The organism is Massilia sp. (assembly GCF_046293535.1).
Taxonomy (GTDB): Bacteria; Pseudomonadota; Gammaproteobacteria; order Burkholderiales; family Burkholderiaceae_D; genus Telluria.
In genome coordinates this window covers 104,588-145,823 of sequence record NZ_JBKBOV010000010.1, presented here as the reverse complement: position 1 = coordinate 145,823, position 41,236 = coordinate 104,588, and the positions used below count along the sequence as shown (strand labels likewise).

The following is a 41,236-nucleotide window of genomic DNA, read 5'->3' as shown; positions in this document are numbered from 1 at the left end:
GCATTGCTGCCATCCTGATTTCTCAGGAGTCGCTCACTCAAAATACTGACCGTTACTCATTGCTGAGCAACGTATTTCTTTTTTGTGAACATTTGATAATTTAAGTAATCACTGACCGAAGTCAGCGGCACCCTCATCAAACGCCCACACTTATCGACTGTTGATTGTTAAAGAACCAGTGTTCTGTACTACCTTGCTGCACCGTGCGAAGCGTTGTGTTCGTCAGCAGCAGAGAAGTGAGATTATGCAGTGTTTCGCTAAAACCGTCAACCCCTCGTTTTCGCTTCGTTGCAGATTTAACTGCCGGGCTTGTCAACGTAAGCAGTTGATTACGTTAAGCTTTTCGGCCCATGCCGAAGCGGAGGCGAACTATAGCAAATCGCCCCGCCTGTCCGCAAGGCCTTTGCCGAAATTTTCTAGAGGAGCCAGTCGATGGGCAAAAATGACAAAAACTGGACACCGGCGCGCTTCCAGACCGTGGTGCCCGGCTCCTGCTGATGGCGCCTGAGCTGGCCGCCGGTACGCTCCAGCCAGTAGAGCCGCCCCTGCTCGTCGAGGCGCACTTCATAGGCGGTTTCGGGAATGCTGTCGTCGAGCGTCTTGTCCAGTTGCCGGGCCAGTCGTTCGCTGTCGATCACCAGGCCCATCTCGGTGTTCAGGTCGATCGAGCGCCGGTCCATATTGAAGGAACCTATATAGACGGCGCGGCCGTCGACCCCGAAGGTCTTCGCATGCAGGCTGGAGGCGGAACTGCCGAAGCGTCCCTTGCCTCGTTCCGGCAGTTCCGCCCCCCAACTGCGGCGCAGTTCATAGAGCGAGACGCCGGCCGTGAGCAGCTCGCGCCGCCACTTGGCATACCCGGCATGCACGGCAGCCACGTCGGTCGCCTCGAGGGAATTTGTCAGCACGCGGACCTGCACGCCTTCGCGCGCGATGTCGCCCAGGGCCTGCGCCGCATCCTTGCTGGGAACGAAGTACGGCGAGACCAGGTCGAGCTGCCGCTTCGGCTCGCCCAGCAGTTTGCGCAGGCCGACGGCCATGAGCTCATCGGGATCCGCCTTGCCCAGCACTTTCGCCGGATCGTCGCTTACTAGACGGGTAGGACTCCATTCCAGCGGCAGCTGGCCCGCTACCAACTGTCCGACGAAGGGCGAGGTGCGGATCGCTTCCAGGTAGCGCTGGGCCGCGGGCCGCTCGCGCAAGGCCGCGGCACGCGCGGCCAGCGCGCCGGGTGGCTGCGCATCGCCGGCATCCACCAGCGCAGTGACGGGATAGGCGGACGCGCTGTTCCAGTAGCGGTCGAAATCCTGCGACACGTCGCGCACCACCGGACCGACCGCCAGCACGTCGAGATCGACGAACAGCATGTCCCCGGCCACGCCGAAGTATTCGTCGCCCACGTTGCGCCCGCCGACGATGGTCGCCTGGCCGTCCGCCGTGAAGGATTTATTGTGCATGCGCCGGTTCAGCCGGCTGAAGTCGGTGAGGTAGCCGAGAACGCGCCAGCGGCGCAGCGCGAAGGGATTGAAGAGGCGCACCTCGACGTTCGGTTCACGGTCGAGGGCTGCCAGGGCCGGGTCGAGTCCGGCGGTATTGTTGTCGTCGAGTAGCAGGCGGACCCGCACGCCGCGCACCGCCGCTTCGCGCAAGGCGTCCAGCATCAGGGTGCCGGTCAGGTCGTCGCGCCATATATAGTACTGAACGTCGAGGCTGCGCTCGGCGCTGCGGGCGAGCAGGACGCGTGCCGCGAAGGCATCGCGCCCGTCGATCAGGGGATACACCCCGGCGCGGCCGGGATGCGCCGCCGCCAGCGGGGCGATGGCCTGCCCGAGCCGTGTGGTGTGGGTGCCGTCCAGCGCGAAGCTGGCCTTGCGCTGGCCCAGTGGCGGCAGTACGCTGCAGCCGTAGGCGGCCAGCGCGACGACGACGAGCGCCGCCGCGGCCGCTCCTCGACGCAATGCCGGGAACGACGCCGCCCGCATCGCTTACATTCCTTCGAAGTTCGGCTTGCGCTTCTCGAGGAAGGCCGACATGCCTTCTTTCTGCGCCGGCGTGCCGAAGCCGGCATGGAAGTAACGGCGCTCGTAGCGCACGCCTTCGTTCAGCGGCATCTGATAAGCCTGGTTGACGCAATCCTTGATCTGCATGGCGACCGAGACCGGCATCTCGGCGATGCCCTGGGCGACCTTGATCGCCTCTTCCATCACGGTCTCGAGCGGATAGACGCGCGACACCAGGCCGGTGCGCTCGGCCTCGGCGGCGTCGATCATGCGGGTGGTCAGCAGCATGTCCATCGCCTTCGATTTCGAGATCGCACGCGGCAGGCGCTGGGTGCCGCCGGCGCCCGGGGTCACGCCGACCTTGATTTCCGGCTGGCCGAACTTGGCGGTCTCCGCCGCAATCAGGAAGTCGCACATCATGGCCAGTTCGCAGCCGCCGCCCAGGCAGTAGCCCGACACGACGCCGATCACCGGCTTGCGGATGTCCAGGATATGCTCCCAGTTGCGGCCGATGTAATTGCCCGGATAGGTGTCCGCCGCATAGGTGTAGTTCGCCATGGCCGCGATGTCGGCGCCCGCTGCGAAAACCTTGTCGCTGCCGGTCAGGACGATGACATTGACCGCCGGGTCGGCGTCGAACTTGCGCAGCGCATCACCCAGTTCGTTCATCATGTTGTCGTTCAGCGCGTTCATCGCCTTCGGACGGTTCAGGCGGATCACGACGACCTTGCCGTGGTTTTCGATCAGCAGATCTGCATATTCCATGTGCTTTCCCTTTTGAGGTTGGACGGATTGTCGGGATTGTAACGTCTCGCGCCGAATCAAACACGGTAAGATTAATCGTTCAGCAAACTCCTGTGCGAGATCACCATTCCGTCGTCCGGCACCCATTGGCTACATGGCTGGCTGCAAAAGCGCGTTCCCGCCGGCTCGGTGATGCGCAGCGCCGACTTCCGCCGCTTCTGGTTCAGCAGCATCCTGGCCCATTTCGGCGCCCAGATCACGCTGCTGGCCCTGCCGATCTGCGCGGTGCTGATGCTGCACGCCACGCCGGCGCAGATGGGCACCCTGGCCGCCTTCGAATCCCTGCCCTTCCTGCTGTTCGGCCTTCCTTCCGGCGTCCTGCTGGACCGCAGCCGGCGCCTGCCCGTCATGATGTGCAGCGATGCCATGGTGGCCATTGCGCTGGCCAGCGTGCCGCTGGCCTGGTGGCTGGACCTGCTCACCATCCCCTGGCTGTACGCGGTCGGCTTCGTGATCGGCGCCGGCCACGTGGTGGGCGGCAGCGCGGAACAGGTGTTCCTCACCTTCCTGGTCGGGCGCGACGGCCTGGTCGACGCCCAGGCCAAGTTCGCGGCCACGGAATCGGCCGCGCGCGTGGTCGGCCCCGGCATGGCCGGCGGCCTGGTGCAGCTGTTCGGCGCCCCGATCGCCATCCTGTGCAATGTGGCCGGCTTCGTCGTTTCGTTGCTCAACCTGCGCCGTATCCGTGCGCGCGAGCCGCAGCCGCCGCCTTCGCACTCCCATCCGCTGCGCGACATCCAGGAAGGCCTGGCCTTCGTCTGGAACCAGCCGCTACTGCGGACCCTGGCCTGGGTCTCTGCCTGCTGGCACCTGCTGTTCTATGGCTACACCGCCCTGCACGTGCTGTTCGCCACGCGCGTGCTCGGCATGACGCCCGGGACCATGGGCATGGCCAACATGCTGGGCGGCCTGGGCGTGCTGGCCGCCTCGCTGCTGATCAAGCCGCTCTCGCGGCGCTTCGGCAGCGGCGGCGGCATCCTGGTCGGCCTATGCGTGTCGGCGCTCGGCTTCGCCCTGGTGCCGGCCATCCCGCCTGCCTTGTTCGGCAGCGCCGCGTGGACGGTGGCGGCCTACGCCATCGTGGTGTTCTGGATCGATTGCGGCGCGACGCTGTTCTTCGTGCCCTACATCGCCCTGCGCCAGCGCGTGACGCCGGACGCGGTGCTGGGCCGGATGGTGGCGACGATGCGCGCCCTGACCGTGGCAGCCGCGCCGCTGGGCGCCCTGCTGGCGGGCGGACTGGGCGAAGGCTTCGGCGTGCGCGAGGGCCTGGGCTGCATCGCCGCCGGCGCCGTGCTGCTGGCGGCCGGCGGCGTGTTCGGCACGCGCTTGAAAGATGCGAAAGAGTAGAAGCGGAGTAGAAGCTTACAGGGCCTGGCGCGGCAGCAGCACCCAGACCGTGCCGCGCTGCCTCATCTTGCCCGCCCGGTCCATCGCGTCCGGTCCGAAGCCGTAGAAGAAGTCCGCCCGCACCGCGCCCCGGATCGCGCCGCCGGTATCCTGCGCCATCATCAGGCGCTGCATCGGCACCTCGCTGCCGGCTTCCGTGGTGGCCAGGTACAGCGGCGCGCCGAGCGGGATGAAGGCCGGGTCGATCGCCACCGAGCGGCCCGGCGTGAGCGGCACGCCCAGCGCCCCCTTCGGGCCGAGCGAAGGATCGGGCAGCGTCTCTTCGCGGAAGAAGATAGTGCTGGGGTTCACGTTGAACAGCTCCTGGCGGCGCGTCGGGTTGGCGGCGATCCAGGCGCGGATGCCCTGGGCCGTGGCCTGCTCGGTGGTGAGCTCGCCCTGCTCCACCAGCCAGCGCCCGATCGCCTTGTACGGATGGCCGTTCTGGTCGGCGTAGGCCACGCGCACGGTCTCGCCCGTGTCCAGTTGGACGCGGCCGGAACCCTGCACCTCGAGGAAGAAGGCCTCGACCGGATCGTTCACCCACAGCAGTTCCTGGTCCTTGAGCGGCGCGCGCGCGATCTCGGCGCGGGTACTGTACGGCACCACGGTCTTGCCCGACAGGCGGCCGCGCAGGCGCATGCCCTTCAACTGCGGATACACGCTGCCCAGGTCGACCGTGAGCAGGTCGCTTGGTACCCGGTAGAGCGGGGTCTGGTAGGCCCCGCCGCGCTTGCGCGCGCCGTACAGCATCGCCTCGTAGTAGCCGGTGATCAGACCGGTGTCGGCGCCATCGGCGGCGCGCACCAGGTTCGGCACGAACCGGCTCTCGAAGAAGCCGCGCACCGCGGCGCTATCGGTCCCATCCACGGTGCGGGCCGCGGCGCACACCGCTTTCCAGTCAGGCTTGCCGGCCAGGCCGCGGCAGGATTGCAGCAGGGCCGGCCAGGCCTGGCGCAGATCATCCTGCGCCCATCCCGGCAAGGCGCCGAAGGTGGTCGGCGTCATGAGCGGGGCCGGGGCGGGAGGCTGGGCCGGTTGCGGGGGCGCGGCCGGCTGCTCCGGTACATAGACCGGGCCGACCGGCGCCGGCATGCGCACCGGTTCGGCCGGCTTGGATGGCTGCTGAGGCTGCGGCGGCGTGGTCGAGCAGGCGCTCAACAAGGCGACGAGGGCAAGCGAAGCGGTTACACTGCGGCGTATCGATGGCATAAGAACAAAAGGACTGAGGGACGGATATGTGGATCTTGATGGTGGAAGCCGGCGTGGCACTCTTCCTGCTCGTCTTTATCGTGTGGTGGACGATGTTCGCGGGCCGCAAGGATGCGCCGCGCGACGAGGCGGCGCAAGAAGACCAGGTCGCGCAAGACAAGGACGCCGGCAAGCAGTGATCAGTGCAGCGCGCCCGGCTGCGCCAGCACGAACTCGGGGATCGGTACTTCGAAGCGGTGGCCGTCCTCGGCCACGCAGAAGTATTCGCCCTTCATCGAGCCCTGCGGCGTCGCCGACTGGGTGCCGCTGGTGTACTCGAACTGCTGGCCCGGCTGCAGCAGCGGCTGGTGACCGACCACGCCCAGGCCGCTCACTTCCTGCACCGCGTTGTTGGCGTCGGTGATGACCCAGTGGCGCGAGATCAGCTGGGCGGCGATGCTGCCGGTGTTGGTAATCGTGATGGTGTAGCTGAACACGTACTGGTCCCGGTCCGGGTTGGACTGTTCGGGCAGGTACTGGGTCCTGACCTTGACAGCGAATTCATAGGCGGGCATGGGTTTTCCTTGCGTGATCGTCAATATTGGTGGGAACGCCAGGTATGGCGCAAACGACAATCATACCGCGCGGCGCTCGCCAAGGTCGTCCCCGCTGCAGCGGGCATGCGCTCCATCAGCGTAAAATAGCGGATTCTTTTTACCGGCACGACCTTCCATGACTACCTACCGCATCGCCCCCAGCATCCTGTCCGCCGATTTCGCCCGCCTGGGCGAGGAAGTGCGCAATGTCGTCGCCGCCGGCGCCGACATCATCCACTTCGACGTGATGGACAACCACTACGTCCCGAACCTGACCATCGGCCCGCTGGTGTGCCAGGCGATCCGTCCGCACGTGCAGGTGCCGATCGACGTGCACCTGATGGTCAAGCCGGTCGACCGCATCATCCCCGACTTCGCCAAGGCCGGCGCGAACATCATCACCTTCCACCCGGAAGCCTCGGAGCACATCGACCGCACACTGCAGCTGATCCGCGATAACGGCTGCAAGGCCGGCCTGGTGTTCAACCCGCACACCCCGCTGCACTACCTCGAGCACGTGATGGACAAGATCGACATGATCCTGATCATGTCGGTTAACCCGGGCTTCGGTGGCCAGTCCTTCATCCCGCAGGCGCTCAAGAAGATCGCCATGGCGCGCCGCATGATTGACGAATCGGGCCGCGACATCATGCTGGAGGTCGACGGCGGCATCAAGGCCGACAACATCGCCGAGGCGGCTGCGGCCGGCGCCGACACCTTCGTGGCAGGCTCCGCGATCTTCGGCAAGCCGGACTACAAGGCCGTGATCGACGCCATGCGCGCCGAACTGGCGAAAGTAGGCAAGTAATGCGGGCCGGCGCAGCAGGCATCAAGGCCGCCATCATCGACCTGGACGGCACCATGCTCGACACGGTGCCCGACTTCGAGGCGGCCCTGAACGGCATGCGCGCCGACCTGGGCCTGGCGCCGATCACGCAGGACACCATCAAGCCGTTGGTCGGCAAGGGCTCCGAAAAACTGGTGCGCGACGCGCTGCTGCTCGACTGGGATGCGGCGCGCGTGGACGCGGTATTCGACGAAGCCCTGGCCGCCTACCAGCGCCACTACCTCGCCATCAACGGCCAGCGCTCTACCCTGTTCGCGGGCGTGATCGAAGGCTTGCAGGCCATGCGGGCGCAAGGCCTGCGCCTGGTCTGCGTGACCAACAAGCCCATCGCTTTCACGCTTCCCCTGCTGGACCAGAAAGGCCTGGCGCCGTATTTCGAACGTGTGTTCGGCGGCGATTCCTTCGCCAGGAAGAAGCCGGATCCGATGCCGATGCTGGGCGCCTGCGCCGCACTCGACCTGCCGCCTTCACAAGTGGTGGCGATCGGCGACTCGTCCAACGATGCGGAAAGCGCGCGCGCCGCCGGGTGCTTCGTGCTCACGGTGCCATATGGTTATAACCACGGACGGCCTATACAAGAAATTAATTCTGATGGTATAGTGAGTTCGCTGTTAGAAGCAGCAGAGCAGATATCTGCGCATAACCACACCGCAAAATAAGTTATCTATACATGTTTTTCACCAAAAAACACACTGTCAACCAGACCGGCGCCCTTGAGGCCTGGCTGTGGCGACGCTGGCAATCCTGGGCTAACTAACCCGTCTTGATTGCTGCCGCATGTGCTCGTCCTGCGGCAGGTTTTTTGAAGTGAACCACCGCCCTTCCCTCTCCCGGGCGGTCTGGAGAAAAGCATGACCGAACTCGAATTCCGCTCGCTGGCCAACCAGGGCTACAACCGCATCCCTTTGATCGCGGAAGCCTTCGCCGACCTCGAAACCCCGCTGACGCTTTATCTGAAGCTGGCCCAGTCCCAGCAGGCCGGCAAGAACACTTTCCTGCTGGAGTCGGTGGTCGGCGGCGAGCGCTTCGGCCGCTATTCCTTCATCGGCCTGCCTGCTTCGACCCTGATCCGCAACAGCGGAAAAATGACCGAAGTCGTCAGGCACGGCGAAGTGATCGAGACGCATGAAGGCAATCCGCTGGAATTCATCGAACAATTCCAGTCGCGCTTCAAGGTGGCCCTGCGCCCCGGCATGCCGCGCTTCTGCGGCGGCCTGGCCGGCTACTTCGGCTACGACACCGTGCGCCACATCGAGCGCAAGCTGGAAAACAGCTGCCCGCGCGACGAACTCGGACTGCCGGACATCCAGCTGCTGCTGACCGAAGAACTGGCGGTGATCGACAACCTGTCGGGCAAGCTCTACCTGATCGTCTACGCCGACCCTGCCCAGCCGGAAGCCTATGCGAAAGCCCGCCAGCGCCTGAAGGACCTGCGCGTGATGTTGCGCCGCAGCGTCGATGCGCCGGTGACGTCCAGCTCGGTGCGTACCGAGGCGGTGCGCGACTTCAGCAAGGAAGACTACCTGAAGGCGGTGGCCCGCGCCCACGACTACGTGATGGCCGGCGACCTGATGCAGGTGCAGATCGGACAGCGCATCCGCAAGCCCTACGTGGATTCGCCGCTGTCGCTGTACCGCTCGCTGCGTTCGCTGAATCCGTCGCCCTACATGTACTACTACAACTTCGGCGACATGCAGATCGTCGGCGCCTCGCCGGAGATCCTGGTGCGCAACGAAGCGACGCCGGATGGCGGCAAGAAGGTCACGCTGCGCCCGATCGCCGGCACCCGCCCGCGCGGCGCCACCCCGGAACGCGACCTCGAACTGGCGGCCGAACTGCTGGCCGATCCGAAGGAAATCGCCGAGCACGTGATGCTGATCGACCTGGCGCGCAACGACATCGGCCGCATCGCCGAAACGGGCAGCGTCAAGGTGACCGACCGCCTGGTCATCGAAAAGTACTCGCACGTGCAGCACATCGTCTCCAACGTCGAAGGCAGGCTGAAAGACGGCATGTCGAACCTCGACGTGCTGCGCGCCACCTTCCCGGCAGGCACCCTGACCGGCGCACCGAAGGTGCGCGCCATGGAAGTGATCGACGAACTGGAGCCGGTCAAGCGCGGCATTTATGGCGGCGCCTGCGGCTACCTGTCCTTTGGCGGCGAGATGGACGTGGCGATCGCGATCCGCACCGGCGTGATCAAGGACGGCAATCTCTACGTGCAGGCCGCGGCCGGCATCGTGGCCGATTCCATCCCCGAGATGGAATGGCAGGAAACGGAAAACAAGGCGCGCGCCGTGCTGCGCGCGGCCGAACAGGTGCAAGACGGCCTGGATGGGGAGTTCTGACATGCTGCTCATGATCGACAACTACGACTCGTTCACCTACAACATCGTCCAGTACCTGGGCGAACTGGGCGAGATTGTCCGCACCGTGCGTAACGACGAAATCACGTTGAAAGATATCGAAGCGATGGCGCCGGAGCGCATCTGCATCTCGCCGGGCCCCAAGGCGCCGAAGGATGCCGGCATCTCGCTCGACATCCTGCGCGAGTTCAAGGGCAAGCTGCCGATCCTGGGCGTGTGCCTCGGCCACCAGGCGATCGGCGAAGCCTTCGGGGGCAAGGTCATCCGCGCCAAGCAGGTCATGCACGGCAAGACCTCGCTCATCGCCCACACCGGCGAAGGCGTGTTCAAGGACTTGCCGAGCCCCTTCACCGTGATCCGCTACCATTCGCTGGCGATCGAGCGCGCTTCGCTGCCGGACTGCCTGGAAGTGACTGCATGGACCGACGACGGCGAGATCATGGGCGTGCGCCACAAGGAGTACGACATCGAGGGAGTGCAGTTCCATCCCGAGTCGATCCTGTCGGAACACGGCCACGCGCTGTTCAAGAATTTTCTCGCGCGCTGACGTTCCCACCAGCCCAAAGACGTCGTTCCGGCGAAGGCCGGAGCCCAATTTTCCTGAATAGCCACTGTGGCTTGAGCTAGTGGTACGCAACGAACTTGGATCCCGGCCTTCGCCGGGATGACGTTCACGGGCTGCGGAGCGAGCGATGAGCTAGCAACTAGCAACCGAATTCACAAAAACTGGACCTGCCATGCCGATCACCCCACAAGAAGCCCTGCTGCGCTGTATCGAACACCGCGAAATCTTCCACGACGAAATGCTGCACCTGTTCCGCCAGATCATGTCGGGCGAGATGTCGCCGACCATGGTCGCGGCCCTGACCATGGGCCTGCGCGTGAAGAAGGAAACCATCGGCGAGATCACCGCCGCCGCCCAGGTCATGCGCGAATTCTCGACCAAGGTGCCGATGGCCGACACCACCAACCTGCTCGACATCGTCGGCACCGGCGGCGACGGCGCCCACACCTTCAATATCTCGAGCGCGGCGATGTTCGTCGCCGCCGCCGCCGGCGCGCGCGTGGCCAAGCACGGCGGACGCAGCGTGTCCTCCTCCTCCGGCAGCGCCGACCTGATCGAATCGCTCGGCGCCCAGATCGACCTGAAGCCCGAGCAGATCGCCCAGTCGATCGCCCAGACCGGCATCGGCTTCATGTTCGCGCCCAACCACCACGCCGCCATGAAGCACGTGGCGCCGGTGCGCCGCGAGCTGGGCGTGCGCAGCATCTTCAACATCCTGGGGCCGCTCACCAATCCGGCCGGCGCGCCGAACATCCTGATGGGCGTGTTCCACCCCGACCTGGTCGGCATCCAGGTGCGCGTGCTGCAGCGCCTCGGCGCCCAGCATGCGATGGTGGTCTGGGGCCGCGACAACATGGACGAGGTCTCGCTCGGCGCCGGTACCCTGGTGGGTGAACTCGTCGGCGGCGAGATCCGCGAGTACGAGATCCATCCGGAAGATTTCGGCATGCCGATGATCTCGAGCCGCAACCTGAAAGTGGCGAATACGGCGGAGTCGAAGGAGCGCGTGATGGAAGCGTTGCGCGGCGAACCGGGCCCCGCCACCGACATCGTGGCGCTCAATGCCGGCACCGCGCTGTACGCGGCCGGCGTGGTCGGCTCGATCGAGGAAGGCCTGGCGAAGGCGCGGGCGACGATCGCCTCGGGCGCGGCGCTGGCCAAGCTCGAGCAGTTCGTCACCGTCACGCGCCAGCTCGGCGGTCACGCCTGAACGAAGCAGCCAGCCAATGCATTGAGAGTCTTATGTCCGACATCCTGAACAAGATCCTGGCCGTCAAGGCCGACGAAGTGGCCGCGGCAAAAAAAGCGCGCGACCTGGCCTGCCTGCGCCGCGAGGTGGAGAGCGACCTGGAAGCACGCCGCGCCATCCGCGGTTTCGAAAACAGCCTGCGCAGTAACATCGCCGCCGGCCGGGCCGGCATCATTGCGGAAGTGAAGAAAGCCTCGCCCTCGAAGGGCGTGCTGCGCCCGGACTTCCACCCGGCGGCGATCGCGCAAAGCTACGCCGATCACGGCGCGGCCTGCCTGTCGGTGCTGACCGACGTGCAGTTCTTCCAGGGCTCGGTGGACTACCTGCGCCAGGCGCGCGCCGCCTGCGCGCTGCCGGTGATCCGCAAGGACTTCATCGTCGACCACTACCAGGTGTACGAGGCGCGCGCGATGGGCGCGGATGCGATCCTGCTGATCGTGTCGGCACTGGACCACGGCCTGATGGCGGAACTGGAAGCCTGCGCGCTTGACCTCGGCATGGACGTGCTGGTCGAGGTGCACGACGGCGACGAACTGACCGCGGCGCTGAAACTGAAGACGCCGCTGCTGGGCATCAACAACCGCAACCTGCGTACTTTCGAGGTGTCGCTCGATACGACAATCGGCCTGTTGCCGCGCATTCCGGCGGAGCGCCTGGTGGTGACCGAGTCGGGCATCATGGGACCGGCGGACGTGCAGCGGATGCGCGCGGCGAACGTGCACGCCTTCCTGGTCGGCGAGGCCTTCATGCGGGCGCCGGAGCCGGGTCTGGAACTGCAGAGGCTGTTTGGCTGACATCCGGGCTAGTTAAGCTCAGCGGAACTAAGGATGAATGGACAGCGTCGAAGCTAAGCGCCCTCGAGGCGCCAACCTGCGACGCTTCATTCATCCGCCATGAACATTTCTCTTCGCAGTAAAGCGCCGTACGCGCTTGTACCAGTGACCTTGCTGGCGATCCTGTGCGGATGCGCCAGTTCCCCGCCTCCCGTTCCCGTCGAAGAGCGCAGCACCATCGCCATCGAGCGCGAAGCGACCGCCGCTCCCGCTCCGCCACCGTCCCTCACGCTCGACGCCTACAAGGCGCACGTGGCGCGCCACATCGTCCAGCGCAATGCCGACCGCATCTTCAGCGGACGCCTGCCGCCGATGCTGCCGGCGATCGTGGTGGTCAACATCACGGTGGACCGGGACGGCCAGTTGACCGACGTTCAGGTGCAGCGCGCACGCGACCCGGATGCCGCCAGGGTGGCGCTGGCCTCGATGCTGCGCAGCGGTCCCCTGCCCCGGCCCCATGGATTGCTTGCGGCGAACAGTCGCGCAATGACCTTCTCGGAAACCTTCCTGTTCGACCGCGACTATCGCTTTCAGCTGCGTACGCTGGCCGGTCCGCAATGACAAGAGGTGGCGCGCCAGGATGTGCCCGGCACGCCAGTGCGTTCAGTGCGAACCGCCTGCAACTGCCTGTGCCGGCGCCTCCGTGCGCGCCTGCGCCGTCGACGTCGCCGGGGGCGGGGCAACGACGGCCGTGTGTCCCATCATGATCTGGAACAGGTTCGGATAGTCATAGGCAGCGCCCGACGCCATGTCCACGCCTGCGCCGATCACGCCGCCGAAGACGACGTTACCGAAGGCCATGCCCTTGGTCGAGGACTTGATGGTCGCAATGCCCGCTTCCATGCCCGGCTTTTCGCAGCGCACACTCATGTCGCCGTAGGCGCGGCGCACGGTGACGGTGCCCGGCGTCGTCACGTAATACACGCCTTTGTCGTTCTCCAGCTTGCAGCTGGCGCCGTCCACTTTGCCGGTGGCTTGCAGGGTTTCGACCGAGACGATCTGGTTGGTACCGCTGACGATGGATGCGCAACCGGTCAGGCTGGCCGAGATTGCCAGGACGGCACATGGAAGGATGGAGCGAAGGCGTTTGGACATGTCGATTCCCCTTGGAATACCGATTTCAACCGGACTAGTTATAGGAACGACATTTATAAGGAAAGCGCCTCAACGAATCAACGAATATTTACGCTGGGTAAATATTCGTTGTTTTCTCAGCCGATTACCGGCTGAGCACATTCAGCACCGCCAGGCTCATCGCCTGCGCAGCGGTCTTGATCGATGGTTCCGGCACCGGCGCGTAGAAGGGCGAGTGGTTGAAGGCGATCGGCTTGCCGCCTTCGCGTTCGGCGTCGAGCACGGCCTTGGGGTCGTAGACGCCGGTGAAGAAGAACATCGACGGGATGCCCTCGTTGACGAACAGCGAGAAGTCCTCGCTGGCGGTCATGGCCGGCATGCGCCGGGCATTGGCGGCCCCGAAAGCGTCCTTGAACACGGCCTCGGTCCGGGCCACCAACGCTGCGCTGTTGACGATGGCCGCCCCGCCACTGATCAATTGCACATCTGGCGCCGGCGCGCCGGCCATGGCGGCGGAGGCGTTGGCGACGCGGCGCACGCCTTCGAGCAACTTGGCGCGCACGACCGGGCTGTAAGAGCGGATCGTGCCGCGCACCTGCACATTGTCCGGGATAATGTTGCCGACCGTGCCGCCCTGGATCGCGCCGATGCTCACGACGCCGAATTCCTTCGGGTCCTTCTCGCGGCTGACCACGGTCTGCACGTCCACCACGAAACGGGCGGCGATGGTGATCGGGTCGAGCGATTTGTCCGGCGCCGAGCCGTGACCGCCGCGGCCCTTGAACACGATCTCGATCGCGTCCGAGTTGGACGAGACCGGGCCATCATTGAAACCGACGGCGCCGTACGCCAGCGGCCAGGAATGCAGGGCGAAGGCATAGTCGGGCTTGGGGAAACGCCTGAACAGGCCGTCGTCCAGCATCGCCTTGGCGCCGGAGACGATTTCTTCGGCGGGCTGGGCGATGAAGACCAGGGTGCCCTTCCACTTGCCCTTCATCTCGGCCAAGGTGCGCGCGGTACCGAGCCAGCCGGCCATGTGGACGTCGTGGCCGCAGCTGTGGGTGACGAAACTCTCGGCGCCGTTGCTCACCGCCTTGGCGCGGCTGGCGTAGGGCAAGCCGGTCTTTTCCTCCATCGGCAGGCCGTCCATTTCGGTACGCACCAGCACCGTCGGACCGGCGCCGTTCTTCAGGACCGCCACGATGCCGGTCTTGCCGACCTTCTCGGTGACCTCGAAACCGAGCTTGCGCATCTCACCGGCGAGCTTGGCGGCGGTGCGCACTTCCTGGAAGGCGATTTCCGGGTTGGCGTGCAGGTCTTTATAGACCGTGTCGAGCCAGGGGTACATGGCGTCGACGCGGGTGGTGATGTCGGTTTTGAGGGGGGCGGGGAGCTGGGCGGAGGCGGATGCGGTGCAGAGCGCGAGGACGGCGGCGGTCAGGGCGGTTTTCAAATGAGCCTCAAGGCAGATTCGGGTTGACCGCGTGGGCGGCAAAGCGTGATCTGGTCCACTGGGCCAGATCACCCCTACAAAAGCTTAGATAGCGCTGGGGCGCTTCAAGGCGGTCGACTTCTTGCCGGCGACGGCCTGCGACAGGGTGATGGTCGGCACTTTATCGCCCTGCAGCGTCACGTCGAAGGCCATCAGCTCGTCGCGGCGGAAGGCGTGCACGGTCACCTTGTCGCCGACGCGGTAGCGCTGCAGCAGCGTGTCCACGTTGGGCGGGTTGCCGCTGGCGCGCAGGCCGTCGATGGCGATGACGACGTCGTGCGCCGACAGGCCGGCGCGGTGCGCGGCGCCGCCTTCGTGCACCTGGGTCAGCTTGGCGCCCAGCGGGTCGCGGCCGATGCCGGCGTCCAGCGAAGGCTTGCCGCCCTTGCGCTCGTCCACCAGCTTGACGCCGAAGGGCGCGTACAGCTTGGCCAGCGGCAGGTCGTCGGTGCCGCGCACCCAGCGCTCGAACTGGGTGCGCAGGCGGGTGCCGGCCACCTCGTCGAAGATCGCCTCGACCTCCGCATCGGTCACGCCGCGGCCCGCGCCGCTGTAGAAGTCGCGGCCGAAGCGCTCCCACAGGGCCAGCATCACGTCGTCCAGCGATTTGGCGCCATTGGTCTTGGCGCGGATCGTCAGGTCGAAGGCCAGGCCGATCAGGGAACCCTTGGTGTAGTAGCTGATGATCGCGTTCGGCGAGTTCTCGTCCTGGCGGTAGTACTTGCTCCAGGCGTCGAAGCTCGAATCGGCCACGCTCTGCTTGAGGCGGCCGCTGCCGCGCAGGACGCCGCCGACGGTCTTGGACAGCAGCTTGAAGTAGGTCGCTTCGCCGATGATCCCGGCGCGCACCAGCATCAGGTCGTCGTAATAGCTGGTGAAGCCTTCGAACAGCCACAGCAGCGGCGTGTAGTTCTCCACCTGCAGGTCATAGGGCGCGAACACGGCCGGCTTGATGCGCTTGACGTTCCAGGTGTGGAAGTACTCGTGGCTGCACAGGCCCAGGAAGCGCAGGTAGCCTTCGCCCGGCTCGGCGCTCTTCGGGGCGGCCGTGCTCGGCAGGTCGGCGCGGGCGCAGATCAGGGCGGTGGAAGCGCGGTGTTCCAGGCCGCCGTAACCGTCGCCGACGGCCATCGTCATGAAGACGTAGCGCTCCATCGGCGCGCGCTGGGTGTGTGGCTCGAAGAAGGCGATCTGGGTTTCGCAGATGGCTTTCAGGTCCGCCTGCAGGCGCGCCATGTCGAGGTTGGGCACGCGGCCGGTAACGACGATGTCGTGCGGGATGCCGTGCGCCTTGAAGGTGGCCAGCTCGAACTCGCCCATCTCGACCGGATGATCGATCAACTCGTCGTAGTCGGCGGCGACGTAGGTGCCGAAACCGTAGCGCTTGGCGCCCAGTTCCTTCATCGCGGTGGCGACGCGCCAGCCCTTGGCAAGCGGGTCCCCGGGACGCTGGATGTCGACCTGGTGGGGCAAGGCTTCCTGGCCGACCACGCGCAGGAACACGCTGGTGCCGTTGAAGAAGCCGTGGGTCTGGTCGAGGTGGGCGGCGCGCACCGACAGGTCCCAGGCATACACCTCGTAATGCAGGGTCAAGGGGCCGCTGGCGGGCGCCGCGCGCCAGGAGTGCTTGTCCAGTTTGCTCAAGGCGAGGTCCTGGCCGCCGCTCTCGGCGCGGATGCGCACGATGTTGCGGGCGAACTCGCGGATCATGTAGCTTCCGGGGATCCAGGCCGGCAGCGCGAAGACCTGTCCTTCAGGGTCGGGGCTTGCAACCGTGACCGTGACGTTGAACAGGTGGCCGGCCAGGTCCTTGGGAACGATGGTGTAGAGGATGGCGGGCTGCTCGGGCTTCTTTTTTTGGGAAGGTTTTTTCATGTCGATAGGTGATGCGGCCAAATATGCTCCCTAGTGTAATCGGATTCGATCACAACAGGAAAACATTGACATGCATGCATCACGCCGGCAGGTCGGCGGGCGTGTCGATATCGCGCAGGATGCCGGGGTCGTCCACCGGCACTTCCTGGACCGGATGCGCCTGCAGCAGGCGGCGCGCGCCCTGGTCGCCCGCCATCGCCAGCAGCGCGTCGCGGTGAACGGGCCCGAAGGCGACCGGGTTGCCGCGCCGGCCGCCGTGCACCGGCACCGCGATGCCGGCGCCCGCTACCACCGCGTCGCGCAGCGCTTCCAGGGTGGATTGCGCCACGAATGGCATGTCGCCCAACGCCACCAGCCAGCCTTCGGCCGGCAGCGAATGGCGGATCGCATGGGCCAGGGAGGCGCCCATGCCGCTATCGGCATCGGGGCATATGGTGACTTCGCAGCCGAGCGCGCGCAAGGCCGCCTGTACCCCGCCATCCGCGGGCGGCACCACGGCGATCACGCGCGGCACGCAGGCCAGCAGGCGGCGCGCGCTGGCGACGGCCACCGGGTCGCCGCCGGGCAGGCGCTGGAGCAGCTTGTTGCGGCCGCCCCCGGGGGCGAAGCGGCGGCCCCGGCCGGCGGCGAGCAGGATGCCGGTCAGCGCCATCGGATCAGCTCGATGCGAGGTCGAACGGCAGCTTGCGCAGGCGCTTGCCGGTCAGCCGGAACACCGCGTTGGCAAAGGCCGGCGCCAGCGGCGGCAGGCCCGGTTCGCCGATGCCGGTGGGCGGGTCGTTCGAGGGCACGATGTGCACCTCGACCTGCGGCATCTCGTGGTGGCGCGCCACCACGTAGTCGCCGAAGTTCTGCTGCTCGACCACGCCGTCCTTGAGCGTGATCGCGGCGCCCGGCAGCGTCATACCCAGGCCCATCAGGGCCGCGCCCTGGATCTGCGCCTCGATCGACAGCGGGTTGACCGGCTGGTTGCAGTGCACACCCGCGACCGCGCGGTGCAGCTTCGGCATGCCGTCGACCACCGAGGCCTCGACCACGTAGGCGACCACCGAGCCGAAGGACTCGTGCACCGCCACGCCCCAGGCGCGGCCTTTCGGCAGCTTCTTCGTACCGTAGCCGGATTTCGCCACCGCCAGGTCGAGCGCCGCGCGATGGCGTACGTGCTGTTCGCCCATCAAGCCCTTGCGATAGGCGACCGGATCCATCCTGGCGACGTGCGCGGCCTCGTCGATCAGGGTTTCCATCACGTAGGCGGTGTGGGTGGAACCGACCGAGCGCCACCACAGCACCGGCACGTTCTGCTTCACGCCCTCGACCGCCAGGTTCATCGGCACGTCGTACGGCGCTCCCATGCCTTCGGTCGTACTGCCATCCACGCCGTCCTTGACCATGCCCCCTTCGAAGATGGTGCCGGCCATGATCGACTGGCCGACGATCTTGTGGTCCCAGGCGACGATCCGGCCCTTGCCGTCGATGCCGAGCTCGGCGCGGTGCACGTAGGACGGGCGGTAGTAGCCGCCGCGAATGTCGTCCTCGCGGCTCCACACCAGCTTGACCGGGCCGCTTTTACCCGCGGCGCGCCAGGCCTTGGCGATGCGGACCGCGTCGCCCACCCAGTCCGACGACAGCACCGCACGGCGGCCGAAGCCGCCGCCGGCCATCATGGTGTTGATCGTCACCTGCTCCGGCTTGAGGCCGAGGATCGCCGCCGCCACCTGCTGGTCGACCGTCTGCGACTGGGTGCCGGCCCAGATCGTGCAGGAGTCAGTCTTCAGGTCGACCACGCAGTTGAGCGGCTCCATCGGCGCATGCGCCAGGTAGGGGAATTCGTAGAGCGCCGAGATCTTGTGCGCAGCGACCGCCAGTTGCGACACGTCGGCCTTGCGCGCGACCGCGCCGCCGGCGGCCTTGGCCTGGGTGCGGAATGCTTCCAGCTGCTGCGCGCTGTCGACCTTCTCGACTGCGCTCGACTCCCACTCTGTCTGCAGCGCCTCGCGACCCTGCTTGGCCGGCCAGTAGCCGTTCGCAAACACGGCGACGCCACGGGCGCCGCGGTCCAGGTCCACTTCCAGCACCTCGACCACGCCCTTGACGGCGCGCGCCGCGGCGGCGTCGAACTTCGTCACTTTCGCGCCGAACACCGGCGGACGCGCCACCAGCACGGTGAGTGCGTTCTCCGGCGTGAAGTCGATGCCGAACTGCTGGCGTCCGCTCGACTTGGCGCGCGCATCGATGCGGCGCATCGGCTTGCCGATGTAGCGGAACTGCTTCGCTTCCTTCAGGACGACGGTGGCGGGCACCGGCTGCTTCATCGCGGCCTCGGCCAGCGAACCGTAGCTTGCCTTCCGGCCGTTCGGGCCGAGCACCATGCCCTTCGCGGTACGGCACTGCCCGGGCGCGACCTTCCACTGCTCGGCCGCGGCGGCGACCAGCATCGCACGGGCGCGCGCGCCGATTTCGCGGTACTGCGTGAAGCCGCGCGCAATGCTGCCCGAACCGCCGGTGATCTGCATGCCGAAGGCCGGATCCTTGTATACCTCGCCGGCCGGGGCCAGCTCGCCGCGCATCTGCGACCAGTCGGCATCGAGCTCCTCGGCGATCAGCATCGGCAGCGAGGTGTGCACGCCCTGGCCGAACTCGAGGCGGTTGACGATGACGGTAATGGTGTTGTCCGGCGCCACGCGCAGGAAGGCGTTCGGCGCATACACCTTTGCATCGGCAGCCTGTGCGAAGCGGTGCGCGCCCGGCAGCGTAAAGCCCAGCACCAGGCCGCCGGTAGCGGCGCCGGCAGTCTTCAGGAAGCCGCGGCGCGACAGGCCGGCGCCGGCGGAGCGCGCGAGGGCCGCGCGATCGATCCAGTCGAGTTTCATCGCGCGCTCCTCAGGCCAGGGTCGTGGCGGCATCCTTGATGGCCGCGCGGATCCGTTGGTAGGTGCCGCAGCGGCAGATGTTGCCGCTCATCGCATTGTCGATGTCGGCGTCGTTCGGGCGCTTGTTGGTGCGCAGCAGGGCGACGGCGCTCATCACCTGGCCGCTCTGGCAGTAGCCGCACTGCGGCACGTCGTGCCTGACCCAGGCGTCCTGCACGGCCTTGCCGACCTTGTCGTTTTCCATCGCCTCGATGGTGGTGATCTTCATGCCTTGCGCGCTCGATATCGGCGTGACGCAGGAGCGGATCGGGTTGCCGTCCAGGTGCACGGTGCAGGCGCCGCACAGCGCCGCGCCGCAGCCGAACTTGGTGCCGGTCATGTCGAGGTTGTCGCGCAGCGCCCAGAGGATGGGCGTGCCGGGGTCGGCGTCGACCTGGAGGTCGCGCCCGTTGATGTTCAAGGTGACCATGTACTGCTCCCTGTCTGGACTACGTTGTTATTTTTTGTAGGGTGGGCGGGTCTCCCGCCGACGCGGTGATACATTGCAGCAAGATCATTCGGCGCGAGAACGGAGCCGATAACTATCACCGCGCGGACGGCAGAGCCGTCCACCCTACGGTTTTTATTTCAGCGACTGCAGCTTGGCTTCCAGCCCCTTCAGGTCGATCGCCCCCGGAATGCGCGAACCGTCGGTGAAGAAGATGGCCGGCGTGCCCTGGATGCGCAGCTTCTGGCCGAGGGCCACGACCTGGTCGTTGGGCGACTCGCAGCCGGCGGGCGCGGTTGGGGGCACCTTGTTGTTGATCATCCAGTCGTCCCAGGCCTTGACGCGGTCGGCCGCGCACCAGATGTTCTTCGACTTCACGAACGAATCCTCGGACAGGATGTTGTACATGAAGGTGTAGATCGTGACGTTGTCGATTTCCTTGAGCGTGGTCTGGCGCAGGCGCTTGCAGTAGCCGCAGTTCGGGTCCTCGAACACGGCGATGACACGCTTGCCGTTGCCCTTGACCTGCTTGAGCGCCAGCTCGAGCGGCAGGTCGCTGAACTTGATCTTGTTGACCTCCTCGATGCGGGCGCGGGTCAGATTGGTCGAGGTCTTGGTGTCGTAAACGTGGCCGATGAACAGGTAGTCGCCCTTCTTGTCCGTGTACAGGATGTCGCCGGCGACGCGCACTTCGTACAGGCCGCTGTAGGGCGTCTCGCGGATCGATTCGATCTTGGCGCCGCCCAGGCGCGGCTCGAGCGCCTTCTTGATCGTGGCTTCGGTGGTGTTCTGTGCTTCCACGCAGGATGCAAGCAGGCCCGTCGCCAGCAGAACGGCGACCTTCGTTTTCAACATGTCAGATCCTTAAGAAATTACTTGCCCATCGCATGCGCCATCAGGCGACGCTTAACCGACGGCAATTTATCGAGCAAGTTTAATCCGAAATTACGCACGACGCGCACCGGTTCCAGGTTGGCGCCGAACAAACGTTCGAGCCCGTCGGTGGCCCATTGCATGAGCAGCACGTCTTCCTTGCGCTTGCGGGCGTAGCGCGCCAGCACCCGTTCGTCGGCGATGCCGCGCCGGTCTTCGCGCTCGCGCAGCACCTGCAGCAGGTCGACGATGTCGCCGAAGCCCAGGTTCATGCCATGGCCGGCCAGCGGGTGCACCGCATGGGCGGCGTCGCCCACCAGCGCCACGCGCGGCGCGACCGGCGAGTGCGGGCGCACCAGCGCCAGCGGCACCGCCTTGACGGCTTCCGGCAGCAGGGGGCGCAGGGTGCCGAGCTTGTCGTCGGCGTATTCGGCCAGGCGGATCGCCATTTCGCCGAGCGATTCGTCCATCAGGGTATCGGCCAGGGTTTCCGGCGCCGACCACACCAGCGATACCCGGTTGCCCGGCAGCGGCAGCAGCGCGATGATGCCGTCGGCGCAGGTGAACCACTGGTAGGCCACGCCGTGGTGCGGCTTGTCGCAGGCAAAATTGGTGACGATGGCGCGCTGGTGGTACATGCGGTAGTCGACGCCGATGTCGCACTGGCCGCGCACCCAGGATTCGCGGCCGTCGGCGCCCACCACCAGTTCGCAGGCGATTTTCGTGCCGTCTTCCAGCAGCACGGCGGCGCCCGACTCTCCGCACGTCAGCTCGCAGGCGCAGCCGGACACCGTCTGGACGTTGGCGGCGAATTTCAGGGCCGCGTCCAGCGCGCCGTTCAGGTTGCTGTCCTCGACGATCCAGGCCAGCGTGCCGACGTGGGCGCCGAAGGCGTCGAACCCGAGGTTGCCGCCCTGCTGGCCGTCACCCTTGATATCCATCGCATCCACCGCCTGCACCCGGGCCAGGTCGAGGGCGCCCCAGACCTTGAGCGATGCCAGCAGGTCGTGGGCGGTATGGTTGAGGGCATAGACGCGCACGTCCCAGGGCTTTTCCGCCGCGGAGGAGCTGGGCGTCTCTGGCGCCGGGCGCGCCGGCGGCACCAGCAGGGTGACGCTGTATCCCGACTGGGCAAAACCGAGGGCGGCAGTCTTGGCGATGGCGCCGTTGCCGACGATGCAGACGTCGCTGCGGTACTGGGCGGAGGTGGTAGTCATGAAACACATTATAGCGAGATGTCAACAGCGCGCTCGGGCATCTTGATGCGTGGCGCGGGCGCTTGCGGAGTGCATCCTGCGCATAGGGGCTTGCGCGGATGAAAATCGCTGGCTATAATCATGCCTCTCTTGGCCTGGTAGCTCAGTTGGTAGAGCAGAGGATTGAAAATCCTTGTGTCGGTGGTTCGATTCCGCCCCGGGCCACCAAGAATTAAAGAACGCCACCCTCGGGTGGCGTTTTTGCTTTCAAAGGTCTCCTCATGCATACCCTGCCTCCCTGCCCGCAATGCCAGTCCACCCTGACCTATGAGGACGGCAGCGGCCAATACGTCTGCCCGGAATGCGCCCATGAGTGGCCGGTACAGGGAGAGGCGCCTGAAGCCGCCCGGGTCTGGCGCGACTCTTCCGGCAACATCCTGCAGGACGGCGATACCGTCACCGTCATCAAGGACCTCAAGCTGAAAGGCGGGGGCGGCGTGGTCAAGCAGGGCACCAAGGTCAAGAATATCCGCCTGGTCGAGGGCGACCACGACATCGACTGCAAGATCGAGGGTTTCGGCGCGATGAGCCTGAAATCGGAGTTCGTGCGCAAGAGCTGAGCCCTACTTTTGTGCAACTAGGCAAGTTGGCTTAAGATAGGTTCATCCATCCTGTCGAACAGCCAAGGGGTAGGCAAGCCGTGCCGATCCATTTTGCCAGACGCCTCACCGGGCACAAGCGCAGCGTAGATGCCAACAAGCATCTCGGTGTGACGCTGGCATTCATCGCGGGCGCCATCAACGCGGGCGGTTTTCTCGCCGTGCAGCAATACACCTCGCACATGACCGGCATCGTATCGAGCATGGCCGATCACCTGGCGCTGCAAAACCATGCGCCGGTTCTGGCCGGGTTCGGCGCGATCCTGTCCTTCCTGTTGGGCGCCGCCTGTACCGCCCTCTTGGTCAGCCATGCCCGCCAGCGCCGCATGCACAGCGAATACGCCCTGCCCTTGCTGCTCGAGGCCGTGCTCCTGCTCGGCTTCGGTCTGCTTGGCGGACGCCTTGCCACGATCGGCGGGCTGTTCGTGCCGCTGACCGTCATGCTGCTGTGTTTCATCATGGGCCTGCAGAATGCCTTGATCACCAAGCTGTCCAGGGCCGAGATCAGGACGACCCACATGACCGGCATCATCACCGACATCGGCATCGAACTGGGGAAGCTGGCGTATCGCAGGGGGGCGCCCGGCGCGGACAGGGTGATGGTGAACCGCGACCGGCTCAGGGTCCATGCCATGCTGCTGCTGTCCTTTTTCCTGGGCGGCGTGACTGGCGCACTCGGATTCACCCACATCGGCTACCGGTCGACGGTGCCGCTCGCCGTCGTCCTGTGCGTGCTGGCGATCGTTCCGGCACTCGACGACCTGGCACGACTGCGGCGCCGGCGCGCCAGAAAATAAAACGCCACCGCATGCGGTGGCGTTCATCGTTTGCAGGGCCGCTTACTTGCGCTCGGCCGCCGACTTGTCGCGCGCCGCGCGGAACTCCGATTCCGGCGCCCAGTTCGGCCAGGCGCTCGAATTGGCCAGGTCCGAACCCAGCGCATACAGCAACTCGAGGTCGCGCGCCATGCCGGTGAAGGTCCAGGTCGGGTCGAAGGCATCCGAAGGCTGGTGGTAATGCTTCTCGGTGTAGGACGCTTCTTCCGCCAGGCCCGCCTGGGTGCCGCCCTCGACCCAGTTCTTGCCCGAGCCGAAGGAAATCGCCGGCACCCCGCGCTTGGCGAACGGGAAGTGGTCGGAACGGAAGAAGTAGCCCGCTTCCGGTTTCGGATCCGGCGAGTACGTCATGTTCCAGCGCTTGGCCTTGGCCGTCAGCTGGTCCAGCAGTTCCAGCTTGGCGCTGCCCGAGATCGTGAAGTCGCGTGCCGGGCCGTGCGGGCTCAGGGCGTCCAGGTTGATCACGGCCACGGTCGAGGCCAGCGGATACAGCGGATTGGAGGCGTAGTACTCCGAGCCGAGCAGGCCCTTCTCTTCCGCCGTCACCGCCAGGAACACCACGCTGCGCTGCGGCGCCGGCTGCTTGGCATAGGCGCGCGCCAGTTCCAGCATGGCGGCGATGCCGGTGGCATTGTCGACGGCGCCGTTATAGATCTTGTCGCCCTTGGCGTCCGGCTGGCCCACGCCCAGGTGGTCCCAGTGGCCGCTGTAGATCACGACCTGCTTCGGATGCTCCCTGCCCTCGCGGATCGCGACCACGTTCTTCGAAGTGACCACCTGGGAATCGGTGGTGTAGTCGGCCGACAGGCTGACGCCCTTGAGCTCGACCGGCTTGAAGTCGCGGGTCTGGGCCTGCTTCTTGGCTGCCTCGAAATCGAGGCCGGCCGCCTTGAACATCGCGGTCGCCAGGTCGCGCTGGATCCAGGCTTCCATCGGCGCGTGCGACTTGCGCGGCTCCTTGCGCACCACGTCGTACATGACGTTGGTATTCGAGTTCTGCACCGTCGCCCAGCCGTAGGAGGCCGGCGCGGTCTCGTGCACGATGATGGTGCCGAGCGCACCGCGGCGCGCCATTTCCTCGTACTTGTAGGTCCAGCGGCCGTAATAGGTCATGGCCTTGCCGCCGAACTCGCCTACCCCGGTTTCGAAATCCGGGTCGTTGATCAGGACCACGGCCAGCTTGCCCTTCAGGTCCATGCCCTTGAAGTCGTCCCACTTGCGCTCCGGCGCGGTGACGCCATAGCCGACGAAGACCAGCGGCGCGTTCTTGAACGACACCTGTTTCAGGCCGCTCATCGAGGCGCGCACGGCCATGTCCGGCCCCTGCTTCAGCTCGCGGCTGGCGCCGCCCTGGGTGAGGGTCAGCTTGACCGGGCCCTTGATCTCGAAACGGCCCAGCGGCACGTCCTGGGTCCAGGCGCGCTTGCCGTCCTTCAGGTCGCCGCCCGGCTGCAGGCCGGCGGCCTTGAACTGCTGGACGAGGTAATCGACAGTCTTGGTTTCGCCCGCGGTGTTCGGGCCGCGGCCTTCGAATTCGTCCGAGGACAGGGTCTTGACGTCCTGGGCCAGGCGCTTCGGATCGAAGCGCGGACCCTCGGCGGCCTGCGCGGCGGTGACCGCGAGGCCCATCAGAACTAGGGTAGCGTATTTCAAACCAGTCTCCATGTTGTAACGATTAACGGTGTCGCCTTCAGTTTGCCGCCGGGTAGGTGTAGGTCGAGCCGACGCCCAGTGGAATGTCCAGCGCCCAGAAGCCGAGCAGGAAGGCGGTCCAGCATACCAGCATCGCCACCGAGTACGGCAGCATCAGCGCGATCAGCGTGCCGATACCGGTCGACTGCACGTATTTTCGGCAGAACACGATGATCAATGGGAAGTAAGGCAGCAGCGGCGTGATGATGTTGGTCGAGGAGTCGCCGACGCGGTAGGCGGCCTGGGTGAAGTCCGGCGAGACGCCGAGTTCCATCAGCATCGGCACCATGACCGAGCCGATCAGCGCCCACTTGGCGGAAGCCGAGCCGACGAACAGGTTCACGGTCGCCGTCAGGAAGACGATGCCGGCCAGGGTGACGCCCATCGGGAAGGCCATCTCCTTGAGCCACAGCGCACCCTTGATCGCCAGCAGCGCGCCCAGGTTCGACTGTCCGAAGGCGAAGATGAACTGGGCGCAGAAGAAGGCCATGACCACGTAGTAGCCCATGCCGCTCATCGCATGGCTCATCCCCTTGACGATGTCGCGGTGGTTCTTGGCGGTGCCGGCGACGTAGCCGTACACCACGCCCGGGATCAGGAAGAAGATGAAGATCAGCGGGACGATCGACTGCATCAGGGGCGCCGAGGCTTGCGTGATCTCGCGCGTGTCGGGCGCGCGCCAGGCCGAGCCTTCCGGCACGATCGACCACACCAGCAGCGCCAGGCTGGCGACCATCGCGATGCCGGCCCAGCGCAGGCCCTTGCGCTCCTGGGGCTGCAGCTCATCCACCTTGGGCAGATCGGCCGGGTCGGCGTCGACGACGGCGGTTTTCTTCAGGCGCGGCTCGATGACTTTATCGGTCAGGAACCAACCGACGACAACGACCAGGAACAGCGACGCCGTCGTGAAGTAATAGTTGTTCAGGGGGTTGATGACAATCGAGGCGGCGGCCGGATCGGACGAGAGCCGCGCGGCCACCTGGGTCAGGCCGGCCAGCAGCGGATCGAGGCTGGAAGGCAGGAAGAAGGTGGCCGAGAAGCCGCCCGACACGCCGAAGAAGGCGGCCGAGATGCCGGCCAGCGGATGGCGCCCCGCGGCATAGAAGATGACGGCCCCCAGCGGGATCACCAGCACGTAGCCGGCATCCACGGCGACATGGCTCAGCACGCCGACGGCGACCAGCACCGGCGTGAGCAGGCGCAGCGGCGTGACGGACAGGATCTTGCGCAGGCCGGCGTTGATGAAGCCGGTGTATTCCGCCACGCCCAGGCCCAGCATCGCCACCAGCACCACGCCCAGCGGCGGGAAGGTGACGAAGGTGTTGACCATGCGCGACGTGAAGTCGGTCAGGGCGGTCGGCGCCAGCAGGTTCTTGACCTGGATCGCCTGGCCGGAGCGCGGATCGATCTCGGTGAACACCATGCCCGACATGGCCCAGGAGGTGAGCCAGACCACGGCCAGCAGGAGGGCGAACAGGATCGCCGGATCGGGCAGCTTGTTGCCCACCTTTTCGATCAGGTTCAGGATGCGGTTCAGTGCGCCGGTGTTCGCGGCAGGTGCTTGCGGTTGCTTCAGCGATTGTTCAGCCATTGCTTACCCTAGTGTTCAGGTGACGAAGGTGGTGGTCGAAAAAAAAATCAGCCGGCGACGCGCTTGAGGACGAACTCCGCGCGCGGCTTGTCATGCCGGTCCAGGCGATAGGTCAGCACGCTGCCATCCTGGCTCAGGCTGACGGTCCAGACATTGGTCTCGGCGCCGGGAACGAGCTTGGCTGTGTACGCGTCGGCCAGGAAGGACTGGGAGCGCGCCGTGCCGCCCTCCTTCGCCATGCCGCCGTACATGGTCACCGCATCGGGCGTGCCGTCCGGGTGGCGATGATCGTGGCGCAGTTCCAGCCCCGCCGCGTTGCGGGTGAAGATCCAGGTGCGCGAGCGGTCCGCGCCGACTTGCACCGGCATCCGCACGGCGTCCGCCTTGCAGACGACCTCGGTCGAGATGGGCTTGTTGGCGAATTCGCTGTTGGGATCGATCGCATACGACAGCGCGCCTTCGAAGCGCTGGCCGCACATGCCCTGCAGCGTGGTCATGAAGCCGTCGCGGGCGTCAAGGGACGGCGGCGTGGGGGCGCAGCCGGCGAGCACGCAGGCGGCGGCGAGAGCGGGAAGCAGATAGGTCATTGGTAGCCTGTTGCCTGTTGGACAAACTGTGAGAGTAGCACAGCAGTCCGGCGGCTTGGCCGGAAAAAAGCGCTGGCGCGCCGCCCGTCATTACGCGCCGGCGCAACACCGGGCTCCGGCCGATGCGATAATGCTGCATCGCCCAAGCACTGCGGAGAACCCCATGCCCCATATCGCCGGAATCGACCACGTCCAGGTCGCCACGCCCCCGGGCGCCGACGAGGCCGCCCGCGCCTTCTACGGCGGCGTGCTGGGCCTGGCCGAGATTCCCAAGCCGGCGCCGCTGAACGCGTCCGGCGGCCTGTGGTTCCAGACCGGCGCCGGCCAACTGCACATCGGCGGCCAGGCCGGCTTCGTGCCCGCCAAAAAAGCGCATCCGGCCTTCGTCATCGAAGACTTCGAGGATTACTGCGCGCTGCTGCGCGCACGCGGCGTGGCGGTGCGCGAAGAAGTGCAGGTTGACGGCCGGCGCCGCGCCGGCATCGAGGACCCGTTCGGCAACCGGATCGAGCTGATCGAGGCCCCCCGTTCCTGAGGCATACGGGCGCGGCCGCGCCCCGACAAGCTCCTTGCACATCCGGTTTGCTGGTACATACTGAAATTCCCCCTTTGATTCCACCCTTTACCGACCGGAGGCAATCATGCTGGAGCAGCAGAATGTCAAGGCAGTCCAGGAGTGCTATGCCGCGTATGGACGCAAGGATCTCGACAAGTTCTTCGCTTGCATGACACCCGACATCGACTGGGAACTGACGGACGTGCCGGGCCTGGCCTTCACCGGCAAACGCAAGGGATGCGAGCAGGTCGCCGACTATTTCGATCAGTTCGACAAGAAGCTCGCGGTACGGGAATTCGCTCCCAGAGAATACATCGCGCAGGGCGACAAGGTGGTCGTCCTCGGGCACAGCGCATGGACGGCGAAGGAAACGAACGTGCACATCGAGAGCGACTGGGTGCACGTGTTCACCCTCGTGGACGGCCGGGTGTCGGCCTTCCGCGAATACCTCGGCTCCCACCTGGGCGCCGAGTGCCTCGAATGCGCGCCGCTGGCGGCGGGAACGGCGGCCGGAACCCATCCGGCGCCGCACTGACGCACGGGCGCAGGAAGCGGCCTTCCCGCGCCTTTTACAGCATTACCAGAAGATCACGCGATCCTTCGGGTCCAGGTACATCTTGTCGCCCGGCTTGACGTCGAAGGCTTCGTAGAAGCCCGGGTGGTTGCGCAGGCTGCCGTTGACGCGGAATTCCGACGGCGAGTGCGGGTCGGACTTGACCTGCGAGATCAGCGCCGCGTCGCGCGCCTTGCCCTTGCGTGCCTGCGACAGGCCCATGAACAGGCGCTGCTCGGCGGTGAAGCCGTCGATCACCGGACCGGTCTTGCCCTTCAGGTAGATCTGGTAGGCGCGGCTGGCCATGATCAGGCCGGCGTTGTCGGCGATGTTTTCGCCCAGGGTCAGCTCGCCGTTCAGGTGGTAGCCCGGCAGCGGGCTGTACTTGGCGTATTGCTCCACCAGCACCTTGCCGCGCGCCGCGAACTGCTTCGCGTCTTCTTCGGTCCACCAGTTGCGCAGGTTGCCGTCGCCATCGTACTGCGAACCCTTGTCATCAAAAGCGTGGCTGATCTCGTGGCCGATCGAGATGCCGACCGAGCCGTAGTTGACCGCCGGCTCGGCGTTGGCGTCGTACAGCGGATACTGCAGGCGCGCCGCCGGGAACACGACCTCGTTCAGGGTCGGGCTGTAATAGGCGTTGACGGTCTGCGGCGACATGCTCCAGGCGCTGCGGTCCACCGGTTTGCCGAGGCGATTGGTCATGTACGCATGGCCGAACTCGCGCGAGCGCATCACGTTGCCGACCAGGTCGCCGCGCACGATGTTCAGCTTGCTGTAATCGCGCCATTTGTCCGGATAACCGATCTTGACGTTGATCTTGGAGAGCTTGATCTGCGCCTGCTTCTTGGTTTCCGGCGACATCCACTCGAGCTGCTCGATGCCTTCGCCGAAGGCGGTGATGAAGTTCTTCGCCATGTCCAGCACCTGCTGCTTGCGCTCGGCCGGGAAATGCTGGGCCACGTAGGCCTTGCCCACCACTTCGCTCAGGTTGCGGTTGATCTCGGCAATGGCCAGCTTCTCGACCGGACGGTTGACGGTAGCGCCGCCCAGCACCGTGCCGCGGAAGGCAAAGCTCTCGTCCACGAAGGGCTTCGACAGATAGGGCGCGTAGGCGCTCAACAGGCGGAATTCGAAGTAAGGCTGCCAGGTGTCCATCGGGGTGGCGGCGATCAGCTTGTCCAGCGCAGCCAGGTAGCTCGGCTGGCTGACGATCACGTTGTCGGCCTTGCCGGCCACGCCCACGCCCTTGAAGTAGACGTCCCAGTCGATGCCGGGCGCCAGCTTGCGCAGCTCGGCCATGCTCATCTTGTTGTAGCGTTTGACCGGATCGCGGTTCTCGACCGCGCTCCACTGCGCGCGTGCGATCTCGGTTTCCAGCGCGACGATGCGGGCCGCCTTGGCCTCGGCATCCTGGTGGCCGGCCAGCGCCAGCATCCTGGCGACGTGTTGCTGGTACTTGCCGCGGGTGTCCTTCAGGCGCGCCTCGTCCTGCAGGTAGTAGTCGCGGCTGGGCATGCCCAGGCCGGATTGCGAGATGCCGACGATGTAGCGGGTCGAATCCCGGTTGTCCTGGCCGACGCCCATGCCGAAGGGCGCGCTGGCGCCGATGCGCTCGAAGCGCGCCATCAGCTCGGCCATGCCGCGCTTGTCCTTCAGCGCCTTGATACGGGCCAGTTCCGCCTTGAGCGGCGCCAGGCCGAGTTCGTTGCGGCGCGCCTCGTCCACGTAGCTGGTGTAGAAGTCGCCCATCTTCTGGGCTTCCGAGCCGGCCTTGGCGTTCTTCTGGCTTGCTGCTGCGCCGATGATGGCGCTGACCTGCTGCTCGACGCGCTCCTGGGCGATGCTGAAGGCGCTCCAGCTGGAACGGTCCGACGGGATGGCGACGTCCTTCAGCCATTTGCCCTGGGTGTAGCGGAAGAAATCGTCCTGTGCGCGCACGCCGGTGTCCATCGCGGCGACGTCGATGCCGGATACGGCGGCGGCCGCCGCGGCCGATGGCGCCACGGTGTTGGACGTGGCCGCCGCCTCATGCGCGCCGGCGTAGGACGCCACTGCAAACAGGCCCGCAATCAAGGTGCTGCACAGGCTTGGTTTCATCTCTCTCTCCAGAATTGTTGGTGTTGGGAACCGAACGATCCTAATCGAACTGGAGGAGCAATGCCAAGGCCATTTTTGTATGCATGTTGTTTCAAAAAGCCCGTCAATACAGGCCTCCCGGCCCGCCGGCTTACTTCCCGCGCACCACCTGCAGCTTGACCTTCTTGCCCTGGCGATAGGTGTACAGGGTCATCGCGGCATCGCGCAAGTCGCCTTTCGCATCGAAGGCGATGCTGCCGGTGACGCCTTCGTGCCGGATGGCTGCCAGCGCCGGCAGGAAGCGTGCGGGTTCGGTCGACTGGGCCTTCTGCATCGCGGCCGCGAACACCATCACCGCATCGTAGGCATAGGGCGCATAGGTTTCGACCGGGCTGCCGAAGCGCTGCCGGTAGCGCTCGGTAAAGGCATTGAAGCGGGCTTCCTGGGCTCCGGTGACGCCGCCCGCGACCGCGCAGAACACCTTGTCGTCGCCCAGCGCGTCGCCGGCCAGCAGCGGCAGCTTTTCCGAGCAGACGCCGTCGCCGGACACGAATCTTGCCTGCAGGCCGAGCGTCTTCATCTGCTTGAGCATGGGACCGGCCACCGCGTCCATGCCGCCGTAAAAGACCACGTCCGGGCGCTGGGCGCGGATCTGGGTCAGGATGGCGCTGAAGTCGGTTGCCTTGTCGTGGGTGAACTGGCGGCTGACGATGGCGGCGCCGCCGCTGCTGCGCACTGCGCGCGCGAACTGGTCCGCCAGGCCCTGGCCGAAGGCGGTGCGGTCGTCGATCACGGCGATTCTTTTCGCCTTGAGCGTGCCGAGCGCATGGCGCGCCAGCGTGCGCCCGATCAGATTGTCGTTGGCCACCACCCGAAAGGCGGTCTTGTAGCCCTGGTTCGTGTACACCGGCGTGGTGGCGGCCGGCGAGATCTGCGGGATGCCGGCGCCGGCATAGATCTTCGAGGCCGGCACCGTCGGCCCCGAATTCAGGTGCCCGACGACCGCCGCCACGCGCGCGTCGACCAGCTTCTGGGCCACCGCGGTGCCGGTCTTGGGGTCGCTGGCATCGTCCTCCGCCTGCAGCACCCACTTGATCTTCCTGCCGCCGATCGCGATGCCTTTCGCGTTCAGCTCGTCGATCGCCATGCGGGCGCCGTTCTCGATGTCCTTGCCCTGGTGGGCGCCGGGGCCCGACAGCGGCGAGGCGGTGCCGATCCTGACTTCGGTCTGGGCGCTGGCCGGGACGGCGGCGAGCAGGAGGGAGAACAAGACGGCGGCGGAACGCATGGCACCCTTTCTCGACTGGATGCCGCCGATTGTAACGCCGTGCCGGCCTGCCACTCAATGAAGCACGTCCGGAGTGCGCTTGATGATGACCGCTTCGAGGTACTCGGCCGGGATCACCAGCGAGTTGTCGCCCGCGATGTTGGCGCGCTCGAACAGGGCCAGCATCTCCCGCTCCATGGCCTGCCCGGCGCCCGGGTCGAGCGCGGCGAAGGCCTTGTGCACCGGTCCGTAGAAGTCGCGGAACACCTGGAGCATGTGCTCGGGCGAGGCGTAGCGGAAGTTGAAGATCCTGGGCTGGGCGCGGATGCTGGCGGCACCCATGCCGAACAGCTGGCGCAGGTAGTCTTCCCTGCCCCACATCGCGGGCGACACCAGGCCGCTTGGCGGCGGCACGAAGCGGCCGACCGTCTTGAACAGCTGGCCGATGAAGCCTTCCGGCGTCCAGTTGGCGATGCCGATGCGCCCGCCGCCGCGCACCACCCGCATCATTTCGCCGGCGCAGCGTGCATGGTCGGGAGCGAACATCACCCCGAAGGTCGAGAGCGCCACGTCGAAGCTGCCGTCGTAGAAGGGCAGCGCCTCGGCATCCGCTTCGCGGAACTCGATGCTCAAGCCTTCGGCGGCGGCGCGGGCGCGGCCCTTGTCGAGCAGGGCCGGCACGTAGTCGGTGGAGGTCACGCGCGCAAAGCGGCGGGCGGCGGCGAGCGTGGCATTGCCGTTGCCGGCCGCGATGTCGATCACGCGCTCGCCGGCACGCACGTCGGCGGCTTCGGCCAGCGACTCGCCGACGATCTGCAGGGTCACGCCGATGATGGCGAAGTCGCCGCTCGCCCACGTGGCCTGCTGGCGCTGCTTGATGGCGGCATAGTCGGGGACGGTGGCCTCGGGCGGCTGGCGCGGCGAGGGGGTGGAAGTGCTGGGTTGGGTCATGGTGGTCTCCTGAGAAATGCCCGGCAGCGGGTGCATGGTTGGACAGGGAGGGAGACGGGAAGATTCGGCAAGCGCTGGCCGGTGGCTTCAGCTTAGTCCAGCGCCGGCGGAAATCCAGCCTGGCTTTTTCCCTTGCTCATGCGTGCGCACGGCAGGGCCGCGTCGGTGCGCCGGGGTTCCGGAAGCGGCGATATACTGGGTTCATAGCCTGATCGACATGCACGGGAGTGCATGCCGATTGCCGCGCCATACCTTGTTTCCAGGCGCCATTATTGGCTGCCTGAGGACGATACTAACGATTCACTACTGACAGGGGGTAGCATGCCAACAACCTGGATTCTTTCGGCCAATAATGGCCGCGCGAGGTTCTTCGCCGAGTCCGCTCCGTCCGAACCGTTGCAGGAAATCGAAGACATGGTCAACTCCGCGGCGCAGTTGCGCACGATGGATACCGAGACCGACCGGCTCAGCCCGAGATCCGCCGGGGACAGCCGCCACAGCATCGGTGGGCACCAGCCGGCCGGCTTCCAGCACAACGCCAAGGCGGGAGCGCCGACCAGCATGTATCAGCCGGCCGTGACGCCGGACCAGCATGCGAACGAACTGTTTGCCAAGGACGTGTCGGAATTCCTGCTGAAAGCCCAGCAGGAGGGGCGCTACCAGCAGCTGGTCATCGCGGCCTCGCCCGAGTTCCTGGGCACCCTGCGCCAGAACCTCGATCCGCAGATCCAGAAGCTGGTCAAGGCCGAATTCAACAAGGACTATACGCACTCGAACGCACAACAGCTGCGCGAGCAGCTCCAGGCCCAGCAGGCCAAGTCCGAATAAAGCGCACGCTTCACGGCCAGGCGCCAGCCCGTGCGGCTGGCGCTTTTTTTTCGCCGGCTGCGCTTCACGCGCACTGCAGGCCGGCTTCCTCCGCGCAGATCCGGTTGCGCCCGCCCTGCTTGGCCACGTACAGCATGGCGTCGGCGCGCAGGAACAGTTCGTTCTCGCTGCGGCACTCGGGATAGGCCGCCACCCCGCCGCTGAAGGAAAAATGGCGCAGCTCGCCGGGCCCCACCTCGAAGGGAATCGCACAGAAGGCCTGGCGCATGGCGTCGAGCCGGCGCCTGCCGTCTTCCCGGTTGCAGTCCCAGAACACCACGACGAATTCTTCGCCGCCGAAGCGGCTGAGCAGGTCCGATTCGCCCAGCTGGGGCGCCAGGGTCAGGGACAGGCGCTTGATCACGATGTCGCCGAAATGGTGCCCCCAGGTATCGTTGATGGTCTTGAACTTGTCGATGTCGATGACGCCGAAGGCCAGCTCACGCCCCTCCTGGGCGGCACGCCGGACCAGGGCCTGCGCCTTCTTCTGCAAGCCGACCTTGTTGAGCAGGCCGGTGGCGCGGTCCTTCCCGATCAGGTCCTTGTTGATGCGGATCTTGTCGCTGCGGTTCACCAGCTGGGCTTCCAGCAGCCCCGGCTCGCCGGTCGCCAGCACGGCGTCGAAGCCGTCGGCCAGCGCGCGCCGGGCCAGTGCCGGATCCGGACGGCATTGAAGCAGGGCGATCTCGCGCACCGGGTCGGCCTCGATGTTCCTTTGCAGCACCCGCACGATGGCGTCGGTGCGCAGGTATTCGCCATCGGTCACCAGCACCAGGTCGGGCTGCAGCTCCTTGACGCGCAGGTGCAGGGTCTGCGCTTCCGGATGGCGGATCACCTCGACGCTGCGTTGCGCTAGCTGCGCCTCGTCCAGCCCCGGCACCTCGCCCAGCACCACCATGCGCACCAGGTCGCCGCGCTTCTTCTGCACGAACAGGTTGAACAGCTTGTCGACGAACACGTCGTTGGGAATCGGCTTCTCGGCATAGGCCAGACAGTTGCTGTCGACCAGGCGCTGCTGCAGCAGGAAACGGCTGCCCTGGCGTGCGCTCTGCAGGTAGACGTAGCGGCGGTCGGCGGGCAGGCGCTGCAGCAACTCCCCCAGCATCAGGGTACGGCGCCCCTCCGGCATGTCGGCCTGCATGTTGTGCAGGGCGTCGAGGTCGATCACGTACAGATTGTCGCCGCCGTCCCCGGCCACCGCCTCCACGAAGCGCGACACGTCGTCGAAGAACAGGATGTCGAAGTCGTACTTATGGGCGTGGAGGAGCAGCTCGGCCCGGTGGTCCTTGATGAAGAAACTCTGCGACAAGAGCAGGACGTGATTCCTGTACAACGGCATGGCGTGCGTCATGGTGCCTCGACTTCCTTGCTGGATGCGGTGCTGGCTGCGCGATTCCTGGTGTTGTGTTTATTGCAGGAATCTAATTGTGTTCCGGTATGCGGCAAAAGGCAAACACTTCGGTGGGAAGTGCAACAAGTATCCTGAAAATTTATCTTTGGAAATTCAGCTTAACAGTCGGTGATGACGGGCGCATGAACTTTTGATACCGTAGTCAAGCATGGCACACGGTTTGTTACAGCACGGCGCTTTGCGGGGGCCGGCGGCACTGCTATAGTGGGTGCATCGGACAGATGCGTCACGCCTTCTTTCCGGCTTCGAGAACGCTGACCTGTGGTCGGCGTTTTTGCATTCGGGCCGGCTTGATTTACTGTCAATTGCCTATCGCATGGCCGCGGCTTGCGCGGCTGGGGTTGATCTTGCCAACGACTTTCCTGACTCTGCCATTCCTTGCGCGCCGGCCTGCCCATGCTGCCGGCTCCCTGGCACTGCCGCTGCTGCTTGCCCTGGCCGCCTGCCCGGGCATGGCGTCGGCAAGGCCGGCACCGGCCTATGGCGCCGAACCCTTGACCACCCTGGTCAATGACTACCGCATCGCCCCCGGCAGCTGTCGGGGACGCGCCGCCGCGCCGGTTGCGCCCCTGACGGCCCACCCGGCGCTGTCGCAGGTGCGCATCGGCGCCGGAACCTTCATCGAGCTCGCGCTCCAGCAGGCCGGGTATGCCGCCGAGCGCGCCGTATCGGTCAGCGTCAACGGTCCGCACACGCCGGCGGACGCGATGGCGGTGCTGCAGGAAAAATACTGCAGCACCCTGCTCGACACCCATTTCTCGGCCGTGGGCAGCTACCGCGAAGGGAACGAATGGACGCTGATCCTGGCCCGTCCAGCGCCGCCGCTGCCTTCCGAAACCTTTCCGGACTGGCTTGAGGCCGGCAGGGCCATCCTGGCCGGCGTGAATGCGGCCCGTGCCAGTGCCCGGTCCTGCGGCACCCGGCAGTTCCCGGCGGCCCCGCCCGTGACCTGGAACCCGCAACTGGGCGAAGCCGCGCTATACCATAGCCGCGACATGGCGGCGCGGCGCTATTTCGGGCACAAGGCCAAGGACGGCAGCATGCCGGCCGACCGCGCGACGCGCGCCGGCTATACCTGGCAACGGGTCGGCGAGAACATCGCCTTCGGCCAGAGCACGCCCGACGAAGCCGTGGCCGGCTGGCTCGACAGCCCGGGGCACTGCGCCAACATCATGAACCCGGGCTTCACCGAAATGGGCGCGGCCTATGGCGTCGCTGCGGAAAAACGCAGCGGCATCGTCTACTGGACCCAGGTGTTCGGCCACCCACGTTAAGCAGCGCTCTACCGCTCTGAAGCTGGCGTGCAGGCGTCAGGCGGTCGAGGCGCCGCCGCCTCCGCCCTGCTTGCCCGGGTTGGGCGTGGCGCCGCTGCTCGGATCACCGCCGGCGACCGAGGTGCCGTGGCCGGACGAGGTACCGGTGCCGGTACGGGTGTCGCCGGCCGAGGCGGCTTCGCCCATCGCATTGCCGCCCGCTCCCGAGGCGCCGGCCGCGGGGCTGCCGCCACCGCCGAGCGAGCCGCCGGCGGCGCCGGGCGCACCTTCCGCTCCTGCCTGGCGGCGCATGCCTTCCCCGCCCGGCCCCCGGTTGCCGGACTGCGCCGCCGCTGCCGAGGCATCGGTGCCGCCGGCCGCGCCGACGACCTCCGACCCGGTCGGCCGGGGCGGCGCATTCACCGGCCGGGCGCCGCCTTCCGCCAGCGTGTCGCTACGTGTTGCCGGGTTCTGCTGATTGCGTTCCTGTTCGCTCATGGAGTCCTCCTGTCGAGTATGGGTGCCGATGTGCGGGCAAGCGCTTGGCCGACCGCCAGTCGACACATTCTGCCCAAGTTCCCGACTCCGGGGCGTCCGCCAGCCTGTCCCTCGGCTGTCCCGCAAACCTGTCGGAAAAAAACCTAAGCGAACGCGCCGGGAAACCTGATTTGGATAGACTGGGGCGAGCCATCACCACACCCCGGGACACCATGCAACCGAACCTCGGCCTCGTCTGCATCACCGCATCGAAAGACGTCCGCTACCGCACGGTCACGCGCAAGCGCCTGCTCGAGCACAGCCTGGACGCCCAGCGCAAGCTGCTCGAAGACCTGTACCGCGACAACATCCAGACCCTGGACAAGGCCTTGCGCTACTGCGAGGCCGAGGGCATCCGCCTGTACCGCATGCCCTCCTCGATCTTCCCCTTTGCCGACGAGGACATCGGACGCGAGGTGCTGGCGCCCTTTGCCACGACCCTGGGCCGTTCGGGCCGCAGGGCCGGCGAGCGCGGCATCCGGCTGGTGATGCACCCGGACCAGTTCGTGGTGCTCAGTTCCGATTCGGAAGGCGTGGTGGCGAACAGCATCAAGATCCTGCAGATGCATGCCGACATCATGGACCTCCTGGCGCAGCCGCGCTCGCCATGGGCCCTGCTCGAGATCCATGGCGGCAAGGGCAATCGCGCCGACGCGCTGGTCGAGCGCATCGCCATGCTGCCGGATGCGATCCGCTGCCGCCTGGGCCTGGAGAATGATGAATACGCCTATGGCGCGGAGGAAATCCACGAAATCTGCATGCGCGCCGGCGTGCCGATGGTCTTCGACGCCCACCACCACGTGGTGCACGACAATCTTGCCAGCTACGAAGACCCCAGCGTGGGCGCCATGCTGCGCAAGGCGCGCGAAACCTGGCCCGATCCCGCACACCAGCTGGTGCACATTTCGAACGGGCGCGAAGGCTTCAACGACCGCCAGCACTCGGACCTGATCGCGGTGATGCCCTCGTCCTACCTGGCCGCTCCCTACATCGAGATCGAGGCCAAGCTCAAGGAAGAAGCGATCCGCGGCCTGCGCGCCTGGTCGGCCTCCGCGGCGACCTAGGCAGCCGTCACTTTCTGCAGCCAGGGCAGGACGATGGCCAGCAGCGCCTGCGGCGCCTCGATCGGCAGCATGTGGCCGCTGTCCTCGATGAGGGCGAATTCGGATCCGGGAATCCCGGCATGCATTTCCTCGGATTCCTCGCGCGAACGCAGCCGGTCCTGCCCCGCCGCAATGATCAAGGTCGGGCAACGGATATCACTCAGGCGCTCGCGGTCGCTGCTGCGCACGATCGCCGACTGGCGCCGGAACACCTCGCCGCCCAGGCGCACGCCCATCGCGCGCACCCGTTCGATCAGGGCCTCGTTGGCGGCCTGTTTCGGATGCAGCGAGGTGGCGATCGCGGTCTTGCTCAGGCCCGAGAAGGATACCGAGGCGGCCGCCTTGCCGACCGTGCCGCGGCTCTGCCGCAGCGCGGGCGTGTCGGCGCGGGTGGAGGTGGCGAGCAGGACCAGCGCGCACACCCGCTCGGGCGCCAGGCGCGCGATCTCGCGGGCGACATAGCCGCCCATCGAGAAGCCGACCAGGATGAAGCTGGACGGGGCGCCGGCGAGCACGCGGGCGGCCATGGCTTCGATGGAGGTATCGTGGCGCAGGTCGGCGTGCACGAGCGGCCCGAACTTCCCGAGCGGCCCCGCCACGTCGTCCCAGAGCGTTTCGTCGGCCATGTAGCCGGGTACGAGCAGGATGGACATTGCGCCATGATAGCAAAGGCAGGCGGTCCCACCCGTCTGGCGCCTTGCCTGCCTTTCAGGTATTGCGCGACTGCGCCTGCGACACGTTGCTGCCCGGCGGGACGCTGTGCGTCAGCCAGACGTTGCCGCCAATGGTCGAGCCGGCGCCCACCGTGATGCGTCCCAGCACCGTGGCCCCGGCGTAGATCACCACGTCGTCCTCCACGATCGGGTGGCGCGGCGCACCCTTGACCAGGGCGCCGCTGTCGTCCACCGGGAAGCGCTTGGCGCCCAGGGTCACCGCCTGGTACAGGCGCACCCGCTCGCCGATGATGGCGGTTTCGCCGATGACCACGCCGGTGCCATGGTCGATGAAGAAGCTGCCGCCGATGCGCGCCGCCGGGTGGATGTCGATGCCGGTCAGCGAATGGCCGATGTCGGCCGCCAGGCGCGCCAGGAAGGGCACGCCGAGGCGGTGCAGGCAGTGCGCCAGCCGGTGGTAGAGGATGGCGATGGTGCCGGGATAGCACAGCATGATCTCGGCCACCGAACTGGCGGCCGGGTCGCCGGCCAGCGCGGCCTGCACGTCGGACACCAGCAGCGCGCGAATGCCTGGCAGGCTGGCGGCGAATTCGCGCGTGATCGCCTGCGCGCGCTCCGACAGCAGGGCCTCGTCGGCTTCCTCGAACTGGGGAGTAAAGCGCAGGGCGCGCCGCACCTGCCCCACCAGCCGGTCGAGCGTGACGTTGAGCGTGTCGCCGACGAAGTAGTCGATGCTCTCGTCGTTCAGGTCCGGCCGTCCGTAATGGGTCGGGAACAGCGCCGCCGAGACGCCGCCCACCACCTGGGTGAGCACTTCGCGCGAGGGCAGCTCGCGCACGCGGCCCTGGTGGCGGATGTTGTGGGTGGATTCGCGCGAGGTGCGCAGCGCGTCGATGATGGGGCCCAGGTGCCACTGCACGGAGCCGGATGGGGTCGGGAATTCGCTGTTCATGTGCCGAGCCTACCCGCTTTGCCGGCCTTGGAGAACGATTTAAATCACAGTTCGATATGCCGAAACCGATATGAAACATTGGCCGCGCATACCTTGATCGACTTCATTACTTCTAGTCCATCTTTTGCCTTAAGTTAATGGATTGCGTCCCTGGTACCAGGGCGCGCTTCACCGACGTGCCGCCGGCCGCCCCATTTTCGGGACGGGCCGCAGCGGCACGGAGCCCACCACCACTCCGGGAGACGCCGTGTCCAACGCCATGCCCAGTGTCCGCGCCCAGCTACGCCTCGTTTTTGCGTTCGTCATCGTCATTTCGACCCTCGCCACCGCGGTTGCCATCTGGCGCCTGCAGCTCATGTCCGAAGAAACCGAAGCGCTCACCCAACGCCCGCTGGCCAAGGAGCGCCTGGCCTCGCAATGGCTGCTCAATACCTCGGTGTCGGCCAAGCGCACCGCCGCGGTCGCCCGATCGAGCGATCCGGAACTGGCCCGGGCCTTCGCGGCCGAAAGCCTGGAGTCGAGCCAACGCACCAATGTCCTGCAGAACAAGATCGGCGAGCTGCTCGACACCCCGGAAGAACGGGCCCTGTTCGCGGCCATCGGCGAGGCGCGCGGACGCTACATCGCGACCCGCGACCGGGTCATGAAGCTCAAGGCCGACGGCCAGGCCCCTGATGCGATGGCGCAGTACGAACGCGAATTCGTGCCGGCCACCCAGCTCTACCTGGACAAGGTGACGGCGCTGCAGGCGCTGCAGCACAAGACCATCGACGGCATGGCGCGGGAGGTGCTGGAGGGAGCGGCCGCCAGTACCAGCATGCTGGTCATCCTGTGCCTGTCGAGCCTTGCCGGCAGCGTCGCGGCAGCCATGCTGTTCGCGCGCGCATTGTTCCGGCGCCTGGGCGGCGAACCGGCCGAGGCGGCGCGCGTGGCCGGCGAGATCGCCGCCGGCAAGCTCGACGTGCAGGTCGCGCTGCGGCCGGGCGACGCGTCCAGCCTGCTGCACGCCCTGCTGCGCATGCGCGACAGCCTGGCGCAGATCGTCGCCCAGGTGCGCGACGGCACCTCGACCATCGGCGCATCGGTCGATGCGATGGCGAGCGAAGCGCAGGAACTGTCGCGCCGTACCGAGAGCCAGGCGGCCGCGCTGGAACAGACCGCCTCGTCGATGAACGAATTGGCGCACGCGGTCCAGCACAGCGCCGCCAGCGCCGAGGAAGCGAACGGCCTCGCGGTGGCCGCCTCGACGGTCGCGCAGCAGGGCGGCGCCATGGTGGGCCAGTTGGTGGACACCATGGGGGCGATCAACGCCTCGTCGGCGCGCATCGTCGACATCATCGGTGTCATCGACGGCATCGCCTTCCAGACCAATATCCTGGCCCTGAACGCCGCGGTGGAAGCGGCGCGCGCCGGCGAACAGGGTCGCGGCTTCGCCGTGGTGGCCGGCGAGGTACGCAGCCTGGCCCAGCGCTCGGCGGCGGCGGCGAAGGAAATCAAGGAACTGATCGACGACTCCACGCTGCGCGTGTCGCAGGGCGCCGACCTGGCCGGCCGCGCCGGCGCGACCATGAGCGGCATCGTCGAGAGCATCGGCCGGGTGACCGCGATCATGGGCGAGATCGTCGATTCGAGCAAGGAACAGGCGAGCGGCATCCAGCAGGTGCACCGCGCGGTGTCCGACATGGACAGCGTCACCCAGCAGAACGCCACGCTGGTGGAGGAATCGGCGGCCGCGACCGAATCGATGAAGGAAGAGGCCGCGCGCCTGGCGCAGCTGGTCGCGCTGTTCAAGCTGGCCGACAAGCCGGCCCGCGCCAGGGCCGCGCCGCGCAAGGACGATGCGCCGCGCATCGCCACGCCCGCCGTCCCGCCCGCCAAGCCTGGCACCGCCCCGGCCCCTGCCGCCGGCACGAGGCCGGCCGCCCGCCCTGCGCGCTCCCCGCGCGCGCAACGCAAGGCCG

At 66.4% G+C, this 41,236-nt stretch carries 39 protein-coding genes and 1 tRNA gene; 18 read left to right on the top strand and 22 right to left on the bottom strand.

Annotated elements, in window-relative coordinates; all coding sequences use genetic code 11:
• Nucleotides 1–416: 416 nt before the first annotated feature.
• Together ACK4S9_RS08455 and ACK4S9_RS08450 are read right to left on the bottom strand one after the other, a co-directional pair.
• Nucleotides 417–1,982, bottom strand: coding sequence for a phospholipase D family protein (locus tag ACK4S9_RS08455; protein WP_409724108.1), 1,566 nt, complete (start codon nucleotides 1,980–1,982; stop codon nucleotides 417–419).
• Between the two features lie 3 nt (nucleotides 1,983–1,985).
• The gene (locus ACK4S9_RS08450; protein ID WP_409724105.1) at nucleotides 1,986–2,765 is read right to left on the bottom strand and encodes an enoyl-CoA hydratase; all 780 of its coding nucleotides are present in this window, start codon (nucleotides 2,763–2,765) and stop codon (nucleotides 1,986–1,988) included.
• Between the two features lie 171 nt (nucleotides 2,766–2,936).
• Between ACK4S9_RS08450 and ACK4S9_RS08445 the strand changes: the two genes are divergently transcribed.
• Nucleotides 2,937–4,154, top strand: a complete 1,218-nt coding sequence (locus ACK4S9_RS08445; RefSeq protein ID WP_409724102.1) for an MFS transporter — start codon at nucleotides 2,937–2,939, stop codon at nucleotides 4,152–4,154.
• A 15-nt stretch (nucleotides 4,155–4,169) separates the two neighbouring features.
• Here the strand turns inward: ACK4S9_RS08445 and ACK4S9_RS08440 are convergent, their stop codons facing one another.
• A complete protein-coding gene (locus ACK4S9_RS08440; protein WP_409724099.1) occupies nucleotides 4,170–5,405 on the bottom strand; it encodes a murein transglycosylase A in 1,236 nt (411 codons plus the stop codon).
• 26 nt (nucleotides 5,406–5,431) lie between these two features.
• Here ACK4S9_RS08440 and ACK4S9_RS08435 point away from each other — a divergent pair, with 26 nt between their 5' ends.
• Nucleotides 5,432–5,584 (top strand): hypothetical protein, encoded by a 153-nt coding sequence (locus ACK4S9_RS08435; protein ID WP_409724097.1) that lies wholly within the window; start codon nucleotides 5,432–5,434, stop codon nucleotides 5,582–5,584.
• On the opposite strand, the gene apaG is transcribed toward ACK4S9_RS08435, so the two are convergent.
• Nucleotides 5,585–5,959: a Co2+/Mg2+ efflux protein ApaG gene (gene apaG, locus ACK4S9_RS08430; RefSeq protein WP_409724094.1), complete on the bottom strand. Its 375-nt coding sequence runs from the start codon at nucleotides 5,957–5,959 to the stop codon at nucleotides 5,585–5,587. It lies immediately after the preceding gene.
• A 157-nt stretch (nucleotides 5,960–6,116) separates the two neighbouring features.
• Here apaG and rpe point away from each other — a divergent pair, with 157 nt between their 5' ends.
• The 7 genes from rpe to ACK4S9_RS08395 all read left to right on the top strand — a co-directional run bounded on the left by rpe (nucleotide 6,117) and on the right by ACK4S9_RS08395 (nucleotide 12,401).
• The gene (gene rpe / locus ACK4S9_RS08425) at nucleotides 6,117–6,788 is read left to right on the top strand and encodes a ribulose-phosphate 3-epimerase (protein WP_409724091.1); all 672 of its coding nucleotides are present in this window, start codon (nucleotides 6,117–6,119) and stop codon (nucleotides 6,786–6,788) included.
• Entirely contained in the window at nucleotides 6,788–7,486 is a 699-nt protein-coding gene (locus tag ACK4S9_RS08420) for a phosphoglycolate phosphatase (protein WP_409724088.1), read from the top strand. Before rpe ends, ACK4S9_RS08420 begins: the two co-directional genes overlap by 1 nt.
• A 192-nt stretch (nucleotides 7,487–7,678) precedes the next feature.
• Nucleotides 7,679–9,175 carry an anthranilate synthase component I gene (gene trpE, locus ACK4S9_RS08415; protein WP_409724085.1) on the top strand — a complete coding sequence of 499 codons (1,497 nt, stop codon included), beginning with the start codon at nucleotides 7,679–7,681 and terminating at the stop codon, nucleotides 9,173–9,175.
• 1 nt (nucleotide 9,176) lies between these two features.
• Nucleotides 9,177–9,740: an anthranilate synthase component II gene (locus tag ACK4S9_RS08410; protein WP_409724082.1), complete on the top strand. Its 564-nt coding sequence runs from the start codon at nucleotides 9,177–9,179 to the stop codon at nucleotides 9,738–9,740.
• A 190-nt stretch (nucleotides 9,741–9,930) separates the two neighbouring features.
• On the top strand, nucleotides 9,931–10,968 hold the full coding sequence (gene trpD, locus ACK4S9_RS08405) for an anthranilate phosphoribosyltransferase (RefSeq protein ID WP_409724079.1): 1,038 nt from the start codon (nucleotides 9,931–9,933) through the stop codon (nucleotides 10,966–10,968).
• 32 nt (nucleotides 10,969–11,000) lie between these two features.
• Entirely contained in the window at nucleotides 11,001–11,801 is an 801-nt protein-coding gene (gene trpC, locus ACK4S9_RS08400; protein WP_409724076.1) for an indole-3-glycerol phosphate synthase TrpC, read from the top strand.
• 150 nt (nucleotides 11,802–11,951) lie between these two features.
• Nucleotides 11,952–12,401 (top strand): energy transducer TonB, encoded by a 450-nt coding sequence (locus ACK4S9_RS08395; RefSeq protein WP_409724074.1) that lies wholly within the window; start codon nucleotides 11,952–11,954, stop codon nucleotides 12,399–12,401.
• A gap of 42 nt (nucleotides 12,402–12,443) precedes the next feature.
• Here ACK4S9_RS08395 and ACK4S9_RS08390 read toward each other — a convergent pair whose 3' ends face one another.
• The 8 genes from ACK4S9_RS08390 to ACK4S9_RS08355 form a co-directional block, all read right to left on the bottom strand.
• Entirely contained in the window at nucleotides 12,444–12,935 is a 492-nt protein-coding gene (locus ACK4S9_RS08390) for a hypothetical protein (RefSeq protein WP_409724071.1), read from the bottom strand.
• 124 nt (nucleotides 12,936–13,059) lie between these two features.
• Nucleotides 13,060–14,367, bottom strand: coding sequence for an amidohydrolase (locus tag ACK4S9_RS08385; RefSeq protein ID WP_409724069.1), 1,308 nt, complete (start codon nucleotides 14,365–14,367; stop codon nucleotides 13,060–13,062).
• Nucleotides 14,368–14,451: 84 nt separating this feature from the next.
• Nucleotides 14,452–16,281: a M61 family metallopeptidase gene (locus ACK4S9_RS08380; RefSeq protein WP_409724066.1), complete on the bottom strand. Its 1,830-nt coding sequence runs from the start codon at nucleotides 16,279–16,281 to the stop codon at nucleotides 14,452–14,454.
• Between the two features lie 79 nt (nucleotides 16,282–16,360).
• Entirely contained in the window at nucleotides 16,361–16,933 is a 573-nt protein-coding gene (locus ACK4S9_RS08375) for an NTP transferase domain-containing protein (protein WP_409724063.1), read from the bottom strand.
• Nucleotides 16,934–16,937: 4 nt separating this feature from the next.
• Nucleotides 16,938–19,151 carry a molybdopterin cofactor-binding domain-containing protein gene (locus ACK4S9_RS08370; RefSeq protein ID WP_409724060.1) on the bottom strand — a complete coding sequence of 738 codons (2,214 nt, stop codon included), beginning with the start codon at nucleotides 19,149–19,151 and terminating at the stop codon, nucleotides 16,938–16,940.
• A 10-nt stretch (nucleotides 19,152–19,161) separates the two neighbouring features.
• A complete protein-coding gene (locus ACK4S9_RS08365) occupies nucleotides 19,162–19,620 on the bottom strand; it encodes a (2Fe-2S)-binding protein (RefSeq protein ID WP_409724057.1) in 459 nt (152 codons plus the stop codon).
• Nucleotides 19,621–19,773: 153 nt separating this feature from the next.
• Nucleotides 19,774–20,493: a DsbC family protein gene (locus ACK4S9_RS08360; RefSeq protein ID WP_409724054.1), complete on the bottom strand. Its 720-nt coding sequence runs from the start codon at nucleotides 20,491–20,493 to the stop codon at nucleotides 19,774–19,776.
• A gap of 17 nt (nucleotides 20,494–20,510) precedes the next feature.
• Nucleotides 20,511–21,728, bottom strand: a complete 1,218-nt coding sequence (locus tag ACK4S9_RS08355; RefSeq protein WP_409724051.1) for an FAD-dependent monooxygenase — start codon at nucleotides 21,726–21,728, stop codon at nucleotides 20,511–20,513.
• Between the two features lie 131 nt (nucleotides 21,729–21,859).
• On the opposite strand from ACK4S9_RS08355, the gene ACK4S9_RS08350 reads away from it, so the two are divergent.
• The 3 genes from ACK4S9_RS08350 to ACK4S9_RS08340 all read left to right on the top strand — a co-directional run bounded on the left by ACK4S9_RS08350 (nucleotide 21,860) and on the right by ACK4S9_RS08340 (nucleotide 23,163).
• Nucleotides 21,860–21,935 (top strand) — tRNA-Phe (locus ACK4S9_RS08350).
• A 53-nt stretch (nucleotides 21,936–21,988) separates the two neighbouring features.
• Nucleotides 21,989–22,327 (top strand): zinc ribbon domain-containing protein YjdM, encoded by a 339-nt coding sequence (locus ACK4S9_RS08345; RefSeq protein ID WP_409724048.1) that lies wholly within the window; start codon nucleotides 21,989–21,991, stop codon nucleotides 22,325–22,327.
• An 80-nt stretch (nucleotides 22,328–22,407) separates the two neighbouring features.
• Nucleotides 22,408–23,163 (top strand): YoaK family protein, encoded by a 756-nt coding sequence (locus ACK4S9_RS08340; RefSeq protein WP_409724045.1) that lies wholly within the window; start codon nucleotides 22,408–22,410, stop codon nucleotides 23,161–23,163.
• Nucleotides 23,164–23,205: 42 nt separating this feature from the next.
• Here the strand turns inward: ACK4S9_RS08340 and ACK4S9_RS08335 are convergent, their stop codons facing one another.
• Genes ACK4S9_RS08335 through ACK4S9_RS08325 form a run of 3 tightly spaced genes read right to left on the bottom strand, consistent with a single transcriptional unit; the run spans nucleotide 23,206 to nucleotide 27,072 of the window.
• Entirely contained in the window at nucleotides 23,206–24,855 is a 1,650-nt protein-coding gene (locus ACK4S9_RS08335; protein ID WP_409724043.1) for a M28 family metallopeptidase, read from the bottom strand.
• Between the two features lie 37 nt (nucleotides 24,856–24,892).
• The gene (locus ACK4S9_RS08330) at nucleotides 24,893–26,485 is read right to left on the bottom strand and encodes an AbgT family transporter (RefSeq protein WP_409724040.1); all 1,593 of its coding nucleotides are present in this window, start codon (nucleotides 26,483–26,485) and stop codon (nucleotides 24,893–24,895) included.
• A 47-nt stretch (nucleotides 26,486–26,532) separates the two neighbouring features.
• The gene (locus ACK4S9_RS08325; protein ID WP_409724037.1) at nucleotides 26,533–27,072 is read right to left on the bottom strand and encodes a hypothetical protein; all 540 of its coding nucleotides are present in this window, start codon (nucleotides 27,070–27,072) and stop codon (nucleotides 26,533–26,535) included.
• Nucleotides 27,073–27,235: 163 nt separating this feature from the next.
• Between ACK4S9_RS08325 and ACK4S9_RS08320 the strand changes: the two genes are divergently transcribed.
• Nucleotides 27,236–27,607, top strand: a complete 372-nt coding sequence (locus ACK4S9_RS08320; protein ID WP_409724034.1) for a VOC family protein — start codon at nucleotides 27,236–27,238, stop codon at nucleotides 27,605–27,607.
• Between the two features lie 106 nt (nucleotides 27,608–27,713).
• Complete coding sequence (locus ACK4S9_RS08315) at nucleotides 27,714–28,163, top strand: nuclear transport factor 2 family protein (RefSeq protein ID WP_409724031.1); 450 nt, start codon at nucleotides 27,714–27,716, stop codon at nucleotides 28,161–28,163.
• Between the two features lie 42 nt (nucleotides 28,164–28,205).
• Here ACK4S9_RS08315 and ACK4S9_RS08310 read toward each other — a convergent pair whose 3' ends face one another.
• The 3 genes from ACK4S9_RS08310 to ACK4S9_RS08300 form a co-directional block, all read right to left on the bottom strand.
• On the bottom strand, nucleotides 28,206–30,281 hold the full coding sequence (locus ACK4S9_RS08310; RefSeq protein WP_409724028.1) for a M13 family metallopeptidase: 2,076 nt from the start codon (nucleotides 30,279–30,281) through the stop codon (nucleotides 28,206–28,208).
• A gap of 130 nt (nucleotides 30,282–30,411) precedes the next feature.
• The gene (locus ACK4S9_RS08305) at nucleotides 30,412–31,548 is read right to left on the bottom strand and encodes a branched-chain amino acid ABC transporter substrate-binding protein (protein WP_409724025.1); all 1,137 of its coding nucleotides are present in this window, start codon (nucleotides 31,546–31,548) and stop codon (nucleotides 30,412–30,414) included.
• A 54-nt stretch (nucleotides 31,549–31,602) separates the two neighbouring features.
• Nucleotides 31,603–32,478, bottom strand: coding sequence for a class I SAM-dependent methyltransferase (locus ACK4S9_RS08300; protein WP_409724022.1), 876 nt, complete (start codon nucleotides 32,476–32,478; stop codon nucleotides 31,603–31,605).
• Between the two features lie 321 nt (nucleotides 32,479–32,799).
• Between ACK4S9_RS08300 and ACK4S9_RS08295 the strand changes: the two genes are divergently transcribed.
• Entirely contained in the window at nucleotides 32,800–33,306 is a 507-nt protein-coding gene (locus ACK4S9_RS08295) for a host attachment protein (protein WP_409724020.1), read from the top strand.
• A gap of 64 nt (nucleotides 33,307–33,370) precedes the next feature.
• Here ACK4S9_RS08295 and ACK4S9_RS08290 read toward each other — a convergent pair whose 3' ends face one another.
• The gene (locus tag ACK4S9_RS08290; RefSeq protein WP_409724017.1) at nucleotides 33,371–34,696 is read right to left on the bottom strand and encodes a diguanylate cyclase; all 1,326 of its coding nucleotides are present in this window, start codon (nucleotides 34,694–34,696) and stop codon (nucleotides 33,371–33,373) included.
• A gap of 407 nt (nucleotides 34,697–35,103) precedes the next feature.
• Here ACK4S9_RS08290 and ACK4S9_RS08285 point away from each other — a divergent pair, with 407 nt between their 5' ends.
• Entirely contained in the window at nucleotides 35,104–36,030 is a 927-nt protein-coding gene (locus ACK4S9_RS08285; RefSeq protein WP_409724014.1) for a CAP domain-containing protein, read from the top strand.
• A gap of 36 nt (nucleotides 36,031–36,066) precedes the next feature.
• On the opposite strand, the gene ACK4S9_RS08280 is transcribed toward ACK4S9_RS08285, so the two are convergent.
• Nucleotides 36,067–36,507 (bottom strand): hypothetical protein, encoded by a 441-nt coding sequence (locus ACK4S9_RS08280; RefSeq protein WP_409724012.1) that lies wholly within the window; start codon nucleotides 36,505–36,507, stop codon nucleotides 36,067–36,069.
• A 212-nt stretch (nucleotides 36,508–36,719) separates the two neighbouring features.
• Here ACK4S9_RS08280 and uvsE point away from each other — a divergent pair, with 212 nt between their 5' ends.
• Nucleotides 36,720–37,610: a UV DNA damage repair endonuclease UvsE gene (uvsE, locus tag ACK4S9_RS08275; RefSeq protein ID WP_409724010.1), complete on the top strand. Its 891-nt coding sequence runs from the start codon at nucleotides 36,720–36,722 to the stop codon at nucleotides 37,608–37,610.
• Here the strand turns inward: uvsE and ACK4S9_RS08270 are convergent.
• The gene (locus ACK4S9_RS08270) at nucleotides 37,607–38,302 is read right to left on the bottom strand and encodes an alpha/beta fold hydrolase (protein WP_409724008.1); all 696 of its coding nucleotides are present in this window, start codon (nucleotides 38,300–38,302) and stop codon (nucleotides 37,607–37,609) included. The genes uvsE and ACK4S9_RS08270 overlap by 4 nt on opposite strands.
• 55 nt (nucleotides 38,303–38,357) lie before the next feature.
• Nucleotides 38,358–39,275: a serine O-acetyltransferase EpsC gene (gene epsC, locus ACK4S9_RS08265; RefSeq protein WP_409724006.1), complete on the bottom strand. Its 918-nt coding sequence runs from the start codon at nucleotides 39,273–39,275 to the stop codon at nucleotides 38,358–38,360.
• 247 nt (nucleotides 39,276–39,522) lie between these two features.
• Between epsC and ACK4S9_RS08260 the strand changes: the two genes are divergently transcribed.
• On the top strand, nucleotides 39,523–41,236 hold a 1,714-nt coding region (locus ACK4S9_RS08260; RefSeq protein ID WP_409724004.1), incomplete at its 3' end, for a methyl-accepting chemotaxis protein.

Bases quoted from the DNA above. Each gene is read 5' to 3' on its own strand.
- ACK4S9_RS08280 (WP_409724012.1), bottom strand. From the start codon at position 36,507: ATGAGCGAACAGGAACGCAATCAGCAGAACCCGGCAACACGTAGCGAC.
- epsC (WP_409724006.1), bottom strand. From the start codon at position 39,275: ATGAACAGCGAATTCCCGACCCCATCCGGCTCCGTGCAGTGGCACCTG.
- ACK4S9_RS08370 (WP_409724060.1), bottom strand. From the start codon at position 19,151: ATGAAACTCGACTGGATCGATCGCGCGGCCCTCGCGCGCTCCGCCGGC.
- ACK4S9_RS08375 (WP_409724063.1), bottom strand. From the start codon at position 16,933: ATGGCGCTGACCGGCATCCTGCTCGCCGCCGGCCGGGGCCGCCGCTTC.
- ACK4S9_RS08305 (WP_409724025.1), bottom strand. From the start codon at position 31,548: ATGCGTTCCGCCGCCGTCTTGTTCTCCCTCCTGCTCGCCGCCGTCCCG.
- ACK4S9_RS08445 (WP_409724102.1), top strand. From the start codon at position 2,937: ATGCGCAGCGCCGACTTCCGCCGCTTCTGGTTCAGCAGCATCCTGGCC.
- trpC (WP_409724076.1), top strand. From the start codon at position 11,001: ATGTCCGACATCCTGAACAAGATCCTGGCCGTCAAGGCCGACGAAGTG.
- ACK4S9_RS08270 (WP_409724008.1), bottom strand. From the start codon at position 38,302: ATGTCCATCCTGCTCGTACCCGGCTACATGGCCGACGAAACGCTCTGG.
- ACK4S9_RS08410 (WP_409724082.1), top strand. From the start codon at position 9,177: ATGCTGCTCATGATCGACAACTACGACTCGTTCACCTACAACATCGTC.
- trpD (WP_409724079.1), top strand. From the start codon at position 9,931: ATGCCGATCACCCCACAAGAAGCCCTGCTGCGCTGTATCGAACACCGC.
- ACK4S9_RS08365 (WP_409724057.1), bottom strand. From the start codon at position 19,620: ATGGTCACCTTGAACATCAACGGGCGCGACCTCCAGGTCGACGCCGAC.
- ACK4S9_RS08300 (WP_409724022.1), bottom strand. From the start codon at position 32,478: ATGACCCAACCCAGCACTTCCACCCCCTCGCCGCGCCAGCCGCCCGAG.
- ACK4S9_RS08325 (WP_409724037.1), bottom strand. From the start codon at position 27,072: ATGACCTATCTGCTTCCCGCTCTCGCCGCCGCCTGCGTGCTCGCCGGC.
- ACK4S9_RS08290 (WP_409724017.1), bottom strand. From the start codon at position 34,696: ATGACGCACGCCATGCCGTTGTACAGGAATCACGTCCTGCTCTTGTCG.
- ACK4S9_RS08435 (WP_409724097.1), top strand. From the start codon at position 5,432: ATGTGGATCTTGATGGTGGAAGCCGGCGTGGCACTCTTCCTGCTCGTC.
- ACK4S9_RS08355 (WP_409724051.1), bottom strand. From the start codon at position 21,728: ATGACTACCACCTCCGCCCAGTACCGCAGCGACGTCTGCATCGTCGGC.
- ACK4S9_RS08440 (WP_409724099.1), bottom strand. From the start codon at position 5,405: ATGCCATCGATACGCCGCAGTGTAACCGCTTCGCTTGCCCTCGTCGCC.
- apaG (WP_409724094.1), bottom strand. From the start codon at position 5,959: ATGCCCGCCTATGAATTCGCTGTCAAGGTCAGGACCCAGTACCTGCCC.
- ACK4S9_RS08420 (WP_409724088.1), top strand. From the start codon at position 6,788: ATGCGGGCCGGCGCAGCAGGCATCAAGGCCGCCATCATCGACCTGGAC.
- ACK4S9_RS08345 (WP_409724048.1), top strand. From the start codon at position 21,989: ATGCATACCCTGCCTCCCTGCCCGCAATGCCAGTCCACCCTGACCTAT.
- ACK4S9_RS08330 (WP_409724040.1), bottom strand. From the start codon at position 26,485: ATGGCTGAACAATCGCTGAAGCAACCGCAAGCACCTGCCGCGAACACC.
- ACK4S9_RS08390 (WP_409724071.1), bottom strand. From the start codon at position 12,935: ATGTCCAAACGCCTTCGCTCCATCCTTCCATGTGCCGTCCTGGCAATC.
- trpE (WP_409724085.1), top strand. From the start codon at position 7,679: ATGACCGAACTCGAATTCCGCTCGCTGGCCAACCAGGGCTACAACCGC.
- ACK4S9_RS08295 (WP_409724020.1), top strand. From the start codon at position 32,800: ATGCCAACAACCTGGATTCTTTCGGCCAATAATGGCCGCGCGAGGTTC.
- ACK4S9_RS08455 (WP_409724108.1), bottom strand. From the start codon at position 1,982: ATGCGGGCGGCGTCGTTCCCGGCATTGCGTCGAGGAGCGGCCGCGGCG.
- ACK4S9_RS08320 (WP_409724034.1), top strand. From the start codon at position 27,236: ATGCCCCATATCGCCGGAATCGACCACGTCCAGGTCGCCACGCCCCCG.
- ACK4S9_RS08380 (WP_409724066.1), bottom strand. From the start codon at position 16,281: ATGAAAAAACCTTCCCAAAAAAAGAAGCCCGAGCAGCCCGCCATCCTC.
- ACK4S9_RS08360 (WP_409724054.1), bottom strand. From the start codon at position 20,493: ATGTTGAAAACGAAGGTCGCCGTTCTGCTGGCGACGGGCCTGCTTGCA.
- rpe (WP_409724091.1), top strand. From the start codon at position 6,117: ATGACTACCTACCGCATCGCCCCCAGCATCCTGTCCGCCGATTTCGCC.
- ACK4S9_RS08310 (WP_409724028.1), bottom strand. From the start codon at position 30,281: ATGAAACCAAGCCTGTGCAGCACCTTGATTGCGGGCCTGTTTGCAGTG.
- ACK4S9_RS08315 (WP_409724031.1), top strand. From the start codon at position 27,714: ATGCTGGAGCAGCAGAATGTCAAGGCAGTCCAGGAGTGCTATGCCGCG.
- ACK4S9_RS08450 (WP_409724105.1), bottom strand. From the start codon at position 2,765: ATGGAATATGCAGATCTGCTGATCGAAAACCACGGCAAGGTCGTCGTG.
- uvsE (WP_409724010.1), top strand. From the start codon at position 36,720: ATGCAACCGAACCTCGGCCTCGTCTGCATCACCGCATCGAAAGACGTC.